Source organism: Pseudomonas indica NBRC 103045 (assembly GCF_002091635.1).
GTDB classification, from domain to species: domain Bacteria; phylum Pseudomonadota; class Gammaproteobacteria; order Pseudomonadales; family Pseudomonadaceae; genus Pseudomonas_M; species Pseudomonas_M indica.
Genome location: NZ_BDAC01000022.1, coordinates 1 through 55214, shown reverse-complemented (window position 1 = coordinate 55214; position 55214 = coordinate 1). Strand labels below are relative to the sequence as shown.

Annotated in this window: 57 protein-coding genes (1 of these 57 running past the window's edge); 45 read left to right on the top strand and 12 right to left on the bottom strand. The window is 65.4% G+C overall.

The genetic code is table 11. The features are described 5' to 3' along the window. The 23 genes from accC to PIN01S_RS21385 all read left to right on the top strand — a co-directional run. A protein-coding gene (gene accC, locus PIN01S_RS21500; RefSeq protein ID WP_084338822.1) for an acetyl-CoA carboxylase biotin carboxylase subunit crosses the window boundary here: on the top strand, positions 1-58 show its final stretch. 1292 nt of this gene lie to the left of the window's left edge; 58 of the gene's 1350 nt are visible here — the last part of the coding sequence; its start codon lies off the left edge, out of view; it ends in the stop codon at positions 56-58. Between the two features lie 146 nt (positions 59-204). Then, on the top strand, positions 205-1083 hold the full coding sequence (prmA, locus tag PIN01S_RS21495; protein WP_084338820.1) for a 50S ribosomal protein L11 methyltransferase: 879 nt from the start codon (positions 205-207) through the stop codon (positions 1081-1083). Between the two features lie 122 nt (positions 1084-1205). Next, complete coding sequence (locus PIN01S_RS21490) at positions 1206-2597, top strand: DUF3426 domain-containing protein (RefSeq protein ID WP_084338818.1); 1392 nt, start codon at positions 1206-1208, stop codon at positions 2595-2597. Between the two features lie 229 nt (positions 2598-2826). Next, a complete protein-coding gene (dusB, locus tag PIN01S_RS21485) occupies positions 2827-3819 on the top strand; it encodes a tRNA dihydrouridine synthase DusB (RefSeq protein WP_084338816.1) in 993 nt (330 codons plus the stop codon). After that, positions 3816-4136 (top strand): DNA-binding transcriptional regulator Fis, encoded by a 321-nt coding sequence (gene fis / locus PIN01S_RS21480; protein ID WP_084338814.1) that lies wholly within the window; start codon positions 3816-3818, stop codon positions 4134-4136. Before dusB ends, fis begins: the two co-directional genes overlap by 4 nt. 93 nt (positions 4137-4229) lie before the next feature. Further along, positions 4230-5837 (top strand): bifunctional phosphoribosylaminoimidazolecarboxamide formyltransferase/IMP cyclohydrolase, encoded by a 1608-nt coding sequence (gene purH, locus PIN01S_RS21475; RefSeq protein ID WP_084338812.1) that lies wholly within the window; start codon positions 4230-4232, stop codon positions 5835-5837. Between the two features lie 214 nt (positions 5838-6051). Further along, positions 6052-7341 carry a phosphoribosylamine--glycine ligase gene (gene purD, locus PIN01S_RS21470; protein ID WP_084338810.1) on the top strand — a complete coding sequence of 430 codons (1290 nt, stop codon included), beginning with the start codon at positions 6052-6054 and terminating at the stop codon, positions 7339-7341. Positions 7342-7458: 117 nt separating this feature from the next. Beyond that, positions 7459-10230 (top strand): hybrid sensor histidine kinase/response regulator, encoded by a 2772-nt coding sequence (locus PIN01S_RS21465; protein WP_084338808.1) that lies wholly within the window; start codon positions 7459-7461, stop codon positions 10228-10230. A 23-nt stretch (positions 10231-10253) separates the two neighbouring features. After that, the gene (gene tspR, locus PIN01S_RS21460) at positions 10254-10853 is read left to right on the top strand and encodes a MarC family protein (protein WP_084338806.1); all 600 of its coding nucleotides are present in this window, start codon (positions 10254-10256) and stop codon (positions 10851-10853) included. A 254-nt stretch (positions 10854-11107) separates the two neighbouring features. Then, the gene (gene urtA / locus PIN01S_RS21455) at positions 11108-12376 is read left to right on the top strand and encodes an urea ABC transporter substrate-binding protein (protein WP_084338804.1); all 1269 of its coding nucleotides are present in this window, start codon (positions 11108-11110) and stop codon (positions 12374-12376) included. 143 nt (positions 12377-12519) lie between these two features. Beyond that, complete coding sequence (urtB, locus tag PIN01S_RS21450) at positions 12520-14091, top strand: urea ABC transporter permease subunit UrtB (RefSeq protein WP_084338802.1); 1572 nt, start codon at positions 12520-12522, stop codon at positions 14089-14091. 91 nt (positions 14092-14182) lie between these two features. Continuing rightward, complete coding sequence (urtC, locus tag PIN01S_RS21445; RefSeq protein WP_084338800.1) at positions 14183-15259, top strand: urea ABC transporter permease subunit UrtC; 1077 nt, start codon at positions 14183-14185, stop codon at positions 15257-15259. Further along, a complete protein-coding gene (gene urtD / locus PIN01S_RS21440; protein ID WP_090257308.1) occupies positions 15256-16104 on the top strand; it encodes an urea ABC transporter ATP-binding protein UrtD in 849 nt (282 codons plus the stop codon). Before urtC ends, urtD begins: the two co-directional genes overlap by 4 nt. A gap of 169 nt (positions 16105-16273) precedes the next feature. Continuing rightward, positions 16274-16972: an urea ABC transporter ATP-binding subunit UrtE gene (gene urtE, locus PIN01S_RS21435; RefSeq protein ID WP_084338798.1), complete on the top strand. Its 699-nt coding sequence runs from the start codon at positions 16274-16276 to the stop codon at positions 16970-16972. After that, positions 16969-17820: an urease accessory protein UreD gene (locus PIN01S_RS21430; RefSeq protein ID WP_084338796.1), complete on the top strand. Its 852-nt coding sequence runs from the start codon at positions 16969-16971 to the stop codon at positions 17818-17820. Before urtE ends, PIN01S_RS21430 begins: the two co-directional genes overlap by 4 nt. A 104-nt stretch (positions 17821-17924) precedes the next feature. Then, entirely contained in the window at positions 17925-18227 is a 303-nt protein-coding gene (ureA, locus tag PIN01S_RS21425) for an urease subunit gamma (protein ID WP_084338795.1), read from the top strand. A 15-nt stretch (positions 18228-18242) separates the two neighbouring features. Next, positions 18243-18755, top strand: a complete 513-nt coding sequence (locus PIN01S_RS21420) for a GNAT family N-acetyltransferase (protein WP_084338794.1) — start codon at positions 18243-18245, stop codon at positions 18753-18755. Further along, positions 18755-19291: a GNAT family N-acetyltransferase gene (locus PIN01S_RS21415; RefSeq protein ID WP_084338793.1), complete on the top strand. Its 537-nt coding sequence runs from the start codon at positions 18755-18757 to the stop codon at positions 19289-19291. Before PIN01S_RS21420 ends, PIN01S_RS21415 begins: the two co-directional genes overlap by 1 nt. Next, positions 19288-19593: an urease subunit beta gene (locus PIN01S_RS21410; RefSeq protein ID WP_084338792.1), complete on the top strand. Its 306-nt coding sequence runs from the start codon at positions 19288-19290 to the stop codon at positions 19591-19593. Before PIN01S_RS21415 ends, PIN01S_RS21410 begins: the two co-directional genes overlap by 4 nt. A gap of 184 nt (positions 19594-19777) precedes the next feature. Next, positions 19778-21478 (top strand): urease subunit alpha, encoded by a 1701-nt coding sequence (gene ureC, locus PIN01S_RS21405; RefSeq protein ID WP_084338791.1) that lies wholly within the window; start codon positions 19778-19780, stop codon positions 21476-21478. A 378-nt stretch (positions 21479-21856) separates the two neighbouring features. Further along, complete coding sequence (locus PIN01S_RS21395) at positions 21857-24100, top strand: LamG-like jellyroll fold domain-containing protein (RefSeq protein ID WP_212633100.1); 2244 nt, start codon at positions 21857-21859, stop codon at positions 24098-24100. 150 nt (positions 24101-24250) lie between these two features. Then, positions 24251-24727 carry an REP-associated tyrosine transposase gene (locus tag PIN01S_RS21390; protein WP_084338787.1) on the top strand — a complete coding sequence of 159 codons (477 nt, stop codon included), beginning with the start codon at positions 24251-24253 and terminating at the stop codon, positions 24725-24727. 56 nt (positions 24728-24783) lie between these two features. Continuing rightward, positions 24784-25353, top strand: a complete 570-nt coding sequence (locus PIN01S_RS21385; protein ID WP_084338785.1) for a 2OG-Fe(II) oxygenase — start codon at positions 24784-24786, stop codon at positions 25351-25353. Here PIN01S_RS21385 and PIN01S_RS21380 read toward each other — a convergent pair. Together PIN01S_RS21380 and PIN01S_RS21375 are read right to left on the bottom strand one after the other, a co-directional pair. Then, positions 25341-25607: a DksA/TraR family C4-type zinc finger protein gene (locus tag PIN01S_RS21380; protein ID WP_084338783.1), complete on the bottom strand. Its 267-nt coding sequence runs from the start codon at positions 25605-25607 to the stop codon at positions 25341-25343. The genes PIN01S_RS21385 and PIN01S_RS21380 overlap by 13 nt on opposite strands. Before the next feature lie 102 nt (positions 25608-25709). After that, complete coding sequence (locus tag PIN01S_RS21375; RefSeq protein WP_084338781.1) at positions 25710-26573, bottom strand: isocitrate lyase/PEP mutase family protein; 864 nt, start codon at positions 26571-26573, stop codon at positions 25710-25712. Positions 26574-26861: 288 nt separating this feature from the next. On the opposite strand from PIN01S_RS21375, the gene PIN01S_RS21370 reads away from it, so the two are divergent. From PIN01S_RS21370 to PIN01S_RS21350, 5 genes are all read left to right on the top strand, one after another. Then, positions 26862-28127: an Hsp70 family protein gene (locus PIN01S_RS21370; protein ID WP_084338779.1), complete on the top strand. Its 1266-nt coding sequence runs from the start codon at positions 26862-26864 to the stop codon at positions 28125-28127. 74 nt (positions 28128-28201) lie between these two features. Then, a complete protein-coding gene (locus PIN01S_RS21365) occupies positions 28202-28657 on the top strand; it encodes a GyrI-like domain-containing protein (protein WP_084338777.1) in 456 nt (151 codons plus the stop codon). A gap of 89 nt (positions 28658-28746) precedes the next feature. Further along, positions 28747-28953 carry a hypothetical protein gene (locus tag PIN01S_RS21360; RefSeq protein ID WP_084338775.1) on the top strand — a complete coding sequence of 69 codons (207 nt, stop codon included), beginning with the start codon at positions 28747-28749 and terminating at the stop codon, positions 28951-28953. A gap of 119 nt (positions 28954-29072) precedes the next feature. Next, positions 29073-30491, top strand: coding sequence for a homospermidine synthase (locus tag PIN01S_RS21355; protein ID WP_084338773.1), 1419 nt, complete (start codon positions 29073-29075; stop codon positions 30489-30491). Between the two features lie 9 nt (positions 30492-30500). Next, entirely contained in the window at positions 30501-31247 is a 747-nt protein-coding gene (locus PIN01S_RS21350) for a Mut7-C RNAse domain-containing protein (protein ID WP_084338771.1), read from the top strand. Positions 31248-31251: 4 nt separating this feature from the next. On the opposite strand, the gene PIN01S_RS21345 is transcribed toward PIN01S_RS21350, so the two are convergent. Then, positions 31252-32139 (bottom strand): esterase/lipase family protein, encoded by an 888-nt coding sequence (locus PIN01S_RS21345; RefSeq protein WP_084338769.1) that lies wholly within the window; start codon positions 32137-32139, stop codon positions 31252-31254. A gap of 311 nt (positions 32140-32450) precedes the next feature. Continuing rightward, positions 32451-33350, bottom strand: a complete 900-nt coding sequence (locus PIN01S_RS21340) for an AEC family transporter (protein ID WP_084338767.1) — start codon at positions 33348-33350, stop codon at positions 32451-32453. Between the two features lie 176 nt (positions 33351-33526). On the opposite strand from PIN01S_RS21340, the gene osmE reads away from it, so the two are divergent. The 13 genes from osmE (at position 33527) to PIN01S_RS21280 (ending at position 42424) form a co-directional block, all read left to right on the top strand. Continuing rightward, complete coding sequence (gene osmE, locus PIN01S_RS21335) at positions 33527-33868, top strand: osmotically-inducible lipoprotein OsmE (RefSeq protein WP_084338765.1); 342 nt, start codon at positions 33527-33529, stop codon at positions 33866-33868. A 96-nt stretch (positions 33869-33964) separates the two neighbouring features. After that, positions 33965-34369, top strand: a complete 405-nt coding sequence (locus PIN01S_RS21330) for a Rho termination factor N-terminal domain-containing protein (protein WP_084338763.1) — start codon at positions 33965-33967, stop codon at positions 34367-34369. A gap of 53 nt (positions 34370-34422) precedes the next feature. After that, the gene (locus PIN01S_RS26810) at positions 34423-34575 is read left to right on the top strand and encodes a hypothetical protein (RefSeq protein WP_169715862.1); all 153 of its coding nucleotides are present in this window, start codon (positions 34423-34425) and stop codon (positions 34573-34575) included. A gap of 55 nt (positions 34576-34630) precedes the next feature. Beyond that, the gene (locus PIN01S_RS21325) at positions 34631-35164 is read left to right on the top strand and encodes a ferritin-like domain-containing protein (RefSeq protein ID WP_084338761.1); all 534 of its coding nucleotides are present in this window, start codon (positions 34631-34633) and stop codon (positions 35162-35164) included. A gap of 131 nt (positions 35165-35295) precedes the next feature. Next, entirely contained in the window at positions 35296-35607 is a 312-nt protein-coding gene (locus PIN01S_RS21320) for a DUF485 domain-containing protein (protein ID WP_084338759.1), read from the top strand. After that, on the top strand, positions 35604-37262 hold the full coding sequence (locus tag PIN01S_RS21315) for a cation acetate symporter (protein WP_084338757.1): 1659 nt from the start codon (positions 35604-35606) through the stop codon (positions 37260-37262). Before PIN01S_RS21320 ends, PIN01S_RS21315 begins: the two co-directional genes overlap by 4 nt. Before the next feature lie 260 nt (positions 37263-37522). Then, positions 37523-37969 carry a hypothetical protein gene (locus tag PIN01S_RS21310; RefSeq protein WP_084338755.1) on the top strand — a complete coding sequence of 149 codons (447 nt, stop codon included), beginning with the start codon at positions 37523-37525 and terminating at the stop codon, positions 37967-37969. 172 nt (positions 37970-38141) lie between these two features. Further along, complete coding sequence (locus tag PIN01S_RS21305; protein WP_084338753.1) at positions 38142-38771, top strand: TetR family transcriptional regulator; 630 nt, start codon at positions 38142-38144, stop codon at positions 38769-38771. A gap of 160 nt (positions 38772-38931) precedes the next feature. After that, the gene (ureE, locus tag PIN01S_RS21300; protein WP_084338751.1) at positions 38932-39432 is read left to right on the top strand and encodes an urease accessory protein UreE; all 501 of its coding nucleotides are present in this window, start codon (positions 38932-38934) and stop codon (positions 39430-39432) included. Then, the gene (locus PIN01S_RS21295; protein ID WP_084338749.1) at positions 39429-40103 is read left to right on the top strand and encodes an urease accessory protein UreF; all 675 of its coding nucleotides are present in this window, start codon (positions 39429-39431) and stop codon (positions 40101-40103) included. The genes ureE and PIN01S_RS21295 overlap by 4 nt, the downstream gene beginning before the upstream one ends. A 62-nt stretch (positions 40104-40165) precedes the next feature. Then, the gene (ureG, locus tag PIN01S_RS21290; RefSeq protein WP_084338747.1) at positions 40166-40780 is read left to right on the top strand and encodes an urease accessory protein UreG; all 615 of its coding nucleotides are present in this window, start codon (positions 40166-40168) and stop codon (positions 40778-40780) included. Between the two features lie 19 nt (positions 40781-40799). Next, positions 40800-41372, top strand: a complete 573-nt coding sequence (locus PIN01S_RS21285) for a HupE/UreJ family protein (RefSeq protein WP_084338745.1) — start codon at positions 40800-40802, stop codon at positions 41370-41372. Positions 41373-41509: 137 nt separating this feature from the next. Beyond that, the gene (locus tag PIN01S_RS21280; protein WP_084338743.1) at positions 41510-42424 is read left to right on the top strand and encodes a glycerophosphodiester phosphodiesterase family protein; all 915 of its coding nucleotides are present in this window, start codon (positions 41510-41512) and stop codon (positions 42422-42424) included. A gap of 636 nt (positions 42425-43060) precedes the next feature. On the opposite strand, the gene lhpI is transcribed toward PIN01S_RS21280, so the two are convergent. From lhpI to PIN01S_RS21240, 8 genes are all read right to left on the bottom strand, one after another. After that, complete coding sequence (lhpI, locus tag PIN01S_RS21275; protein ID WP_084338741.1) at positions 43061-43990, bottom strand: bifunctional Delta(1)-pyrroline-2-carboxylate/Delta(1)-piperideine-2-carboxylate reductase; 930 nt, start codon at positions 43988-43990, stop codon at positions 43061-43063. Positions 43991-44105: 115 nt separating this feature from the next. Beyond that, positions 44106-44819, bottom strand: a complete 714-nt coding sequence (locus PIN01S_RS21270; RefSeq protein ID WP_084338739.1) for an ABC transporter ATP-binding protein — start codon at positions 44817-44819, stop codon at positions 44106-44108. Then, on the bottom strand, positions 44816-45691 hold the full coding sequence (locus tag PIN01S_RS21265) for an ATP-binding cassette domain-containing protein (protein ID WP_084338738.1): 876 nt from the start codon (positions 45689-45691) through the stop codon (positions 44816-44818). Before PIN01S_RS21265 ends, PIN01S_RS21270 begins: the two co-directional genes overlap by 4 nt. Beyond that, a complete protein-coding gene (gene livM, locus PIN01S_RS21260; protein WP_084338736.1) occupies positions 45688-46962 on the bottom strand; it encodes a high-affinity branched-chain amino acid ABC transporter permease LivM in 1275 nt (424 codons plus the stop codon). Before livM ends, PIN01S_RS21265 begins: the two co-directional genes overlap by 4 nt. A gap of 3 nt (positions 46963-46965) precedes the next feature. Then, positions 46966-47880, bottom strand: a complete 915-nt coding sequence (locus tag PIN01S_RS21255) for an ABC transporter permease subunit (protein ID WP_084338734.1) — start codon at positions 47878-47880, stop codon at positions 46966-46968. Positions 47881-48110: 230 nt separating this feature from the next. Beyond that, entirely contained in the window at positions 48111-49232 is a 1122-nt protein-coding gene (locus PIN01S_RS21250; protein ID WP_084338732.1) for a branched-chain amino acid ABC transporter substrate-binding protein, read from the bottom strand. Positions 49233-49568: 336 nt separating this feature from the next. Further along, on the bottom strand, positions 49569-50855 hold the full coding sequence (amaA, locus tag PIN01S_RS21245) for an L-pipecolate oxidase (protein WP_084338730.1): 1287 nt from the start codon (positions 50853-50855) through the stop codon (positions 49569-49571). A 168-nt stretch (positions 50856-51023) separates the two neighbouring features. Further along, positions 51024-51716: an NUDIX domain-containing protein gene (locus PIN01S_RS21240; protein ID WP_084338728.1), complete on the bottom strand. Its 693-nt coding sequence runs from the start codon at positions 51714-51716 to the stop codon at positions 51024-51026. Between the two features lie 195 nt (positions 51717-51911). Between PIN01S_RS21240 and PIN01S_RS21235 the strand changes: the two genes are divergently transcribed. The 4 genes from PIN01S_RS21235 to tssD all read left to right on the top strand — a co-directional run. Continuing rightward, complete coding sequence (locus tag PIN01S_RS21235) at positions 51912-52568, top strand: nicotinamidase (protein ID WP_084338726.1); 657 nt, start codon at positions 51912-51914, stop codon at positions 52566-52568. Continuing rightward, positions 52568-53767, top strand: coding sequence for a nicotinate phosphoribosyltransferase (gene pncB / locus PIN01S_RS21230; RefSeq protein ID WP_084338724.1), 1200 nt, complete (start codon positions 52568-52570; stop codon positions 53765-53767). Before PIN01S_RS21235 ends, pncB begins: the two co-directional genes overlap by 1 nt. Before the next feature lie 22 nt (positions 53768-53789). Continuing rightward, positions 53790-54617: an NAD(+) synthase gene (gene nadE / locus PIN01S_RS21225; protein WP_084338722.1), complete on the top strand. Its 828-nt coding sequence runs from the start codon at positions 53790-53792 to the stop codon at positions 54615-54617. Between the two features lie 303 nt (positions 54618-54920). After that, positions 54921-55214: type VI secretion system tube protein TssD (gene tssD / locus PIN01S_RS21220; RefSeq protein WP_139809707.1), on the top strand; the 294-nt coding region annotated here is incomplete at its 3' end.

The window sequence follows — 55214 nt, the reverse complement described above, 5'->3', positions numbered from 1 at the left end:
CAAAGGCGGCATCAACATCCACTACCTGGAAAAGAAACTGGGTATGGATAAGCACTAACTGCAAGCTGCAAGCTGCAAGCTGCAAGCTGCAAGCTGCAAGCTATATGATGTGCAACCAACGAGGGAGCGGCCAGTCCGCTCCCTCGCTTTTTTCTTGCAGCTTGAAGCTTGTGGCTTGAAGCTGCTCCCAAAGGGAGCTCCCCCATGCCGTGGCTACAAGTCCGCCTCGCCATCACCCCGGAACAGGCTGAAACCTACGAAGACGCCCTGCTCGGCGTCGGGGCCGTGTCGGTGACGTTCATGGATGCCGAGGACCAACCGATCTTCGAACCGGACCTGGGCACCACGCCGCTCTGGTCCCACACTCATCTTCTCGCCCTGTTCGAGGCCGATGTGGACCCGGCCAATCTGGTCGCCCATCTCGAGCTGCTCACCGGCGGCCCGCTGCCGGAGCACCAGATCGAACGCATCGAAGACCAGGACTGGGAGCGCAGTTGGATGGACAACTTCCAGCCGATGCGCTTCGGTCGCCGCCTGTGGATCGTCCCGAGCTGGCACGCCGCACCGAAGCCCGACGCGGTCAACCTGCTGCTCGATCCGGGCTTGGCCTTCGGCACCGGCACTCACCCGACCACCGCGCTCTGCCTGGAGTGGCTGGATGGCCAGGACCTCACGGGTCGCCAGTTGCTGGACTTCGGCTGCGGCTCGGGCATCCTCGCCATCGCCGCCCTGCTTCTCGGCGCCGAACGCGCCGTGGGCACCGATATCGATCCCCAGGCCCTGGAGGCCTCGCGGGACAATGCCGAGCGCAATGGCATCGCCCCCGCACGCTTCCCGCTTTACCTGCCGGAAGCGCTGCCGGCCGAACAGGCCGACGTGGTGGTTGCCAATATCCTCGCCGCCCCGCTGGTTTCGTTGGCACCGCAGATTACCCGACTGGTTAGGCCCGGCGGCCTCCTGGTGCTGTCCGGCGTGCTCGCCGAACAGGCGGACGAGGTCCGCGCCGCCTACCAGGACGCCTTCGAACTCGATCCGACCGCGGAAAAGGACGGCTGGGTTCGCATCAGCGGCCGCCGCCGCTGATTTCTGCCCGGCGTTTCGGTGACGCCGGGCAAGTTCCGCCGCAGCCCCTCTGCCGCAGCCGCGAGCGCTTGCGTTAGACTAGCCGCTTGTTTTCGCCGGACCGCCGGCCGCCGGACCCTTGCATGACCGAAACCTTCGTCACCCAATGCCCCCATTGCCAGACCAGCTTCCGCGTCAACCGCGCGCAGCTCGGCGCAGCCCATGGCGCAGTACGGTGCGGTGCCTGTCTGCATGTCTTCAATGCCGCCCGGCATCTGCTCGGCGCGCAACCGGCTGCCACACAACCGGCGCAGCCTCCCATGCCGCCCGCCAAGCCTGCTGCGCCGCCGGTCACGGCATCGCCCCCCCCGGCGCAACCGGCCCAGGCAGCGCCGGCCGTTGTACCGCCTCGGCCGCTACCGACGCCTCCGGCCGGAAAGCCGGCCAGCGATACGCTGTGGATTCACGACGACCTCGACCTGGACAGCCTCGACTTGGATGAAGAGCTGGCGAAGCTGGAACGGGAAGAGCAGGCGCTGCTGTCGAAGGAATTCCTCGCCCTGGAGAAAGCGCCGAAACCCGGGGAAAGCCTGCTGAAACCCCAGGAAGAAGCGCCGAACCGACACGACGAATCCTGGGCCGAGGCCCTGCTCAACGAGGAGCCTCCAAGCCGCCCGGCCAGCCTGACACCGCCGCCGGCTTCGTTGCCGCCGAAGTTCTCCGCTCCGGCTGTCGCCCCGGCACCCGAGGAGATCCCCGAGGTTCCGGCGAGCGCCAAACCACGCAGTGAACCTTTGATTTCCAGGTTGTCCGCCGATGAGGGCGACGAGGAACGGGGCGACCTGCAACTGCAGGCCGAACGCGACGACGATCCGTTGGGCGATTTCTACGGTTTCGACGACGTGACCGCCGAAGCGCCCACTACGGATGATGACGAGCCCGAGTCCGAAGCGCCTCGGCAGTCCTCCCGCCAGGAACCGGCACTGCGCGACGACAGCCTCTACGACCTGGCAGACGAACCGCTGCAACTGGACTGGCAACGACCGAAGAAACCCTGGGGTCGCTGGATCGGCTGGGGCCTGCTGAACCTGCTGGCCCTGCTCGCGCTCGGCGGGCAGTACGTCTGGTATCACTTCGACGAACTGGCGCGCCAGGACCGCTATCGCCCCTGGTTCGAGCAGCTTTGCCCGGAACTCAGCTGCACGCTGCCGTCCAAGGTGGATATCGCCCAGATCAAGAGCAGCAACCTGGTGGTCCGCAGCCACCCGCAATTCGCCGGCGCGCTGGTGGTGGATGCCATCCTCTACAACCGGGCGCCTTTCGCCCAGCCGTTCCCGCTGCTGGAACTGCGCTTCGCCGACCTCAACGGTCAACTCCTGGCCAGTCGCCGGTTCAAGCCGAGCGAATACCTGGGCGGCGAGCTGGCCGGACAGACGGAAATGCCGCCGCAGACGCCCATTCACATTTCCCTGGATATCCTCGACCCGGGTGCCAAGGCCGTGAACTACAGTCTCAGCTTCCACTCGCCCGAGTAGGCCATTCGCCCGGCCTTTCGGGCCCCATCATTTCCGCCATTTATTAAGCACCAGCGAACCGTTGGCGATAAGCCGGCGGCTGTTCAGAATATATACAAAAACAGCGCAAAGACTGTTCAGAATATATACAAAACAGCCTTTATCCGGTCATCGAGAGCGGGTATCATGCCCACCCTTTTTCATAGTCCCCCGATCGAACCTGAGCGCAGTCTCCAAGCAGGGAAGACACATGGCGGTACGCATCGGCCCTTACACGTTGCCCAACCGGTTGATCCTCGCCCCCATGGCAGGCGTCACCGACAGACCGTTTCGTCTGCTGTGCCGTCGCCTCGGCGCCGGCCTGGTCGTGTCCGAGATGGTCACCAGCGACGTGCGCCTGTGGAACAGCCGCAAGTCGCGACTGCGCCTGCTGCACGAAGGGGACCCGGAGCCACGCTCGGTGCAGATCGCCGGGGGTGACCCGCAGATGCTCGCGGAAGCGGCCCGGCGTAACGTCGAGTTGGGCGCCCAGATCATCGACATCAACATGGGCTGTCCGGCCAAGAAGGTCTGCAACAAGGCCGCCGGCTCCGCTCTGATGAAGGACGAAAGCCTGGTCGAAGCGATTCTTCAGGCAGTGGTCGCCGCGGTGGACGTGCCGGTGACCCTGAAGATCCGCACCGGCTGGGACCGTCAGAACAAGAACGGCTTGCGCGTGGCGAAGATCGCCGAGCAGGCCGGGATCGCCGCGCTGGCCGTGCATGGCCGTACCCGCGCCGATCTGTACACCGGCGAAGCCGAGTACGACACCATTGCCGCGATCAAGCAGGCGGTATCGATGCCGGTGTTCGCCAATGGCGACATCGACTCGCCGCGCAAGGCCCGCACGGTGCTCGAACGCACCGGCGCCGATGCGCTGTTGATCGGCCGGGCTGCCCAGGGGCGGCCGTGGATCTTCCGTGAGATCGAACATTACCTGGCGACCGGCAACGAACTGCCGCCGCCGTCGTTGACCGAGGTGGAACGCATTCTGCTTGAGCACCTGGCCGCGCTTCACGCCTTCTATGGCGAGGAAATGGGCGTACGCATCGCCCGCAAGCATGTCGGCTGGTATCTCGCAACTCTGCCGGGCGCCAGGGAGTTTCGCGCCCATTTCAATCGTTTGGACAATACGGACGCGCAATGCGCCAACGTTCGGCAGTACTTCGCCGAACGTCAGAACGGAGAAGAGGTGGCCGCATGACGACGATGACCGAGACTTTAGTGAGTGGAACCGCACCCGTGAGCGACAACGTCAACCTGAAACAGCACCTGACCACGCCGAGTGAAGAGGGCCAGACCCTGCGCGGCAGCGTGGAAAAAGCGCTGCGCAACTATTTCGCCCACCTCGAAGGGGCCTCCGTCACCGACGTCTACAATCTGGTGCTTTCCGAAGTGGAAGCCCCCTTGCTGGAAACCGTCATGAATTACGTGAAAGGTAACCAGACCAAGGCCTCCGAACTGCTCGGCCTCAACCGCGGCACGCTACGCAAGAAGCTCAAGCAGTACGACCTTCTCTAAGCCTCAAGCGGCAAGCCACAAGCCTCAAGTCGAGGCGTTTCTTCTTGTAGCTTGCCGCTTGTAGCTTGCAGCTAAAACCCTGATGGAATCGTTATGACCGACCAGACCACCCGCATTCCCGTCCGCCGCGCACTGATCAGCGTTTCCGACAAGACCGGTATCCTTGACTTCGCCCGCGAACTCGTCGCGCTCGGGGTGGAGATCCTGTCCACCGGCGGGACCTACAAGCTGCTCAAGGACAACGGCATCGCCGCGGTGGAAGTCGCCGATTACACCGGCTTCCCGGAAATGATGGACGGCCGGGTCAAGACCCTGCATCCGAAGATCCATGGCGGCATCCTTGGCCGTCGCGACCTCGACGGCGCGGTGATGGAGCAGCACGGCATCAAGCCGATCGATCTGGTGGCGGTCAATCTCTACCCCTTCGAAGCCACCGTGGCCAAGCCCGATTGCGACCTGCCCACCGCCATCGAGAACATCGATATCGGCGGACCGACCATGGTCCGTTCCGCGGCGAAGAACCATAAGGACGTTGCCATCGTGGTCAACGCCGGCGACTACGCCGGTATCGTCGAAAATCTCAAGGCCGGCGGCTTGACCTACGCCCAGCGCTTCGACCTGGCGCTGAAGGCCTTCGAGCACACCGCCGCCTACGACGGCATGATCGCCAACTACCTGGGCACCATCGACCAGAGCCGCGATACCCTCTCCACAGAGAGCCGCGGCGCCTTCCCGCGCACCTTCAACAGCCAGTTCATCAAGGCCCAGGAAATGCGCTACGGCGAGAACCCGCACCAGAGCGCGGCCTTCTACGTCGAGAGCAAGCCGGCCGAGGCCAGCGTCGCCACCGCGCGCCAACTGCAGGGCAAGGAACTCTCCTTCAACAACGTCGCCGATACCGACGCAGCCCTGGAGTGCGTGAAGAGCTTCGTCAAGCCGGCCTGTGTCATCGTCAAGCACGCCAACCCCTGCGGCGTCGCCGTGGTGCCGGAAGACGAAGGCGGCATCCGCAAGGCCTATGACCTGGCCTACGCCACCGACACCGAATCCGCGTTCGGCGGCATCATCGCCTTCAACCGCGAACTGGACGGCGAAACTGCCAAGGCCATCGTCGAGCGCCAGTTCGTCGAAGTGATCATCGCGCCCAAGGTCACCCAGGCCGCTCGCGACGTGGTCGCCGCCAAGGCCAACGTACGCCTGCTCGAGTGTGGCGAGTGGCCGGCCGAGCGTGCACCGGGCTGGGACTTCAAGCGCGTCAACGGCGGCCTGCTGGTGCAGAGCCGCGACATCGGCATGATCCAGGCGTCCGACCTCAAGGTGGTGACCAAGCGCGCCCCCACCGAGCAGGAAATCCATGACCTGGTGTTCGCCTGGAAGGTGGCCAAGTTCGTCAAATCCAACGCCATCGTCTACGCCAAGAACCGCCAGACCGTCGGTGTCGGCGCCGGCCAGATGAGCCGCGTGAACTCCGCCCGCATCGCCGCCATCAAGGCCGAGCACGCCGGACTGGAAGTGAAAGGCGCGGTGATGGCCAGCGACGCCTTCTTCCCGTTCCGCGACGGCATCGACAACGCCGCGGCGGCCGGTATCACCGCGGTGATCCAGCCGGGTGGCTCGATGCGCGACAATGAAGTCATCGCCGCCGCCGACGAAGCCGGCATCGCCATGGTATTTACTGGCATGCGCCATTTCAGGCATTGATCCGGCCGCACTGAAACCGGCATCTGCTGTGTTGCCCTGGGTTCCTCCAATGCTCATTGCCAGTCGGCAACTCCGCTTGTCGAAACCCAGGGCGCCTTGCATCTACCGGCTTCATTGCGACCTCACTTCTGAATTGCCAAGTTTTTCGTAGGATGGATAACACTCTGTTTATCCGCCGAACGGGCCGCAGGCTCGGCTCCATAGGGAGAAATTCATGAACGTATTGATCATCGGCAGCGGTGGCCGTGAACACGCCCTGGCGTGGAAAGTCGCCCAGGACCCGCGTGTGGAGAAGGTCTTCGTCGCGCCGGGCAACGCCGGTACCGCCACCGAGGCGAAGTGCGAGAACGTCGCCCTCGACGTATTGGCGCTGGACAAGCTGGCCGATTTCGCCGAGCAGAACGTGCAACTGACCATCGTCGGCCCCGAGGCTCCGCTGGTCGCCGGTGTGGTGGACCTGTTCCGCCGCCGCGGCCTGGCGATCTTCGGCCCCACCGCCGCTGCCGCCCAATTGGAAGGCTCCAAGGCCTTCACCAAGGACTTCCTCGCCCGCCACAAGATTCCCACCGCCGCCTACCGGAACTTCACCGACGTCGAACCGGCACTGGCCTATCTGCGCGAACAGGGCGCACCGATCGTGATCAAGGCCGACGGCCTGGCCGCCGGCAAGGGCGTGATCGTCGCCATGACCCTCGAGGAAGCCGAAGCCGCCGTGCGCGACATGCTCTCCGGCAATGCCTTCGGTGACGCCGGGGCGCGGGTGGTGATCGAAGAGTTCCTCGAAGGCGAGGAAGCCAGCTTCATCGTCATGGTCGATGGCCAGAACGTCCTGCCGATGGCCACCAGCCAGGATCACAAGCGCGTCGGCGACGGCGACAGCGGTCCCAACACCGGCGGCATGGGCGCCTACTCCCCGGCACCGGTGGTCACCCCGGACGTGCACCAGCGCGTGATGGACGAAGTGATCTGGCCGACCGTGCGCGGCATGGCCGAGGAAGGCAACGTCTACACCGGCTTCCTCTATGCCGGCCTGATGATCGACAAGACCGGCGCGCCCAAGGTGATCGAGTTCAACTGCCGCTTCGGCGACCCGGAAACCCAGCCGGTCATGCTGCGCCTGGAATCCTCCCTGGTGCTGCTGATCGAGGCCGCCCTGGCCAAGGCCCTGGACAAGGTCGAGGCGACCTGGGACCCGCGCCCGACAGTGGGCGTGGTGATCGCCGCCGGCGGCTACCCGGGCGACTACGCCAAGGGTGACGTGATCGAGGGACTGGACGCCGCCGCCAGGATCGACGGCAAGGTATTCCACGCCGGTACCGCGCTGAAGGACGGCCAGGTCGTCACCGCCGGCGGCCGCGTGCTGTGCGCCACCGCCATCGGCCCGAGCGTGTCGTCCGCCCAGCAACAGGCCTACCGCCTGGCCGAGCAGATCCGCTGGAACGGCAGTTTCTACCGCAAGGACATCGGCTACCGCGCCATCGCCCGGGAACGTGGCGAGAAATAAAACGCAGAAAAAGCGAAAAAAGCGTGTCGAAGTCGGACTTATGTCTGACTTCGGTGCGTTACTCGGGGGCGGGCGCTTGTCTATAATCGGGCCACTTACTCACGAAGGGACTTCGCCGTGCGTCGGCTCAGGAATGCCATAGCCCTCTTCGTCAGCCTCCTGCTGACCCTGCTCTGTCAGTTACCTGCCCAGGCGCAGGAGGGACAGTGGTTCGCGCTGATCGACCACGACGCCACACTGCAGCTCGGCGACATCCGCTCCCCCCGCTACCATTCGCAATTCACCCCGGTCGAACTCGACCAGCTCTACACCCCGGGCGGTCCCAACGCCCTCTGGCTGCGCTACCGCCTGCAGCCCGAAGACCGCGAACAACTGATACGGGTCTTCGCGCCCTACCTCGCCTATCTCGACCTGTACGTGATGCGCGGCGACGAACTGGTCGCCCATACCCGCACCGGCGCGCGCCTGCCCTTCGCCGACCGCCCCCTGCCCAGCCGCGACTTCCTGTTGCCGCTCCCCATTGCCCGCGAGCCGCTGGATATCTATCTGCGTCTGGCTTCGGAACATGCCCTGCGCCCCACCGTCAGCCTGCAATCCGCCGCGATGATGGCCGCCGACGATAACCGTCCGCTGCTCATCGGCCTGCTGGTCGGCGGCCTGGTCATGCTGGTCCTGTATAACCTGCTGCGCTTCGTCTACACCCACGCCCTGAGCAGCCTGTGGCTGGCCGGCACCCAGCTCGCTATCCTCAGTACCGCGCTCAGCCTGCTGGGCATCAGCACCCCCTGGCTCGGCGAATGGCAGACCGCCCAGCCGCAGATCGCCAACCTCTCCATGCTGCTGGCGATGCTCGGCGCGCTGGCCTTCACCGCCAGCTTCTTCCGCCGGGTCTGCTCCAATACGCCGCTCACCGGCCTGCTTATCGGCGAAATCGTGGCGATCGGCCTGATCTGCCTGGTACTGCTGATCGCCACGGACCTGCAATTCAACCAACTGGTCTACCTGCTCTCCGCCCTGGCCGGGCTCACCATCCTGCTGGTGTCCGCCTACCACTGGGCCCATGGCTACCGGCCGGCCCGGCTGTTCACCCTGGCTGTACTGATCTTCTGCTTCGCCTTCATCGGCACCCTGCCGGTGCTGTTCGGCTACTGGCAGGTGAAATCGGACTGGCTGGTCTACGGCCTGCTGGCCGTTTCCACGGTCAGCGGCATGATGCTCAGCCTGGCCCTGGCGGAACGCCAGCGGCGCATCGTCCAGGACAAGTTCACCGCCAGCCGCGCCCTGGCAGCCAGCTCGGCCGAACTGAAGGCCAAGGCCGAATTCCTCGCCAAGATCAGTCATGAAATCCGCACCCCGATGAACGGCGTGCTGGGCATGACCGAGCTGTTGTTGGGCACGCCGCTGTCGGCCAAGCAGCGCGACTACGTACAGACCATCCACAGCGCCGGCAACGAACTGCTTACGCTGATCAACGAGATTCTCGACATATCCAAGCTGGAATCCGGGCAGATCGAGCTGGACGACGTCCAGTTCGACCTCAACGCGCTGGTCGAGGACTGCCTCGACATCTTCCGCGCCAAGGCCGAGCAGCAGAAGGTGGAGCTGATCAGCTTCATGCAGCCGCAAGTACCGCGGGTGATCAGCGGCGACCCGACGCGCCTGCGCCAGACCCTGCTGAGCCTGCTGGATAATGCCTTCAAGCAGACCGACGAAGGCGAAATCCTGTTGGTGGTCGCCTTGGACAGCAGCGGCGACAGCCCGCGCCTGCGCATCGCCGTGCAGGACAGCGGCCGACCGCTGGAAGCCAGCGAACGCGAGGCGCTGCTCAACGCCGAGCTGCACAGCAAGGATTTCCTCTCCGCCACCAAGCTCGGCGGCCGCCTCGGCCTGATCATCGCCCGCCAACTGGTAGGCCTGATGGACGGGCAGTTCGGCATCCAGAGCGGCGGCAGCCAGGGCAACACGCTCTGGCTGACCCTGCCGCTGGACGCCGAGCGCCTGGAACAGCCGGTCACCGACCTGGACAGCACCCTGCAAGGCGCCCGCCTGCTGGTGGTGGACGACAACGACACCTGCCGCAAGGTGCTGGTGCAGCAGTGCAGCGCCTGGGGCCTGGCGGTCAGCGCCGTGCCGTCCGGCAAGGAAGCGCTGGCCCTGCTGCGGACCAAGGCGCACCTGCGCGAATACTTCGACGTGGTTCTGCTCGACCAGGAAATGCCAGGCATGTCCGGCATGCAGCTGGCGGCGAAGATCAAGGAAGACCCCAACCTCAGCCACGACATCCTGGTGATCATGCTCACCGGCATCAGTAACGCGCCGAGCAAGATCATCGCCCGCAACGCCGGCATCAAGCGCATCCTGGCCAAGCCGGTGGCCGGCTACACGCTCAAGACCACCCTCGCCGACGAACTGGCCCAGCGCAAGAAAGGCGCCGGCACGCGCCTGCCGCCGACACCGGTCAGCGAGCCGCTCGCCGTGCCCAGCGACTTCCGCATCCTGGTCGCCGAAGACAACACCATTTCCACCAAGGTCATCCGCGGCATGCTGAGCAAGCTCAACCTGCAGCCGGATACCGCCAGCAACGGCGAAGAAGCCCTCAGTGCGATGAAAACCAAGCAGTACGACCTGGTGCTGATGGACTGCGAAATGCCCGTGCTCGACGGCTTCTCCGCCACCGAGCAACTGCGGGAATGGGAAATCCGCGAGCAGCGCCCGCGCACGCCGGTGGTGGCGCTCACCGCGCACATCCTCGCCGAGCACAAGGAGCGCGCCCGCCAGGTCGGCATGGATGGTCACATGGCCAAGCCGGTGGAACTGTCGCAATTGCGCGAGCTCATCGAGCATTGGGTGACGGAAAAGGAATTGCGCCGCCAGCACGTGCTGCCCTGACGCCCCCCTGACAAGAGCCCTTTATGCTTTCCGAGTTGTTCAGCCTTTACCTGAGACTACTGGTGCTCTACAGCCCGTTCTTCGTGCTGTCCTGCTTTATCGGCCTCAGCCGCGGCTACACGGTGAAGGAGCGCAAGCGGCTGGCCTGGAAGGTCGCCCTCGGTGTGCTGGTCGCCAGCGTGCTGCTCTACCTGTTCGGCCGGCACATCTTCGTGCTGTTCGGCATCACCATCGATGCCTTCCGCATCGGCGCCGGCAGCGTGCTGTTCATTTCCGCGCTGGGCATGGCCCAGGGCAAGTCCGCCGTGCAGAGCGACAACGTCCAGCAGGACGTGACCATCGTGCCGCTGACCATCCCCCTCACCGTCGGTCCCGGCACCATCGGTGCGCTGCTGGTGATGGGCGCCACCCAGCCGCACTGGGACGACAAGCTGCTCGCCGTGCTGGCGATCCTCCTGGCCAGCCTCACCGTCGGCCTGGTGCTGTACCTGTCGAACCGCTTCGAACGCCTGCTCGGCGACCAGGGCCTGCAGATCGTCAGCCGCCTGATGGGGCTGTTCGTCTGCGCCCTCGCCGCACAGATCATCTTCACCGGGGTGAAGAACTACCTCGCCACGCCCTGATCGTCCCATCTCCGGCGATCGCCATCCGCCAGCACGGCTACGCCCCAAACGGGGGCAAACCGCTGGCGGCAACCGGACAACCCGCCCCTGCCTCGCACCAAACGAGTGCGATGCATTTCGCAGACGATCCCTGCATTTCTCCGCAAAACCCTTGAACTCGGGCGTTTGCAGCGCTTGGCACGGATGCTGCCATTGGCTCTGTGACCCGCTGGGTCTCACCCCTAAAAAGATGCGCATGGATTGGAGCCCGCCACATGAAACGCCGTCCTCTTCTGAAATCCACCCTGGCCGTCAGCGCTCTGCTGCTCAGCGGCCTGTTCCCGTACAGCACCCAGGCCGCCGAGACCATCAAGGTCGGCATCCTCCACTCGCTGTCGGGCACCATGGCCATCTCCGAGACCTCACTCAAGGACATGGCGTTGATGACTATCGACGAGATCAACGCGAAGGGCGGCGTGCTCGGCAAGCAACTCGAACCCGTAGTGGTCGACCCGGCCTCCAACTGGCCGCTGTTCGCCGAAAAGGCGCGCCAGTTGCTGACCCAGGATAAGGTGGCGGTGACCTTCGGCTGCTGGACCTCGGTATCGCGCAAATCCGTGCTGCCGGTCTACGAAGAACTCAACGGCCTGCTGTTCTACCCGGTGCAGTACGAAGGCGAAGAGCTGTCGCCGAACGTCTTCTACACCGGCGCGGCGCCGAACCAGCAGGCCATCCCGGCCGTCGAGTACCTGATGAGCGAAGACGGCGGCGGCGCCAAGCGTTTCTTCCTGCTCGGCACCGACTACGTCTACCCGCGCACCACCAACAAGATCCTGCGCGCCTTCCTGATTTCCAAGGGCGTGGCGGAGAAGGACATCGAAGAGGTCTACACCCCCTTCGGCCACAGCGACTACCAGACCATCGTCGCCAACATCAAGAAATTCTCCGCCGGCGGCAAGACCGCGGTGATCTCCACCGTCAACGGCGACTCCAACGTGCCCTTCTACAAGGAACTGGCCAACCAGGGCCTGGAAGCCACCGACGTGCCGGTGGTGGCCTTCTCCGTGGGCGAAGAGGAATTGCGCGGCATCGATACCAAGCCGCTGGTCGGCCACCTGGCCGCCTGGAACTACTTCCAGTCGGTGGAAAACCCGGTCAACACCGCATTCGTCGACAAGTGGAAAGCCTACGCCAAGGCCAAGGGCCTGCCGGGCGCCGACAAGGCGGTGACCAACGACCCGATGGAAGCCACCTACGTCGGCATCCACATGTGGGCCCAGGCCGTCGAGAAAGCCGGCAGCACGGATGTCGACAAGGTTCGCGAAGCCCTCGCCGGCCAGACCTTCGCCGCACCATCCGGCTACACCCTGACCATGGACAAGACCAACCACCACCTGCACAAGCCGGTAATGATCGGCGAGATCCAGGAAGACGGGCAGTTCTCCGTGGTCTGGGAAACCTCCAGCCCGATCCGGGCCCAGCCGTGGAGCCCGTTCATCCCGGGCAACGACAAGAAGCCGGACTACGCGGTGAAGTCGAACTGAGCAGGAAAGCCCTTTTCCCGTCCCTCTCTCCAGCGATGAGAGAGGGCTTGCTCCCCTCTCCCGCTTGCGGGAGAGGGGCCGGGGGAGAGGGTGTCCCTAGCCCGGACGCATCCAGGCTACGGCTCCATTCGAAGGACCTTGCAATGCCCACTGCCGTCATACGAATCCTGCTGTCACTGACCTTGTTGCTGCCGCTGACCAGCCATGCCGACGACGCCGCCGATTTCGCCCGGGCCAACCCGGCCAAGCAGGCCAAGCTGCTGGAAAGCTGGGGAGCCGAGCCCGATCCCGCCCGCCTGCCGCTGCTCGAGGCCTTGCAACAAGGGCGCATCGCCCTGGATGGCGAGAAACATCCCTTCGTCGACGAGTCCGGCACGCTGAAACCGCTCGAAGGCAGCGCCGAACCCGTGGGGACAACGCGCAAACTGCGCCTGAACAACCGCTTGCGCGGCCTGCTCAACGGCGCCCTGGCCAGCCACGCGCTGCTGGCCGACGATGCCGCCGCCCGCCTGGCCGCCGCCCAGCAACTGCAAAAGAGCGCCCGCCCCGCGCAATTGCCCTTGCTCAACCGGCGCATGGTCGCCGAGCAGGACGAAGCCGTGAAGAACGCTCTCGCCCTGGCCCTGGCCAACCTGCAACTGACCGATCCGGACCCGGCGATCCGCCTCGCCGCCGTGCGCCTGCTCGGCGAAACCGGCGACCCGCTGGCACGCACCCGCCTGGAGGGCCTGCTCGAACCCGGCGCCGAACAGGACGCCGCGGTGCGCACCGCCGCCGAGACCAGCCTGGCGCAGATCAAGCGCCGCCTGCTGGTGGGCGAACTGCTCGGCCAAGCCTTCAGCGGCCTGTCCCTGGGCAGCATCCTGCTGCTCGCCGCCCTCGGCCTGGCCATCACCTTCGGCCTGCTCGGGGTGATCAACATGGCCCACGGCGAAATGCTCATGCTCGGCGCCTACACCACCTACATGGTGCAGTTGCTGTTCCAGCGTGCTGCGCCGGAATACCTGGCGATCTACCCGCTGGCCGCGCTGCCGGTGGCCTTCTTCGTCACCGCCGCCATCGGCATGGCGCTGGAACGCACCGTGATCCGCTTTCTCTACGGCCGCCCGCTGGAAACCCTGCTGGCGACCTGGGGCATCAGCCTGATCCTCATCCAACTGGTGCGCGTGGCGTTCGGCGCGCAGAACGTCGAGGTCGCCAACCCGGCCTGGCTGTCCGGCGGCATCCAGGTGCTGCCCAACCTGGTGCTGCCCTACAACCGCCTGATCATCATCGGCTTCGCCCTGTTCGTGGTGGCGCTGACCTGGCTGCTGCTGAACAAGACCCGCCTCGGCCTCAACGTCCGTGCCGTCACCCAGAACCGCAACATGGCCGCCTGCTGCGGCGTGCCCACCGGCCGGGTGGACATGCTCGCCTTCGGCCTCGGCTCCGGCATCGCCGGCCTCGGTGGCGTCGCCCTGAGCCAGATCGGCAACGTCGGCCCCGACCTCGGCCAGAGCTACATCATCGACTCCTTCCTGGTGGTGGTACTCGGCGGCGTCGGCCAGCTCGCCGGCAGCGTGCTAGCGGCCTTCGGCCTGGGCATCGCCAACAAGATCCTCGAACCGCAGATCGGCGCCGTGCTGGGCAAGATTCTGATCCTGGCGCTGATCATCCTGTTCATCCAGAAGCGCCCGCAGGGGCTGTTCGCACTGAAAGGGAGGGTGATCGATTGAGCCGAGTCCCACTGACGCGTGGGCGAATGAATTCGTCCCTACAGATGTGCAACATCGCGGTATTCGCGCACCCCGCCCGAGGTGACCGCCGATGAACCAGCCCCTTGCCCTCACGGCCGCGCAGAAAGCCGGCCCGGCCGTCACCACGCTGGTGCTCGGCGCGTTGCTGGCGCTGCTCGTCGCCCTGCCCCTGCTGCACCTGTTACCGCCGGACAGCGCCCTGCACGTCTCCGCCTACACCCTGACGCTGGTGGGCAAGATTCTCTGCTACGCCATCGTCGCCCTGGCGCTGGACCTGGTCTGGGGCTACGCCGGCCTGCTGTCCCTCGGCCACGGGCTGTTCTTCGCCCTCGGCGGCTACGCCATGGGTATGTACCTGATGCGCCAGAGCGCTGGGGACGGCCTGCCGGCCTTCATGAGCTTCCTCGCCTGGACCGAACTGCCCTGGTACTGGTACGGCACCAGCAGCTTCCTCTGGTGCCTGGCCCTGGTGGTGCTGGTGCCCGGCCTGCTGGCGCTGGTGTTCGGTTTCTTCGCCTTCCGTTCGCGGATCAAGGGCGTGTACTTCTCGATCATGACCCAGGCGCTGACCTTCGCCGGCATGCTGCTGTTCTTCCGCAATGAAACCGGCTTCGGCGGCAACAACGGCTTCACCGGGTTCAGCCGCATCCTCGGTTTTTCGATCACCGCGCCAGGCACCCGCGCCGTGCTCTTCCTCGCCACCGTGGCGCTGCTCGCTGGCAGCCTCTACCTCGGCTGGCGGCTGGCACAGAGCAAGTTCGGCCGGGTACTCACCGCCGTGCGCGACGCCGAGAACCGCCTGATGTTCTGCGGCTATGACCCACGCGGCTACAAGCTGTTCGTCTGGACCCTGAGCGCCGTGCTCTGCGGCCTCGCCGGCGCGCTCTATGTGCCGCAGGTGGGCATCATCAACCCCAGCGAAATGGCGCCGACGCAATCCATCGAAGCCGCCGTCTGGGTCGCGCTCGGCGGACGCGGCACCCTGGTCGGCCCGCTGCTCGGCGCCGGAATCGTCAACGGCATGAAGAGCTGGTTCACCGTGGCCTTCCCGGAATACTGGCTGTTCTTCCTCGGCGCGCTGTTCATCGTCGTCACCCTGTTCCTGCCCAAAGGCGTATTCGGCCTGTTGAAGAAGGGGCAACCATGAAAGCCAGCGCCATCCCCGAACTCATGCTCGAACCCATTCTCGATGCCGGCAGCGGACGCGACGCCGTCGGCCTCGGCTCGCGCGCCGGGAAGCAGCTTGACGTCCGCCACGGCACCCTCCTCACGTTGGAAGACATCAACGTCAGCTTCGACGGCTTCAAGGCCCTGCGCGAGTTGACGCTGTACATCGGCGTCGGCGAGCTGCGCTGCGTGATCGGCCCCAACGGCGCCGGCAAGACCACGCTGATGGACGTGATCACCGGCAAGACCCGCCCGGACAGTGGCACCGCCTGGTTCGGCGAAACCTTCGACCTCACCCACATGAGCGAAGTCGAGATCGCCCAGGCCGGCATCGGTCGCAAGTTCCAGAAGCCCACGGTATTCGAGGCGCTGTCGGTGTTCGAGAACCTCGAACTGGCGCTGAAAACCGACAAGTCGGTCTGGGCCAGCCTGCGCGCCCGCCTCTCCGGCGAACAGCGCGACCGCATCGACGAGGTACTCGCCACCATCCGCCTGGACGGCTCGCGGCAACGCCCGGCCGGCTTGCTGTCCCACGGCCAGAAGCAATTCCTCGAGATCGGCATGCTGTTAGTCCAGGACCCGCAACTGCTGCTGCTCGACGAACCCGTCGCCGGGATGACCGACGCCGAGACCGAATTCACCGCCGAGCTGTTCAAGTCCCTGGCCGGCAAGCACTCGCTGATGGTGGTGGAACACGACATGGGCTTCGTTGGCAGCATCGCCGACCACGTCACCGTACTGCACCAGGGTCACGTTCTGGCCGAGGGCTCGCTGGAGCAGGTGCAGGCGGACGAGCGGGTGATCGAGGTGTATCTGGGACGATAAAGGCAGCGGCAAGTTTTAAGCTGCAAGTAAAAGCGGTGTTTTTTGATGGCTGGTGATCGTTCCCACGCTCCGCGTGGGAATGCAGTTCGCGACGCTCTGCGTCGCTGGGGACGCAGAGCGTCCCGGTATGGGCTCCCACGCAGAGCGTGGGAACGATCGGGAGAACCACATGCTGCACGTTGATCAACTTCACCAGTACTACGGCGGCAGCCATATCCTCCGGGGGCTGTCGTTCGAGGCGAGGGTCGGCGAGGTCACTTGTCTGCTCGGCCGCAACGGCGTGGGCAAAACCACCCTGCTGCGCTGCCTGATGGGCCTGGTTCCGGCGAAGGAAGGTCAGGTGAACTGGGAAGGCCGGGCGATCACTGCGCTCAAGCCGCACCAGCGCGTGCAGGCCGGGATCGCCTATGTGCCGCAAGGGCGCGAAATCTTTCCCCGGCTGACGGTGGAAGAAAACCTGTTGATGGGCCTGTCGCGTTTCAGCGCCAGGGACGCCAAGGCGGTGCCCGACTTCATCTACGAGCTGTTCCCCGTCCTGCGGGAAATGAAACAGCGCCGTGGCGGCGACCTTTCCGGCGGCCAGCAGCAGCAACTGGCCATCGGCCGTGCCCTGGCCAGCCGACCGCGGCTGCTGATCCTCGACGAACCCACCGAAGGCATCCAGCCATCGGTGATCAAGGAGATCGGCGCGGTGATCAAGAAGCTCGCCGCGCGGGGTGACATGGCCATCCTGCTGGTCGAACAGTTCTACGACTTCGCCGCCGAACTGGCCGACCAGTATCTGGTCATGTCCCGTGGCGAGATCGTCCAGCAGGGCCGGGGAGACAGCATGGAAGCCGACGGCGTACGCGGGTTGGTTGCCATATGACAGCAGCGGCAAGAGAAGAGCGGGAGGCGCCGGCGTTCACCCCGTCCTGGCATGCCGAGTTGGAGCTGGCCTATGCCCGTATCGGCGAGTGCACCCGGCCGGTATTGCGTCGTCATCAAGGCCCCTTGCGCGTGCAGAAGCACCTGTATGCGGAAGGCCCTGAAGTCTGCCAGCACATCGTCGTGCACCCGCCCGGTGGCATCGCCGGTGGCGATCGACTGGCCATTTCCGCCCATGTCGGCGAGGGCGCCTGGGCCCAACTCACCAGCCCCGGCGCGGCCAAGTGGTACCGCGCCACCGGTCCGGCCCGGCAGACCCTCGACCTGCGGGTCGCGGCCGGCGCCACCCTCGAATGGCTGCCGCAGGAAACCATCGTCTACTCCGGTGCCCAAGCCGAACTGGAGTCCCGCATCGAACTGACCGGCGATGCCCGTCTGTTCTATTGGGATATCGTCGCCCTGGGCCGTCCGGCCAGCGGCGAACGCTTCGACGCCGGGCATTTCCAGGCACGCCTGGACATCCGCCGCGACGGCCAGTCGCTCTGGCACGAGCGCCAGCGCGTGGTGGGCAGCGACGGGCTGCTCGACTCCCCCATCGGCCTGGCGGGCCAGCCGGTCTTCGCTACGCTGATCGCCAGCGGCGAAATCGACGCCGCGCGGCTGGACGCCTGCCGCGCGCTACCCAGCGCAGTACGCGGCGACCTGACCCAACTGCCCGGCCTGCTGGTCGCCCGCTGTCTGGCCGCCGAGGCATTGCACGCCCGCGCCTGGCTGATCGTCCTCTGGCGCCTGCTGCGCCCCGCGCTGCTGGGCCGCGAGGCCTTGGCGCCACGCATCTGGAATACATGAACGAACCGACATTCGCCGGCGGGAAAACCGCGTAGCGTTTTCCGCCGATGCAACCGACAGCGGGACAAGGCCGAGCCCTTGCCCTTCACGATTGGAGTGACGAGATGGATCTGAGCCCTCGCGAAAAAGACAAGCTGCTGATCTTCACCGCCGGCCTGGTGGCCGAGCGCCGTCTCGCCCGTGGTCTCAAGCTCAACTACCCGGAGGCCATGGCCTATATTTCCGCCGCCCTGCTGGAGGGCGCCCGCGACGGCCAGACCGTCGCCGAGCTGATGCATTACGGCACCACCCTGCTCAGCCGCGAGCAGGTGATGGAAGGCGTGCCGGAAATGATTCCGGAAATCCAGGTGGAAGCCACCTTCCCCGACGGAACCAAGCTGGTCACCGTGCATCAACCGATTCCCTGATTCAGAGGAACCGCCATGCACATCCGTGACGCCACCGATGCCGACCTCGCCGGCATCCTGGAGATCTACAACGACGCCGTGCTCAACACCACGGCGATCTGGAACGAGAAGACCGTCGACCTGGCCAACCGCCGCGCCTGGCTGGCCGAGCGCAACGCCCAGGGCTACCCGGTGCTGGTCGCCGTCGACGAGCAGGACCAGGTGCTCGGCTATGCCTCCTTCGGCGACTGGCGCACCTGGGACGGCTACCGGCACACCGTCGAGCACTCGGTCTACGTGAAGAACGACCACATCGGCGCCGGGATCGGCAAGGCGCTGATGCGTGCCCTGATCGACCGCGCCCGTGCCCTCGGCAAACACGTCATGGTGGCCGGCATCGAGAGCGAGAACCGCGCCTCGATCCACATGCACCAGCAGCTCGGCTTCGTCCACGTCGGCCAACTGCGCGAAGTCGGCACCAAGTTCGGCCGCTGGCTCGACCTGACCTTCATGCAACTGATCATCAACCCGCAACGGAGTGCGACCTGATGTCCAACCTGACCATTACCCGCGTCGCCGCGGACGACTTCGAGCGCTATCGGCCGGGACTCGCCGAGCTGCTGATGGATGCCGTGCGGCACGGCGCCTCGGTGGGTTTCCTCGCCGATATGCACGTCTCCGAAGCGAACGCCCTGTTCGACCGTTACCTGCCGGGCCTGCATGACGGCTCACGGTTGCTCTGGGTGGCCGAGGCGGGCGGCCGGGTGCTCGGCAGCGTGCAGCTCGCCCTGTGCCAGGATCGCAACGGCCTGAACCGCGCCGAAGTGCAGAAGCTGCTGGTGCTGTCCAGCGCGCGCCGGCGTGGCATTGCCCGGCAACTGATGCAGCGCATGGAGGGCGAAGCGCAGGAGCTGCAACGCGGCCTCCTCTATCTGGACACCGAGGCCGGTTGTCCGGCGGAGAAGTTCTACCAGGCGATGGGCTACACCTGCATCGGCGGAATGCCCGACTACGCCTGCGGTCCGGACGGCGTGTACCGGGCCAATGCCATCTACTACAAGACCCTGTCGAGGAGAGTGTCATGATTCCCGGCGAATACCGGATCCAGGACGGCGAGATCGAACTCAACGCCGGCCGCCGCACCGTCACCCTGAACGTCGCCAACAGTGGCGACCGGCCGATCCAGGTCGGCTCGCACTACCACTTCTTCGAAACCAACGACGCCCTCGCCTTCGACCGCGCCGCCGCCCGCGGCATGCGCCTGAACATCCCGGCCGGCACCGCCGTGCGCTTCGAACCGGGCCAGACCCGCGAGGTGGAACTGGTGGAACTGGCCGGCGACCGCCGGGTGTTCGGCTTTGCCGGGCGCATCATGGGCGATCTTTAACACCTGGGTAGGATGGGTTGAGCGAAGCGATACCCATCATTTCTCGATGGTTCCCACGCTCTGCGTGGGCACCCATACCGGGACGCTCCGCGTCCCAGCGACGCAGAGCGTCGCGAGCTGCATTCCCACGCAGAGCGTGGGAACGATCATCGCCCCTATGAAAAGGCACCAAGGAAACACCGTCATGAAAATTTCCCGCCAAGCCTACGCCGACATGTTCGGTCCTACCGTCGGCGACAAGGTGCGCCTGGCCGATACCGAGCTGTGGATCGAAGTGGAACAGGACTTCACCGTCTACGGCGAAGAAGTGAAATTCGGTGGCGGCAAGGTGATCCGCGACGGCATGGGCCAGGGCCAACTCTGCGCCGCCGACGTGGTCGACACGCTGATCACCAATGCGCTGATCCTCGACCACTGGGGCGTGGTCAAGGCCGACGTCGGCCTCAAGAACGGCCGCATCGCCGCCATCGGCAAGGCCGGCAACCCGGACATCCAGCCGGGCGTCACCATCGCCATCGGCGCCGGCACCGAGGTGATCGCCGGGGAAGGCATGATCCTCACCGCCGGCGGCATCGACACGCACATCCACTTCATCTGCCCCCAGCAGATCGAAGAAGCCCTCATGAGCGGCGTCACCACCATGATCGGCGGCGGCACCGGACCGGCCACCGGCACCAATGCCACCACCTGCACTCCCGGCCCGTGGCACATGATGCGCATGCTCCAGGCCGCCGACGCCTTCCCGATGAACCTCGGCTTCACCGGCAAGGGCAATGCCTCGCTGCCCGAACCGCTGATCGAACAGGTCGAGGCCGGCGCCATTGGCCTCAAGCTGCATGAAGACTGGGGCACCACCCCGGCGGCCATCGACAACTGCCTGGGCGTGGCCGACCGGTATGACGTGCAGGTTGCCATCCACACCGATACCCTCAACGAATCCGGCTTCGTCGAAACCACCCTGGCCGCTTTCAAGGGCCGCACCATCCACACCTACCACACCGAAGGCGCCGGCGGCGGCCACGCGCCGGACATCATCAAAGCGTGTGGATTCCCGAATGTGCTGCCCAGTTCGACCAATCCGACCCGGCCGTTCACCCGCAACACCATCGACGAACACCTCGACATGCTGATGGTCTGCCACCACCTCGACCCGAGCATCGCCGAGGACGTGGCCTTCGCCGAGAGCCGCATCCGCCGCGAAACCATCGCCGCCGAAGACATCCTCCACGACCTCGGCGCCTTCTCCATGATCAGCTCCGACAGCCAGGCCATGGGCCGCGTCGGCGAAGTGATCACCCGCACCTGGCAGACCGCCGACAAGATGAAAAAGCAGCGCGGTGCTCTGGCCGAGGACGTCCCTGGCAACGACAACTTCCGCGCCAAGCGCTACATCGCCAAGTACACCATCAACCCGGCGATCACCCACGGCATCAGCCATGAAGTGGGCTCCATCGAAGAGGGCAAGTGGGCCGACCTGGTGCTCTGGCGCCCGGCCTTCTTCGGCGTCAAACCCTCGCTGATCCTCAAGGGCGGGGTGATCGCCGCCAGCCTGATGGGCGACGCCAACGCCTCCATCCCCACCCCGCAACCGGTGCACTACCGGCCGATGTTCGGCAGCTTCGGCGGCAGCCTGCATGCCAGCAGCCTGACCTTCATCAGCCAGGCCGCCTTCGACGGGGGCGTCCCCGAACGGTTGGGCCTGAAGAAAACCATTGGCGTGGTAAAAGGCTGCCGCAACGTGCAGAAGAGCGACCTGATCCACAACGGCTACACCCCGGCCATCGACGTCGACCCACAGACTTACCAGGTCAAGGCCGACGGCCAGTTGCTCTGGTGCGAGCCGGCGGAGGTGCTACCGATGGCGCAGCGGTATTTCCTGTTCTGACGATTGCAAAGTGGCGCGGTACGGACGAATGAATTCGCCTCCACGGCGGACCCGCTTTTCGTAGGAGCCAGCTCTGCTGGCGATGCGGTGGCGAGGCCCGATTCGCGAGCAGAGCTCGCTCCTACAAAAGCGCAACACCGAGCCCCCGTAGGGGCGAATTCATTCGCCCAGATTCCAGGCGACACGTCGCCCGAGCGCTCATCGCGCGACGCCAAACCCGGATCGCGAGTTCCCGGCCTCCTTTCTTATTTTTCCGCTTCTTGCCGCAGGTTCGACAGTCCTTGTGTGACTGAGCTGGCAGTCCTGTGTACCAAGAAAGCAATCCACCGGCATCAGTGATATCAGGGGAGGCTGAATTACAGGTGGAGTCATTGCACCATGAACATCCTGCCGGGTTTTCCGTCCTTCCTGCTGGCGCTGACCGTTAGCACCAGTCTGTCGCTGGGACTCTCCGGCTGCCTGTTCAAGTCGTCGTCCGGCTCGTCGCGCTCGTCGACCACAACCGAGGTCTCGACAGCGGCCAACGAACCAACCCCCAGCACGCCCACGCCTTCCGTCACCACGCCAACGGTACCGACCACGTCCGTCACGGAACCCAGCGCCCCGGTCACCGAAGAATCCAGCACGCCCGTCACGACGTCGCCCAGCCAGGCCTCCGGCTTCCTCCATCCCGGCCTGCTGCACACCGAGGCGGACTTCGAGCGCATGCGCAGCAAGATCCAGGCGGGCGAGGAGCCCTGGGCCAGTGCCTGGCAGGGCCTGATTACCGATGGTTCCTCCAGCCTGGGAGCGAAGCCCGCACCGCTGTCGGTGATCATCCGCGGCGGTGACGGACAGAACTTCGGCCGCGTCATCAGCCAACTGCGTTTCGCCTACGGCCTGGCACTGCGCTGGAAAATCTCCGGCGACGAGGCCTACGCCAAACGGGCGGTGGAATTCCTCAATGCCTGGTCCTCGACCCTCACCGCCATCACCGGCAACGCCGACCGCTTCCTGGCGGCGGGCCTCTACGGCTACCAGTTCGCCAATGTCGGCGAGATCATGCGCACCTACGACGGCTGGGCGGCCGAGGACCGTGCCCGCTTCAAGAGCATGCTGCTGGATATCTTCTACCCCCTCAGCCACGACTTCCTGGTCAACCACAACGGTGCCTGTATTTCCAACTACTGGGCCAACTGGGACCTGGCGAACATCGCCAACGTGCTGGCCATCGGTGTGTACGCCGACCGCGAGGACCTCTACCAGGAAGCGCTGGATTACCTCTACTACGGCAAGGGCAACGGCGCGCTGGACAACCTGGTGTACTACCTCCACGCCGGCAACCTCGGACAGTTCCAGGAAAGCGGCCGCGACCAGGGGCATACCACCCTCGGCGTCGCCCTGTTCGGTGCCATCGCCCGGATGGCCTGGAGCCAGAACGAGGATTTGTTCGCCTACGACAACTACCGGCTGCTCGCCGCCTCGGAATACATCGCCCGCTACAACCTGATGGAAGAGGTACCCTTCGTTCCCTACGGCCCGAACTGCCGGAGCGCCGGCCTGCAAACGGTGATCTCCGACGCCGCGCGCGGCCACCGGCGGCCCGCCTGGGAACTGATCTACAACCAGTACCAGAACCGCATCGGCATCGCCGCGCCCTGGTCGGAGAAAATGGCCCAGGCGACACGCCCGGAAATATACGGCAACGGTGATCAAGTGGGCTGGGGCACGCTGACCGAAAGCCGTGACCCGCTCCCCTCCGGTGGCGCGCCACGCGGCCTGACCAGCGAACTGCATGCCGGCTCGGTGATCCTCTCCTGGTGGGGAGCGACCGGTGCGGAAAGCTACTACCTCAAGCGCGCCACCTCGGCATCCGGCCCGTTCACGCGGATCGCCATCCGTACCGCCAGCCAGGACCAGACCTTCACCGACACCGCCGTCGTGCCGGGGCGGGACTACTACTACCAGGTGACGGCGATTTCGAGCCAGGGCGAGAGCCCCCCGTCCAACACCGCGAAGGCCGAGATCGGCCCCCGTCTCAAGGTGCACCTGACCTTCGACGAAGCCAGCAACGACACCCTGCGCAACGCGGTGGACGGTAGCCAGATCGGCCAATTGCACAATGGCGCCCAGCTTGGCATCGGCCTCCTGGGACAGGCCCTGCAACTGGACGGCACGGACGACTATGCAAGCCTGTCAACAGGCATCGCCGCGAACCTGGCCGACTACACCGTGGCCGCCTGGGTGAACCTCGACGAGGCACGCACCTGGGCCCGCCTGTTCGACTTCGGCGACAGCGACCAGCGCTACATGGCCCTCGCCCCCTCCCGCGCCCAATACGCCATCACCCGCATCAGCGGCTACGCGGACCAGACGATAACCAGCAGCGGCATCGCCACCGGCCGCTGGGTGCACCTGGCCGTCACCCAGGAAGGCAACGTCGGCACGCTCTACGTCGATGGCGCCAAGGTCGGCAGCGGCGACTTCACCCTCGCCCCCTTCCGCCTCGGCAAGACCCGGCAGAACTGGCTGGGCCGCTCCCAGTACAGCGCCGATCCCTTCCTGAAAGGCCGGATCGACGACTTCCGCCTCTACAGCGGCCCGCTGTCGGCTGAGGAGATTGCCGAGTTGGCCAAGCAGTGAGGATGCTCCACCGGCCCGACACGCCGGTGGATGCGGAGAACGGCATTTTCGTCGATCACACCACACTCATGACGTGACCCACCCCGACGAACCGCACGACGATACCTTCCTAGAATCACCAGGCATTTTCCAACGCCAGGGATGGCAGCCATGCGTGAGCGACGCACTTCCGTGCCGGACGGCACGTTCTTCTTCACGGTCCATCTGGCCGATCCTTCGCTCTCCCTGCTGACCGACCACATCGACATCCTGCGCGACGCAGTGCGTCGGGTCAGAACAGCGCATCCTTTCGAAATCCTGGCCATGGTGGTGTTGCCGGACCATCTGCATGCGTTATGGCAGCTGCCGGAAGATGACAACGAGCATGCCCTGCGTTGGAAATTGATCCAGAGCGAGTTTTGCCGACGAACACCCCATCTGGAACCGATTCGCCTGTCCCGACGGCTGCAACGCGAGCGTAGTGTCTGGAGAAGTAGCTACCGACTCCGCCCGATTCGAAACGATGAAGAACTGCGGCAACACACCGCACTCATTCACGCCAACCCGGTGAGGCACGGTCATGTGCAGCGACCGGAAGAATGGCCGTATTCGACGGTTCATCGCACACGCACCGTATCGAAGCCGTGACGCGCCCCAACCCGTCCTGCCCCACGTACACTTGCGCTTTCGAAAAGGACTCATCCATGAAACGGATCGACTACGGCGCAGATATTTTTACGCTGGCGGATTTTCTCTCGCCAAGCGAATGTGGGCAGTACATCGCCCTGAGCCAACGCATGGGTTACGAGGAGGCGGCTATCCAGACACGGAGCGGCGCTGAACTCATCAAGGACGTGAGGAACAATGATCGGGTGATCTTCGACGACCCAGCCCTGGCGCAGCATCTGTTCGAACGTGCCCGCCCCCTGTTGCCGGATGACTCACCCGATTGGCGTCTGTCGGGCTTCAATGAGCGGTTCCGTTTCTACCGCTATGTGCCCGGCCAATTCTTCACTTGGCATAAGGACGGTTTCTACCGCCGTAACGACGACGAAATCAGCCAGTACACGTTTCTGATCTATCTGAACGATGGCTATCAAGGCGGCGAGACCGAGTTCAAGTGGGATATCGTCAAGCCGGAAGCCGGCATGGCGCTGGTGTTTCCGCACTTGATGATGCACCAGGGAAGAACGCTGGATGTCGGGGTGAAGTACGTGCTGCGAACCGATGTCATGTACGAGCGGCACCGACCGACCCGCCACTATCTGAGCTGACTATCCTTACTCCCACGCCGGTTGTAGCCGGCATAGCTCGCCTGTTGCTTGTCCTGCTCGCTCTGGCAGGCGATGCACAAGCGCACGCCGGGAACGGCCGCGCGGCGGGCTTCGGGGATTTTCGCGCCGCATTCCTCGCAGTGGCTCAGGCTCTCACCCTTCGGGAGCTGGCTGCGGGCACGCTGCACGGCATCGTCGATGGTGCTGTCGATCTGTTCCTGGACGGCGCCGTCATGCGCCCAACCGGTAGCCATGGCTTTCTCCCGACGGTCTGACAAGAGCAGATATGGCCGGCGACGCCGCGGTTTTCAAGGGGGCGCGGCGTTGCCGGACAACCGTGCGTCGCCTTCGCGCCGTTACTCCTTCACGTCCATGTATTCCCGCGCCCAGACGATGTAATCCTCGGGCTGGGTGTACTTGTGCGTCAGCTCGGTGGCATTGAGGTCTGAGGCGGCGACCTGGCGCTGCTCGCGCAGGCAGTCGTAGGTAGCCTTGATCGCGGCGAAGTAGGCGGCGTGGCCGTTGACCACGATACGCACGCCGAGGCTCGCCAGACGGGCGTCGTCGCGCAGCGCCGGGTTGCCGTAGGTCACCAGCATCAGCGGGATGCGCAGGTGCGCGGCAATGGCCTCGAGGTGCTCGAAGTCGTTGACGCCCACCAGGCAGATGCCGTCCGCCCCGGCGCCCTGGTAGGCGACGCAGCGCTCGATCACTTCGTCCGTGCCGATCACGCCGGCATGGGTCCGGGCAATGATGCTCAGGGCCGAATCGTCGCGCGCCTCCAGGGCCGCGCGAATCTTGCCGACGCCTTCGTCCACCGGGATCAGGTCAGTGGATTTGCGTCCGAACTGCGCCGGCAGCAGGGTGTCTTCCAGGGTCAGCGCGGCGACGCCGGCACGCTCCAGCTCGACCACGGTGCGCATGGCGTTGAGGGCATTGCCGTAGCCGTGGTCGGCGTCGGCGATCACCGGCAGGCGGGCGACCCGGCCGATGCGGGTGGCCTGTTCGGCGAACTCGCTGAGGGTGATCAAGGCGAAGTCCGGTGCGGCCAGCACCTGCAACGAGGCGACCGAGCCGCCGAGGATGCCGACCTCGAAGCCGAGGTCGGCAGCGATACGCGCGGACATGGGGTCGAACACCGAAGCGGTGTGGTAACAAGCGCTCGATTCGAGCAGGGAACGGAACGATTGGCGCAAGGCGTGGTGCGAAGTTTTCTGCATGACAGCTTTTCCAAGTGCAGTGAGGTGGGCCCGGTCGGGCCGCGATCTTTCTATCCGGGTCCCGGCAGTAGATACGAAATACCCGGCCATAGGCCAGCCCCCGATACCGATCGCGCCGAAAAGGCATGGCCGCTCCCTGCTTTCGACTGCCTGCGGACGCGGCGGTTTGACCGGGCCCGACGACAGAAGCCGTTCGAATGCCGAAGCCCCGATGCGACAGCAGGACCGTGCACCCGGCCCGCTCCTCGCATACACTGCGCGGCCGTTTTTTTGCCGGACCCGCGAACGATGAACACAGCCCTTCCCGCCCGTGCCTGCGGCATCGACTTCGGTACCTCCAACTCCACCGTCGGCTGGCTGCGCCCCGACGCCGAATCGTTGATCGCACTGGAAGACGACAAGATCACCCTGCCCTCGGTGGTGTTCTTCAACTTCGAGGAGCGCCGTCCGGTCTATGGCCGCCTCGCCCTGCACGAGTACCTGGAGGGCTATGAAGGCCGGCTGATGCGCTCGCTGAAGAGCCTGCTCGGCTCCAAGCTGCTGAAGAGCGAGACCACCCTGCTCGGCAGTGCGCTGCCGTTCACCGAGATCCTCGGGCTGTTCCTCGGCGAGTTGAAGAAGCGCGCCGAAGCGGTGGCGGGCCGGCCGTTCGAGGAAGCGGTGCTGGGTCGCCCGGTGTTCTTCGTCGACGACGATCCAGTGGCCGACCGCGAGGCCGAGGACACCCTGGTGGGCGTGGCCCGCAAGCTCGGCTTCAAGGAGGTGTCGTTCCAGTACGAACCGATCGCCGCGGCGTTCGACTACGAATCCATCATCCAGCGGGAAGAGCGGGTGCTAATCGTCGACATCGGCGGCGGCACCTCGGACTTCTCCCTGGTGCGCCTGTCGCCGGAGCGCCGCCAGGTGGCGGACCGGCAAAGCGATATCCTCGCCACCGGCGGCGTGCACATCGGCGGTACCGACTTCGACAAGCAGCTCAGCCTGCAGGGCGTGATGCCGCTGTTCGGCTATGGCAGCCGGATGAAGAGCGAGGCGCTGATGCCGACCAGCTTCCACCTCAACCTCGCCACCTGGCACATGATCAACGCGGTGTATGCGCAGAAGTCGCAACTGGCGCTGAAAAGCATGCGCTACGACATCGTCGATCCCACCGGCATCGACCGTCTGTTCAAGCTGATCGAGCAGCGCGCCGGGCACTGGCTGGCGATGCAGGTGGAAGACGCCAAGATCGCCCTGACCGACAGCGACCGGCAGCGCATCGACCTCACCCGCATCGAGGACGGCCTCGCCGCCGAGCTGAGCCGCGATCTGTTCGAAGCCTCCATCGAACCGTTGCTGGAGCGCGTGCGCGCCAGCGTCAGCCAGTTGTTGGCCAACGCCAGCGTCACGGCGGAGCAGGTCGATACGCTGTTCTTCACCGGCGGCTCCAGCGGCATCCCGGCGCTGCGCCAGGGCATTGCGGCGATGCTGCCCAACGCCCGCCCGGTGGAAGGCGACACCTTCGGCAGTATCGGCAGCGGCCTGGCCATCGAGGCGAAGAAGCGCTACGGCTGATTGCCAGCAGCGCGCCCCCTCCGCCGATGCGCTACGCTTGCCGCCTCACCGACTGATCCAGGGAGGATCGCAGCATGGCTTCACGCATCGTCGAATTGCCCGCCTTCAGCGTCGTGGGCATGGAGTACCAGGGAGACCCGATGAACGGCGACATCGGCCGTCTCTGGCAACGCTTCGTCGCCCGCGAGCACGAGATCGCCGGTGTCTCCGAACCACGGATCGCCTATGGCCTGTGCCGGCTCACCGCACCCGGCGAAATGCACTATGTCGCCGGCTTCGGCGTCGAGGCGGAACACTCGGTGCCGGAAGGCATGCAGCGCTTCGAGGTGCCGGCACAGAAGTACGCCGTGTTCACCCACAAGGGCACGGTGGAGGGGATCGGCGAGAGCTTCCAGGCGATCTACGCCAGCCGCCTCGCCGAACTGGGCCTGGAGCCCCGCCAAGGGGTGAGCTTCGAGCGCTACGACGAGCGCTTCATCGCCGCCGACGACCCGGCCTCGGAAGTGGACCTGTACATCCCGATCTACTGATCCGCGCCAGGATGCGTGACCGTTCATGGTTTGCGGCGACGGACAGCGTTAGCGTTCCGACCTGTCCCGTCGCCCCTCGAGATCCTGCCATGCCATACCTTCATCGCCTCATTCCCTTGACCGTCGTGCTGTCGCTGGCCGGCTGTGGTGCCAGCGAAACCGCGACCACCGCCGCCCTGCAGGCGGAACAAGCCAAGCAGGCGCAACAGCAGATGGACCAGCTCAAGCAGCAGGTGGAACACGTCAACGCGCAGAGTATGCAACGCCTGCAACAGGCGGCCGAAGAGTCGGACTGAGCCCTCCCCTCGTTCAGCCAGACCGGCGGCCAGGACGCAGCCCCCGGACGAATGGTCTAAGGTGAAAACCACACCCCGGCATTCATGACGGGCGGCCCTCCGTCCGCCCTGGGAGCGCCATGAACGAGACCGGCAAGACCCAGCGGTTCCATGGCCGCCTGCTGATGGTCGGCCTGGGCAGCATCGGCCAGGGCGTGCTGCCGTTGCTGCTGCGCCATATCGACCTGCATCCCGAGCAGATACTGATCGTCAGCGCCGACGACGATGGCGAACAGGTCGCCCGGGAATACCAAGTGGAACACCTCACGCTCGGCCTCACCCGGGACAACTACGCCGAGGTGCTGAAACCCCGTCTGCGAGCCGGCGATTTCCTGCTCAACCTCTCGGTGGATGTCTCCAGCGTCGCGCTGATCGAGCTCTGCCGCGCGTGTGGCGCGCTTTACCTGGATACCTGCATCGAGCCCTGGGCCGGCGGCTACACGGACAGCCGCCTGCCGCTTGCCGCACGCTCCAACTACGCCCTGCGCGAGGCCGTGCTGGACCTGCGCCGCCAGTCGTCCGGCGGACCGACCGCGATCATCACCCACGGCGCCAACCCCGGCCTGGTCTCGCATCTGGTCAAGCAAGCGCTGCTGAACATCGCCGACGACCTCGGTCAACCCCAGGCCGCCCCGACCCGACGCGAAGACTGGGCGCGGCTGGCTCAACGCCTGGGCATCCGCACCATCCACATCGCCGAGCGCGACACCCAGTGCGCCCGGCAGCCCAAGGCCATGGGCGAGTTCGTCAACACCTGGTCGGTAGCCGGCTTCGTCGGCGAGGCCTGCCAGCCGGCCGAGCTGAGCTGGGGCAGCCACGAGCGGCATTTCCCGACGGATGCTCACCGCCACGACAGCGGCAGCCAGGCGGCGATCTATCTCGAACGCCCCGGCGCCGACACGCGGGTCAGGAGCTGGACGCCCCTGGCCGGGCCGCAACTGGGCTTCCTGGTGACCCACAGCGAATCCATCTCCATCGCCGATTACTTCACCCTGGGCGAAGGTGCCCAGCCGGAGTACCGACCCACCGTGCACTACGCCTACCACCCGTGCGACGACGCGGTGCTCTCCCTCCACGAACTGGCGGGCCGCAACTGGCACCTGCAGGAGCGCCAGCGCATCCTCGAAGAGGACATCGCCGATGGCCGCGACGAACTGGGCGTGCTGCTGATGGGCCACGGACGCCGGAGCTACTGGTACGGCTCGCGCCTGTCGATCGCCGAAGCCCGCGCGCTCTGCCCGCATAACAGCGCCACCAGCCTGCAGGTGACCGCCGCGGTGATGGCCGGGGTGATCTGGGCGATGCGCCACCCCGACCGGGGCATCCTCGAGCCGGACGAACTGCCCTACGCCACCCTGCTCGATCTGTGCCGGCCATACCTCGGCGAAGTGGTGGGCGTGTATAGCGACTGGACGCCCTTGCAGAACCGCGATCACCTGTTCGAGGAGGACCTGGATCGCACGGACCCGTGGCAGTTCAAGAACTTCCGCGTCGTCTGATCGCCGGTCATGATCCACGCCACCTTCCGCTTCTACGAGGAACTCAACGACTTCCTCCCCGCCGCGCGGCGGCGGCGCGACTTCGGCGTCGTCTGCGCGCCGACGGCCACGGTCAAGCACCTGATCGAAGCGCTCGGCGTGCCACACACCGAAGTCGAGCTGATCCTGGTCAACGGCGAGTCGGTGGGCTTCGAGCGGCGTTTGGCGGACGGCGACCGGGTGGCCGTCTACCCCACCTTCGAGTCGCTGGACATCAGCCCGCTGCTGCGCGTGCGCGAACGGCCACTACGGGCGCTGCGCTTCATCGCCGACGCCCACCTCGGCGGGTTGGCGCAATTGCTGCGCATGGCCGGCTTCGATACCCGCTACGAGAACCCTTTCGATGACGACCGCATCGTCGAACTGGCCCTCGCCGAACAGCGCATCGTGCTCAGCCGCGACCGTGAACTACTGAAACGGCGCAGCCTCGACCACGCCTGCTACATCCATGCGCTGCAACCGGACCGGCAACTGGCCGAGCTGTTCCAGCGCCTCGACCTGGCGCGCAGCGCGCGGCCGTTCAGCCGTTGCCTGCGCTGCAACCTGCCGTTGCGGGACATAGACAAGGCCTTGGTGGCCGAGCGCCTGCCGCCCGCCGTGTGCGAACGGCAGCGGCGCTTCTTCGTCTGCGACGGCTGCGGCCGGCTGTACTGGGAAGGCTCGCATTGGCGCGACATGCGCGCACGTCTCCAACCGCTACTGGACGGTGCCTACTGATCCGCTAAAGCCCCGCCTCGCGCAGGCGCGCCGCATGCTCGACGAACAACGCCACCGGATCGATGCCCTGGCCGACGGCGCCGGCGGTCTGGTTGATGATGTCCAGATGATCCAGCGGATAGTCCGAGCGGATCACCTTGCCCAGGTGAGAACTGAAGCGCCCGACCATGCCATCGTTCTGCCCCTTCTCGATCTGGAAGCAGCGCGACAAACGCCGGCACAGTGCATGGGAGGCATCGAAGCGGTTGCGTCCGCGGTCGGTCGCCGGCTGCAAGGTGCCGGACCAGGAGTAATAACGCACGCCGTTCACCTCCTCGGGACCCTCGCCGCCCCACACCTCCGGCAGGCCCTGGGGATACTTGGCGTTGAAGGCCGCCACGCCTTGCTGGGTCAGCGCCTGGCGCGAGGCAAGCACGTCCTGGGGCAGACGGATGCGCTCATCGCGGCGGTCCAGGCGATCCATCAGCTTCGCCACACCTTCGATAGCACCTCGGAACAAGCGTTCGCGCGGGGTATCCAGGCCCAGCTTCAACTGCAGGTAATCGGCCAGTTCGGAGCCCTGGTTGGGCCCGGCCACCGAGGTGACCGACGCGACCCACTCCGGACGGCGGGCCGCCACGTAGCGGGCGGTCAGGGCGCCCTGGCTGTGGCCGATCAGGTGCACCCGTTCGGCGCCGCTGCTGGCGAGGATCGCAGGTATCTGCTCGAGCAATTGCTCCCCACGCAGCTCGTTGCAGTGCACCGCCGACACCCGTGGCAGGAACACCTGTACGCCGTGCCGCCGCAGCGCACTGTCGATGCCGAACCAGTAGGGATAGCCGGCCACCCGGACGAAGCCGAGCAGGCCGTGGACCAAGACCAGGGGAAAGCGGGTTCTCGCGTTCAGCGCCATCTCGTCGCTCCGAAAAGACCGGTTACCGTCATCGGACCGCGTTACGCCCGCATCGTTGGCCACAGTCGCCAACGCCGCCGAGCGGCGGCGTCGGAAGCTCGTGGATGGTTGCCGCCTGGGACGGCTGGATCAGAACAGCAGCTTGAACAGGGCAATCACCACGATCAGACCGATGATGAAAATGACGCCTGCGGTGCCACCGATGAATTTCAGCATGAGCGTTCTCCTCGATTGGCGCTGTCTCTGTTCTGACCCGCCCGCTCCTGCCGGGGTTCGCCGCCATCGATCCACGAAGGCGGCAAGACAACGGATCAGGACCCTATCGCGTGCATCCACAGCGGCAGGGTGACGGCCGCCAGCACCGTGGAGAGGAACACCGCCGAGCTGACCGTGCGGCTGTCTTCCGGCGTCTTGACGAAGGCCAGCACGTTGACCCCGGTGGGGCAGGCAGCCATCAACACCAGCACCGTCCGTGCCGCCTGGTTGAGGCCCGGCAGCAGGCCGCTCAGCCACCACACCATGAGTGGGAAGAGCAGCAGCTTGGCGGTGGTCAGCGCCAGCACCGCCGCACTCGGGCGCAGGCGATAGCGCGACAGGCTGATGCCCAGCACGATGAGCGCACAGGGCAAGGCGGCCTGGGACAACCAGGTGAACATCCGCCATAGCGAATCCGGCAGCGCCACGCCGGACAGATTGAGCAAGGCGCCCAGCAACAGGCCGATGATCAGCGGGTTGGCCAGGTTCTTCAGCAAGGCACGCCCATCCACCCGCTCGCTGCCGCCGAACGCGGCATAGAAGCTGTGCAGGGAAAACAGCACCAGGCTGTGGAACACCAGGATGGCGAAGACGTAGACGAGATTTTCTACGCCGAGCAGCGTGGTCACCAGGGGAATGCCCACCAGCACGTTATTCGAATAGGCGGCGGTCAGGCCCAGCGGCGTGGCGCCGCCGCGCCGGCGGTGGGCAACCAGATTGACCAGACCGAACACCACCAGCACCGGAGCGAAATAGGCCAGCAGGAGGAACGGCGACAAGCCATCGCCCAACGAGGCCTTGGCGATGCCGACGAACAGCACGGCCGGCATGAACAGCTTGAAGGTGATGCTGGCCAGGCCGGTGGCCGCCTCCGTGCTCAACCACTGCCGCCAGCCGAGCAGATAGCCCAGCACAATCAGGCCAAAGATCGGCAGAATCGCCTGTACCGCCACCATGGAAACACGCTCCCCGGACTACTGGACATGAGGCCCCGCCCGCGTGCAAGGCGCGAAACAGAGGGCCGCACAGCATACGCGCGGCCTCCGATCCTGGCGACTACGACGAACTTCCCATTGCCGTCCCGGCTCCAAAAGAGTGTCAACCCAACGATGCTCACGAGAGGAGCCACGACATGTTCAAGCCACTTCTTCTGGCGGCAGGGGTGCTGGCTTCGGTGGCGGGTTGCGCCACCAAGGTCGAGAATCCGGTCGATTACGTCACCTTCCGCAACGAGCCCCTGGTCAAGCAGGTGGACAAGGGCATGAGCAAGCAACAAGTCCGAGAGATCGGCGGTCCGCCCTCGACGGAGATGCAGCGCACGAACGTAGAAGGGACCTGTAACAACTACGTCCTCAACCGCGACGGCCACCAGCAGCCCTACCACGTCAGCTTTAACGCCGCCGGCGTGGTCGATGGCAAGGGCTTCATGACCTGCGAAGAAATGGAACGCCACGAACGCGCCGCCCGCACCTGACGGCCCGCGCCGGCCGCACCACCGGGCGGCCGGCGCGAAACTTTACGGCAGTGGGCAGTCGAACCCTATGTACTCCCTTTGCAGAGGAGACTTCCCATGCCACGGGGTGAGAAATCCAAGTACACCGACAAACAGAAGCGCAAGGCCGAACACATCGAGGAGAGCTACGAAAAGCGTGGCGTTTCCGAAGGCGAGGCCGAGGCGCGTGCCTGGGCGACGGTGAACAAGCAATCCGGCGGCGGCGAGAAGGGCGGCTCCGGGCGGAAGAAAAGCGAGACGGCCAAGCGCGCCGACCGCAAGGACTCGGCCCGCCGCGCGGTGGCCACCAAGCACGGCCATTCGCCGAACCGCGGCTCGGCATCGGCCCGCTCGCGCTCCACGTCGCGCAGCACCTCGCTCACCGACATGACCCGCGACGAACTGATGCAGCGCGCCCGCGAACGCGACGTGCGCGGCCGCTCCAAGATGCGCAAGGACGAACTGATCCGCGCGCTGAGCTGATCGGACATCGCCACCCGTAACGGGCTCGGCCAGGCCGCGCCCGAGGAGGGATCATGTCACCTGATGCACCGGCCTCACGCCCCGACCCGAACCAGCCGGACCTGTTGCCGGGCGATGCCCATGCGCCCTTGCCGCCCGACCGGCAGACCATTCCGCATCCCGCCGGACAACCCCGCGACAAGAGCGGCCCACGAAGCGAATCCTGACCGTACCGACCGCAAGAGCCGGACTCGAACCCTGATTTAGTCGAGGAGAAAAACCATGAGCCATGTGCAGTTGACCGACGTCCAGACGCTGCGCGAACGCGCCCGCCAGCACGTGGAGAACGGTGCGGTGACCGAAGGCTACACCGCCGACCGGGAGACCGTGCTGCGGCTGCTCAACGAAGCGCTGGCCACCGAACTGGTCTGCAACCTGCGCTACCGCCGCCACTACCACATGGCCAGCGGCCTGAAGGCCAGCGTCGCCGCCGACGAGTTTCTCGAACATGCCGAACAGGAACTGGAGCATGCCGACCGTCTGGCCGAGCGCATCGTGCAGCTCGGCGGAGCGCCGGACTTCAACCCCGAAGGACTGACCCGACGCTCCCACGCGCAGTACGTCGAAGGCGCCAACCTGCGCGAGATGATCGTCGAGAACCTGGTGGCCGAGCGCATCGCCATCGACAGCTACCGCGAGATCATCCAGTACCTCGGCGAGCACGACCCCACCACCCGGCGCATTTTCGAAGACATCCTGGCCCAGGAGGAAGAACACGCCGACGACATGGCCAGCCTGCTGGACGGCCTCGGCTGAGTCGTCGAAAGCCCGCAAAGGCCTTTTGCAGAGCGGCTACGACTAACGTCTGGTCCCGACTAAAGTCGCCTGGAAGCCGGAGCGGGACCCTATAGAGTGGCCTCCACAAGTACAAGTGGAGGTCCACCCCCATGCAAGATCCCATCTACGCGCGCATTCAAAGCAATCCGCGCTTCCAGGAGCTGGTCGGCAAGCGCGAGCGTTTCGCCTGGCTGCTGTCCGCCGTGATGCTCGGCCTGTATCTCGCCTTCATCCTGCTGATCGCCTTCGAGCCCCAGGTACTCGGCACGCGCATCAGTCCCGATTCCACCACCACCTGGGGCATCCCCATCGGCGTCGGCCTGATCCTCGCCGCCTTCGTGCTCACCGGCATCTACGTCTACCGTGCCAACGGCGAGTTCGACGAACTCAACGCCGCCATCCTCGACGAGGTGAAGAAATGATCGCCCGCCTGCTCTCCGGCCTTGCCCTGCTCGTGCTGGCTCCGTCCCTCTGGGCCGCCGGCGCCCTCGAAGGCGAGGTGCAGCGCCAGCCGCTGAATGTTTCCGCCATCGTGATGTTCATCGCCTTCGTCGGCGCCACCCTGTGCATCACCTACTGGGCGTCCAAGCGCAACACCTCGGCCGCCGACTTCTACACCGCCGGCGGAGGTATCACCGGCTTCCAGAACGGCCTGGCGATCGCCGGCGACTACATGTCGGCGGCATCCTTCCTGGGCATTTCCGCGCTGGTGTTCACCTCCGGCTACGACGGCCTGATCTACTCGATCGGCTTCCTGGTCGGCTGGCCGGTGATCCTCTTCCTGATCGCCGAACGCCTGCGCAACCTGGGCAAGTACACCTTCGCCGACGTGGCCTCCTATCGCCTCAAGCAGAAGGAAATCCGCACCCTGTCGGCCAGCGGCTCGCTGGTGGTGGTGGCCTTCTACCTGATTGCGCAGATGGTCGGCGCCGGCAAGCTGATCGAACTGCTGTTCGGCCTCAACTACCACGTCGCCGTGGTGCTGGTGGGCATCCTGATGGTGCTCTACGTGCTGTTCGGCGGCATGCTGGCGACCACCTGGGTACAGATCATCAAGGCCGTCCTGCTGCTCTCCGGCGCGACCTTCATGGCCGTGATGGTGATGAAGCACGTCGGCTTCGACTTCGGCACCCTGTTCGCCGAAGCGGTCAAGGTGCACGCCAAGGGCGAGGCGATCATGAGCCCCGGCACCCTGGTGAAAGACCCGCTGTCGGCCATCTCCCTGGGCCTTGCGCTGATGTTCGGTACCGCCGGCCTGCCGCACATCCTGATGCGCTTCTTCACCGTCGCCGACGCCAAGGAAGCACGCAAGAGCGTGTTCTACGCCACCGGCTTCATCGGCTACTTCTACATCCTGACCTTCATCATCGGCTTCGGCGCGATCCTGCTGGTCAGCACCAACCCCGCCTTCAAGGACGCCACCGGCGCCCTGCTCGGCGGCAACAACATGGCCGCGGTGCACCTGGCCAACGCGGTGGGCGGCAGCCTGTTCCTCGGCTTCATCTCGGCCGTGGCCTTCGCCACCATCCTCGCGGTGGTCTCCGGGTTGACCCTGGCCGGCGCCTCGGCGGTCTCCCACGACCTCTACGCCAGCGTGCTGAAGAAGGGCAAGGCCAACGAGAAGGATGAACTGCGTGTGTCGAAGATCACCACCGTCGCCCTCGGCGTGCTGGCGATCGTCCTCGGCATCCTGTTCGAGAAGCAGAACATCGCCTTCATGGTCGGCCTGGCGTTCTCCATCGCCGCCAGCTGCAACTTCCCGGTGCTGATCCTCTCCATGTACTGGAAGAACCTGACCACCCGCGGCGCGATGATCGGCGGCTGGATGGGCCTGATCACCGCGGTGACCCTGATGATCCTCGGCCCGACCGTCTGGGTGCAGGTGCTGGGCAACGCCCAGGCGATCTTCCCCTACGAATATCCGGCCTTGTTCTCGATGATCGTTGCCTTCGCCGGGGTCTGGTTCTTCTCCGTCACCGACAAGTCGAATGCCGCCGAAGAAGAACGTGCACGCTTCCTGCCGCAGTTCATCCGCTCGCAGACCGGCTACGGCGCTTCCGGCGCAGTCGCTCACTGATCGCGCCCCCTCGCGACACCCCAGGCAGCCTTCGGGCTGCCTTTTTCATATCCGCCCGCTGGCCCCCAGCCATCAAAACCTGTCCAACCGGACAGCCCCACCAAATACCGCTCGATTTCGCCGAAAGCCGCGCCGCACAAGGGCTTCACCTTCAATCACTCGCGTCGATTTCCACTATCAGCCCGTTCTTCTTCTCCAATTTCCCCGCGCGAGTAGCCTATGCAGCGTACTCACTCGATTCCCTCCATGGAGGCCCCAACATGAACAGCAAATTGATCCTCGGCCTTGCCTTCAGTCTCGTCACGGCACACGCCTTCGCTCTGCCGGAAACCCAACCGCAACCCCTGCTGGGTGAAGCCAAGGGTGGCAGCGAAGTCCTCAAGGAAAACGGTTTCGACCGCACTCCCCTGGGCGGCGGGCTCGCCGAAGGCGGTTCCGACCGCGTGCTGGAACGTAACCGCATCGCGGAAGACGGTTTCGACCGCACCCGGACCAACCAGGTAGCCGAAGACGGCTATGACCGTACCTTGGAAAACCGCGTTGCCGAAGATGGCTCTGATCGCACCGGCGTCAACCGCGTCGCCGAAGACGGCTACGACCGCACCCTGGAAAACCGCGTTGCCGAAGATGGCTTCGACCGCACCGGCGCCAACCGCGTCGCCGAGGGTGGTGCCGACCGTCTGCTGGAACGCCATCGTGTGGTGTAAGCCGCGGCGACCGCCGCAGTAGAAAAGCCCGGGGCCGTTGGACCGGGCTTTTTTCTTTCCCCTCATCCCTCCCGCTTCACAGCACCGCAGCCAAACCAAAGCCAGTTCGACGCCTGAAACACCCCTTTGCTAAAGTGCGGCGCCAATTCCGTTCGCCTCGGCAGTCATCGCCATGTCGCCCCGCAGTGCCCAGAAACAGCAGACCCGCAAGGCCCTGATGGATGCCGCCCGCACCTTGATGGACAGTGGGCGAGGCTTCGGCAGCCTGAGCCTGCGCGAAGTGGCGCGCAGCGCCGGGATCGTCCCGACCGGTTTCTACCGGCACTTTCCGGACATGGATGCGCTCGGGCTGGCGTTGGTCGCCGAAGTGGGCGAGACCTTCCGCGAAACCATTCGCGCGGTCCGCCAGAACGAGTTCGAGCGCGGCGGGTTGATCGACGCTTCGGTGCGCATCTTCCTCGACGCGGTGGCCGCCAACCGTGGCCAGTTTCTCTTCCTCGCCCGCGAGCAATACGGCGGCTCGCAGCCGGTGCGCCAGGCCATCGCTGAGCTGCGCCAGCGCATCACCGGCGACCTTGCCGCCGACCTGCGCCTGATGGCCCGCCTTCCGCACCTGGACGACCCGGCCCTGGAGGTCTTCGCCGACCTGGTGGTGAAAACGGTCTTCGCCACCCTGCCGGAGCTGATCGACCCTCCCGCCGCCGACCTGCCCCCGCACCTGCGCCCGGAAGAGAAGATCACCCAGCAACTGCGCTTCATCATGGTGGTCGGCAAGCATTGGCAGGGGCTCGGCGGCAGATAGCACCGCAATGGTGCAAATGCTCACCTGACGCACCATTACAAACCTGACCCGTGCACCAGCTTTAACCCAGGCTCCCGCAAAGGCCGCTCCAGCACTGCGCCGCCCGGCTTGGCAAGCCCCTTGCTCTGTTTCCGGCACTGCCCATTTGCCGGATTCATCCATGCTGGTCATCCACACACGCATCGGCGCACAGGACCACCACGATGCCGAACTGCTGCTGACCTACGAAGCCCGCAGCAAGAGCCGGCTGCGCTGCTTCACCACCGACGGCGAGGACGTTGGCCTGTTTCTCGAACGCGGCCAGCCGGCGCTGCACGACGGCGAGTGCCTGCGGGCCGAGGACGGCCGCATCGTACGCGTCCGCGCCAAGTCGGAGCCGCTGCTTCACGTCACCTGCGCCAACGCCTTCGAGCTGACCCGAGCGGCCTATCACCTGGGCAACCGCCACGTCGCCCTGCAACTCGGCGACGGCTGGCTGCGCCTGCCCGACGACTATGTGCTCAAGGCCATGCTGGAACAGCTCGGCGCCAGCGTGGAGGCCGTCGAAGCACCCTACCAACCGGAACAGGGGGCCTACGGCGGCGGCCATCATCATTCCCATGCCGGCGAGGCCGAATTCAATTACGCGCCGCGCCTGCACCAGTTCGGAGTGGGCCGGTGAATCCGGCCTGGGCCCTGCTACGCCTGGCCAGTCCGCAGTTGCCCATCGGCGGCTACAGCTACTCGCAAGGGCTGGAGATGGCGGTCGAGCAGGGTTTGGTCAAGGACCCGGACAGCGCCCGCCACTGGATCGGCGACCAATTGCTGCTCAACCTCGCGCGCTTCGAGGCGCCGTTGTTGCTGGCCCACTGCGAGGCTGCCGCTGCGGGCGATTGGCCCAAGCTGGCACATCTCGCCGGGCTGCACCGCGCCAGCCGGGAAACCCGCGAGTTGCGCCTGGAAAGCCGGCAGATGGGCTACTCGCTGAAGCAGTTGCTCGACGGCCTGCCGGAGCTCGATGCCCCCTCCCGCCACCTTTTCGAACAGATCGAGGAACCCGGCCTGGCCCTCGGCTGGGCCCTGGCCGCCCGAGCCTGGCGGATCGCCCCGCAAGATGCCCTCGCCGCCTGGCTCTGGGGCTGGCTGGAAAACCAGTTGGCGGTGCTGATGAAAACCCTTCCGCTCGGCCAGCAGGCGGCCCAGCGGCTGACCTCCGAGCTGTTGCCGGTGCTCGAACAGGCCCAGCGGGGCGCCACCGGGATCGCCCCGGAGCATTGGGGTAGCGCCGCCTTCGGCCTGGCGCTCACCAGCATGGCGCACGAACGACAGTATTCGCGGCTGTTCCGTTCCTGACGGACGGCCGAAGCCCACGACAGCCCTCGGGCGGGCAGACACGATGAAAAGGAGCGATACCCATGAACAGCCAACCCCTGCGCGTCGGCATCGGCGGCCCGGTCGGTTCCGGCAAGACGGCCCTGACCCTGGCGCTGTGCCGTGCCCTGCGCGACCGCTACAACCTCGCCGTGGTCACTAACGATATCTACACTCAGGAAGACGCCCAGTTCCTGGTGCGCAACGAAGCCCTGGAGCCGGAGCGCATCATCGGCGTGGAAACCGGCGGCTGCCCGCACACGGCGATCCGCGAGGACGCCTCGATCAACTTGGAAGCGGTCGAGCAGCTCAACCGCCGCTTCCCCGGACTCGACCTGATCATCGTCGAATCCGGTGGCGACAACCTTTCCGCCACCTTCAGCCCGGAGCTGTCCGACCTGACCCTCTACGTGATCGACGTGGCCGCTGGCGACAAGCTGCCGCGCAAGGGTGGGCCCGGCATCTGCAAGTCCGACCTGCTGGTGATCAACAAGATCGACCTGGCGCCCCTGGTCGGCGCGTCGCTGGAAGTCATGGAGCGCGATACGAAGACGATGCGCGGCGACAAGCCGTTCGTCTTCAGCAACCAGAAGATCGGCCAGGGTCTCGACGAGATCATCGCCTTCATCGAGCGCCAAGGCATGCTCACCGCGGCCTGAGCCCTGTCAGGAGAAAACCATGAAACTACGCAAAAGCCTCTACGCCCTCGCCCTGTTCCTCACGCCGGCCGTAGCCTTCGCCCATCCCGGACACGATCACGCAGGGTTGCTCGCCGGCCTCGCTCACCCCGTGTTCGGCCTCGATCATCTGCTGGCGATGCTCGCCGTCGGCCTCTGGGCCGCGCAACAGCAGGGCGCAGCTCGCTGGGCACTGCCGTTGACCTTCGTCGCCACCCTGCTGGTGGGCGGGTTGTTCGGTTTCGCCGGCGTCGAAATGCCATTGATGGAAACCGGCATCGCCGGCTCGGTGCTGGCCATCGGGCTGCTGGTGGCGCTGGCCGTACGCCCGCCGCTGGCCATCGCCGTCGGCCTCACCGCGCTCTTCGCACTGGCCCATGGTGTCGCCCACGGCCTGGAACTGCCAGCCCTGGCCAGCCCCTGGGGCTATGCCGCCGGTTTCGTCGTGACCACCGCCGCGCTGCACGCCGCTGGCTATGCTCTGGTCCGCCTCCTTCCGCAGGCGGCTGCGCCCCTGGTGCGCCTGGCCGGCATCGGCTCGGCCGGCGTCGGCGCCTGGCTGCTGGCCGGCTGAAGCGTCCCGATGTCGCCGTTGCGCCGGCTCCGGCGCAACGGCTCCCACTGGAAAACGCCCCTCGCGCGTTCTTCACACCTTTGTCATAGTCCAGGCGTTCGATTCGTTCGTCGTATATGACCGATGGAAGTCCACGCATGCTGCGCTTCGCCCGTTTCGTCGTCGCACCCCTGTTGCTGATCGCCATTGCCCTCGGCCTGCTCGGGCTCACCAGCCGCCCGGCGAGCCCGCCTCCCGTGCTGACGGCTCTCGGCGACCAGCCGCTGGTCATCGCCCATCGGGGCGGCAAGGGACTCTGGCCGGAGAACACGCTGTTCGCTTTCGAGCGCGCCTTGGAACTGGGTGTGGACATGCTGGAAATGGATCTGCACCTGTCCGCCGACGGCGAGCCGGTGGTCATCCATGACACGACGCTGGAGCGCACCACCAACGGCGAGGGCCCGGTTGCCGCGCACAACCTGGCCGAACTGCAGGCCCTCGACGCCGGCTACCGCTGGAGCGCCGACGGAGGGCAGAGCTATCCCTATCGCAACCAGGGCACCCGCATCCCCAGCTTCACCGAAGTGCTGCAGCGTTTTCCGCGGGCGCCCAAGCTGGTGGAACTCAAGGTCGCCGATGACGCCTTGGCGGAACGCGTCTGCGAACAGTTGAAGCGCAGCGGGCAGACCGACCGGGTCGTCGTCGGCAGCTTCCACGAGAGCGCCTTGCGGCGTTTCCGCGAACAGTGCCCGGACGTCGCCACCTCCGCCGGCGCCAGCTCGGTGCGGCTGTTGGTGGCCCTGAACTGGATCGGCCTCGGCAAGCTGCTGTCGCCGACCTACCAGGCGCTGCAGATTCCCGAGCAGCACGGCGACCTGCGCATCGCCACGCCCGGGCTGATCGCTACCGCACGCGAACGCGGCCTGCACGTGCAGTTGTGGACGATCAACGAACAGCCGGCCATGCACCGTCTGCTGGACATGGGCGCCCAGGCCCTGATCACCGACTATCCCGACCGCGCCTTGCAACTGCTCGGACGCTCGACCCGCATCAGCGCCCTGAGCGACGAGTGAGCGAACAAAAACCGATCAATGCTGTCCAGCCCCCGCCGCACCGGCCTCCGGAGCGGCTTTACCCAAATTGATCACAGCGTTATCCACAGGCTGTGGGGAAAACTCTTTGGCCGGCTTCACTGCCATTTTTTCGCCGCCGCGACACCCGCCGAAAAAATCTTGACGCCAGGCGCCATGCCGTGCCGCGGCAGATTGCCACAGCCGCTGCACAAAACCTGAGCAGTTGCTCCCAGCCCAACGGAAACCGGGCCCAAGACGGCTTTTCCCACGCTTACCCACAGAGTTTTCCACAGTTACCGTGGAGAACTTTCCGCTGGACTTTCCAACCGGTGGATGGTTGCGCTGGACGGCCACGCCGTACAAAAGCCGAACAACCCACGGCAAGCCAGGAACGGCGCCGGCCCGGTCATTTCTTCCATAGGTTATCCACAGGATTTACCACAGCAAGCGGGGATAACGCAGGCAAGCCTATGGCGGTCAACTCATTGAAATCGGAAGAAAAACAACCTGCGGAACAAAAAACGAGCAGCCCGCCGCAAGTGGCGGGCAACAGGGCCTCGCGCCCCTTACCCGCAGTTTGTCCACAAGCTGCTCCACAGATTCTGTGGGCAATGCTGCGAAGAGGTGATTTCGAGGTCAGCTCAAGGCCAGCAGGCGACGAGCGGCAACCAGGTCTTCGAGGGCATAGCCGACCGACTTGAACAGGGTGATTTCGGCTTCGTTCCGCCGTACGCCGCGCCCTTGCAGCAAATCCCGCAGCTCGGTATCGAGGCTGGCGGCGTCGAGCCTGCCGTCGGCCATCGCGAACAGCAGGTCGCCCGCTTCGTCCAGCGCGCCGGAACGGGTGTCGACTACCACCCGCGCCCGTGCAACCGCTGCCGAATCGGTCTCGCGCATGCTCGGCAGGAAGGCGCCGACCAGATCCAGGTGGCAGCCCGGCTGCAGCCACTCACCTAGCACCAGCGGCTCCCGCGAGGTGGTGACGCAACTGATGCAGTCGGCCTGCCCGACGCTGGTGCGCAAGTCGTCGCAGGCCTCGGCCGGATATCCCTCGGCGCGCAGGCTGTCCACCAGCGCATTCACCTTCGCCGGCTGGCGTCCCCAGATTTCGACCTTCTCGTACTGCCGGACCACCGAGTGGGCACGCACCATGTGCGCGGCGAGGGTGCCGCTACCCACTACCAACAGGCGCTTCGCATCGCGCCGCGCCAGATGTTCGGCCGCCAGCGCGGAGGTGCAGGCGGTACGCCGGGCGGTCATCTCCGAGGCTTCGAGCATGGCCAGGGGCTGCCCGGTGGCATCGTCGAACAAGGCGAACAGCGCAGCCACCGAGGGCAGGCCCTTGGCGCCGTTGCCGGGATAGACGGTGACCAGCTTGACGCCGATGCCCTGCCCGCTCTGCCAGACCGGCATGCACAGCAGCGAAGCCGCCTCCGGCAAGGCGTGACTGGCGCGCAACGGCGCCTCGCAGGGGGCGGCCAGGCCGATCCGCAGTGCCTCGATCAGCTCGGCGTAATCCAGGCGCGCGGCGACATCGGCATTGCTGAAGAAACGAACGGAGTGCATGAGAACCTCATGGCGCGAATCGATGAAGGAACGAGGCCGGCGAAGATAGCCGGCCCCGGTCGAGCGGAGCCGCCTTGCGCAGCTCCTTCGTCAGCGGGCTCGAAGCCCGCCCTGGTCAGTGGCCGCCGAGATAGGCGTTGCGCACGTCCGGGTTGGCCAGCAGCTCCTGGCCCGTGCCGGTCATGCGGATTTCGCCGGTGACCATCACATAGGCGCGGTCGCTGAGCCGCAGCGCGTGGTTGGCGTTCTGCTCGACGAGGAAGATGGTCATCCCCGACTGCGCCAGCTCGCGCAGGGTCTGGAAGATCTGCTTGACCACGATGGGCGCCAGCCCGAGGGAAGGCTCGTCGAGCAGCAGCAGCTTCGGCCGGCTCATCAGCGCACGGGCGATGGCGAGCATCTGCTGCTCGCCGCCGGACATGGTCATGGCCCGCTGGTTGCGCCGCTCCTTCAGACGCGGGAACAGGTCGAACATGCGCTGCATGTCTTCGTCCGCATGGGCCATGCCGACGGGAATGGTGCCCATCAGCAGGTTCTCTTCCACGCTCATGTCGGGGAACACCCGGCGGCCTTCCGGCGACTGGGCCACGCCGTTGGAGGCGACGTAGTGGGCCGACTTCTGCGTGATATCGGTCCCGCGGTAGACGATCTGCCCGCCGCTCGCCCGCGGCTGGCCGAAGATCGACATCAGGAGGGTCGACTTGCCGGCACCGTTGGCGCCGATCAGGCTGACCGTCTCGCCTTCGTCGATGTGCAGGCTGACCTTCCGCAGCGCCTGGATCGGACCGTAGTGGACGTCGACATCCTTGAATTCGAGGAGGGTGCTCATGCCACTTCCTCCTCTTCCGCGCCCAGGTAGGCGGCGATCACCTTGGGATCGTTGCGGATCGCTTCCGGCGCCCCCGCGGCGATCACCACGCCGTGGTCGAGCACGACGATGTGCTCGGAAATGCTCATGACCATGCCCATGTCGTGTTCGATCAGTAATACGGTGAGGTCGTGTTCGTCGCGCAGGCGGCGGATGATCGCGCTGAGCGCCTCGGTTTCCGCCGGGTTGAGGCCGGCGGCGGGTTCGTCGAGGCAGATCAGCTGCGGCCGGGTGCACATGGCGCGGGCAATTTCCAGGCGGCGCTGCTGGCCGTAGGACAGTTCGCCCGCCAGACGGTTGGCGCAATCGACCAGGTCGACCACTTCCAGCCAGTAGAACGCATGGTCCAGGGCCTGGCTTTCCGCACGGCGGAAGCCGGGGGTGTTGAGCACGCCGGCGAGCAGGTTGCGGTTGACCCACATGTGCTGCGCCACCAGCAGGTTTTCCACCACCGACATTTCCTTGAACAGGCGGATGTTCTGGAAGGTGCGCGCGAGGCCCGCGCGGTTCACCAGATGGGTGCCGCCGAACATCTTGTACCAGAGGCGGCTGCCCAGTTGCCGCGGCTTGACGAAGTCGTCCGGACGGAAGGGCTCGCCGAGCACCTTGATCACGTCGGTGGTCGTGCCCCGGGCATGCAGTTGGATGCTGCCGCCGGTGGCCTTGTAGAAGCCGGTCAGGCAGTTGAACACGGTGGTCTTGCCGGCGCCATTGGGGCCAATCAAGGCCGAGATGGAGTTGCGCTTGATGTTCAGGCTGACATCGTTGAGCGCCTTGATACCGCCGAAATGCATCATCAGGCTGTCGACGGTGAGGATGTTTTCCTGGCTCATGGGGCCACTCCTTTACGCGGGGTGAAGCCACTGCGACTGATCCGGATCAGGCCACGCGGCCGCCAGATCATCATCAGCACCATCAGCACACCGAACAGCAGCACACGGTAGTCGGCGAAGCTGCGCAACAGCTCCGGCGCCACGGTCAGGACGAAGGCCGCGATCACCACTCCGACCGTCGAGCCCATGCCGCCGAGCACGACGATGGCGAGGATCAGCGCCGATTCGAAGAAGGTGAACGAGGACGGGTTGACGAAGCCCTGGTAGCTGGCGAAGAACACGCCGGCGAGGCCCGCCGTGGAAGCGCCGATCATGAACGCCGAAAGCTTCACCAGCACATGGTTGAGGCCCATGGAACGGCAGGCGATCTCATCCTCGCGCAGCGCTTCCCAGGCGCGACCGACCGGCATGCGGGTCAGGCGGTGCTTGATGTAGAGCACCAGCATCACCACCAGGAACAGCACCACGTAGATGAACAGGAACTTGATGTTGGGGTTGTAGGCGATGCCGAAGAACTCATGGAAGGGCACGCCCCCGTCCTTCGCCCGCCGGCCGAACTCCAGGCCGAGGAAGGTCGGCGACGGCACCGACATGCCGTTCGGGCCGCCGGTGAAGCTGAGCCAGTTGTTCAGCACCAGGCGGATGATCTCGCCGAACCCCAGGGTGACGATGGCGAGGTAGTCGCCGTGCATGCGCAACACCGGGAAGCCGAGGAGCATCCCGGCGCATGCCGCCATCAGCGCCGCCAGCGGCAGCACGCTCCAGAAGCCCAGGCCGAGGTGCTGGTAACCCAGCGCCAGGCCATAGGCACCGATGGCGTAGAAGGCGACGAAGCCGAGGTCGAGCAGGCCGGCGAGACCGACCACGATATTCAGCCCCAGGCCCAGCAGCACGTAGATCAGGCCGAGGATGACCACGGTCAGCAGGTACTTGCTGGCAAAGAACGGGAAGATCACGGCCAGGACGATCAGGATCGGAACGATCCACAGCAGCCGGGACTTGTGATCCGGCGGCAGCACATGAACGCCGGAGCCCGCCGTTTCGAAGCGATACAGCATGCGCTCGCCACGCGGCGATTGCAGGAACAGGCTGAGGCAGAAGCGCCCGATCACCACCGCGCCGACGAGCCAGCCGACCCGGTCGAACTGCAGATTGAAGTTGTAGCCGCTGAGCACCACACCGACGATGGGGCCGAACACGATCAGCGCCAGCAGGCCGGCGAGTACCGCGTCCAGCAGGGATTTCTTGATATCGATGGCAGAAGAAGACATGACTTACACCTTCGCCACCTGGGGACGTCCCAGGAGCCCTTGCGGTCGGAAGATCAGGATCAGGACCAGCAGCGAGAAGCTGAACACGTCCTTGTAGTCGGTGTTGACCATGCCGGAGAACTGCGCCTCGGCCACACCGAGGATGATGCCGCCGAGCATGGCGCCGGGCAGCGAGCCGATGCCGCCGAGCACTGCGGCGGTGAACGCCTTGATGCCGATGATGAAGCCGGCGTAGAAGTCGAAGGTGCCGTAGTTCATGGTGATCAGCACGCCGGCCAGCGCGGCCATGGCGGCACCGATGACGAACACGTAGGAGATCACCCGGTCGGTGTTGATGCCGAGGATCGACGCCATCTTGCGGTCCTGCTGGGTGGCGCGACACATGCGGCCCAGCCGGGTGCGCTGGATGATATAGGTCAGCGCCGCCATGCCGGCGAACGCCGCGACGAGGATGAAGACCTTGGTGTAGGTGAGCTGGACGAAACCGTCACCGATGGCGAAACGGAACGAGCCGTCGAGCAGTGTCGGAATACCCTGCTGCCGGGCGCCCTGGCTGATCTGCACGTAGTTCTGCAGGATCAGCGACATGCCGATGGCGCTGATCAGGGGGGCCAGACGGGTGGAGTTGCGCAGGGGCTTGTAGGCGATGCGCTCGATCACCCAGCCATACACACCGGTCACGCAGACGGTGAAGAGCAAGGTGCCGAGGATCAGCAGCGGGAAGGACTCCAGGCCGAAGAAGGCCAGCAGAGCCAGGGCGATCGCCGACAGGTAGGCGGAGATCATGTACACCTCGCCGTGGGCGAAGTTGATCATGCCGATGATGCCGTAGACCATGGTGTAGCCGATGGCGATCAGACCGTAGACCGACCCGAGGGTCAGCCCGTTGATCAGCTGTTGCAGGAAAATACCGTCCATGCCTCAGTCTCGTCTTTTGGAATAACCGGTCTCGAACAAAGCCGGCTTTCGCGAGTGATATCGGACGGGTACCACTGAAAACTTCGCTGCTTGAACCCGACCGCTCCGGCTGACCAGGCGGCTACCGGGCGACTTCGCAGCGATGCAGGCGGATGAAGGCTTCAGCGGTTCCCGGAATGCACCGGTGCACCGGACGATTGCCGTCCGATGCACCGGCCGAGCGCTAGCGCTTACTTCTGGTGGTATTTGCCTTGCTCATCCCACTCGTACATGACGTAGTCGGAAACTTTCAGGTCGCCCTTCGAGTCCCACTCCTTCTTGCCCATGACGGTGGCGACCGGGTTGGCCTTCAGCCACTCGGCGGCCTTGGCCGGGTCATTCTCGCCGGCGCCGTTGAAGCCGGCGGCGAGCGCCTGCAGCGAGGCATAGGCGTAGAGGGTGTAGCCTTCCGGCTCGAAGCCGTTGGCGCGGAACTTCTCGATCACCGCCTGGCCGTCCGGAATCTTGCGCGGGTCGGCGCCGAAGGTCATCAGGGTGCCCTTGACGTACTGCGGGCCGCCGGCGGTGGTGACCATCTCGTCGGTCACGATGCCGTCGCCGGAGATGAAGGTGGCGGTCAGGCCCTGCTCGCGCATCTGGCGTACCAGCGGACCGGCTTCCGGATGCAGGCCGCCGAAGTAGACGACATCGGCACCGGCGCCGCGGATCTTGGTGACCAGGGCGTTGAAGTCCTTCTCGCCACGGGTCAGACCTTCATACAGGACTTCCTTCACACCGCGCTTGTTGAGCTGCGCCTTGGTCGCGTCCGCCAGGCCCTGGCCATAGGTGTCCTTGTCGTGAAGGATCACCACTTTCTGCGCCTTCAGCACGTCGATGATGTAATCGCCGGCCACGATGCCCTGCTGGTCGTCACGGCCGCACATGCGGAACATGCCGGACAGCCCGCGCTCGGTGACCTGCGGGTTGGTCGAGCCGGGAGTCATGGCGATGATGCCGGCCTCGTCATAGACCTCCGAAGCCGGGATGGTGGAGGAAGAGCAGAAGTGGCCGACCACGCCGATGGCCTTGTCCTGGTCCACCAGGCGGTTGGCGACGGCCACAGCCTGCTTGGGTTCGCAAGCGTCGTCCGCCTTCACCAGTTTGATTTTTTCCCCATTCAAGCCACCTGCAGCGTTGATGTCCTCCGCCGCCTGGGAAGCGCCTCGCCAGTATTGCTCGCCGAACGACGCGTTGGCGCCGGTATGCGGACCGGCAACACCGATCACCACGTCAGCATGCGCCAGCGGTGCAAGACCGAGTGCGCTGGTTACCGCGAGAGCCAGAAAACCTTTCTTGTAAATCTTCTGCAACATGGAGTTTTGCTCCTGATGGGTTATGTGATGGCTTGGGGTGTTCAGCAAGTGGCGTGCCACTGTTCCAAACGAAACGAAAAATCTCGGATCGGTTTCCTCGTCATGATGAAAAGGCTTGAGATACGGGCACGTGCAACCCAGCCAACAGAAAGGTGCAACCATCGCGAACGCAAAGCGCAACCAAATGGAAAAGACAGCGCAACCCTCTCCCCGAGGAAGTGCAACCTGCCGTAACCACCACTGTCACTGAACTGCACACACCTGGTGCACCCGCACCACGGCACGCACCGTAACAGGCTAGCCCAGAGCCGGCCGCTTGCAGCGAAACGGCCCCATTCAAATCACCACGCGCAAGCACTGCCCGGCGTGATAAAGCGAGAACCCTGCTTCATACAAGCCGCTGCGCACCCCCACCGCGGACACCGCCCGCATGGGCTGGAACGGCATGGGCAGGACTTCGGCATCGCCAGTGCACAGGTAATCGGCGAACGCCTTGCCGACCACGCTGCCAGTGGTCACGCCGCGCCCGTTGTAGCCGGTCACCGCGACCAATCCGGGCGCCGGCTCGAACAGGCGCATCAAATGCTCCGGCGTAAAGGCGATGCAGCCGGTCCAGGTGCACTCCCACTCCACCTTGCCCAGGCGAGGGAAGTAATGGGACTGGATGCGGTCGGCCCAGGCACGTATGAACCACTCGGGCTTGCGCGCGCCGTTACCCAGGCTGCCGAGCAACAGGCGCCCGTCGGCATCGCGGCGGATGCTGCTGAGGACTTGGCGGGTATCCCAGGAGCCCTGCCCGCCCGGCAGGATGCTCGCCGCCTCGGGCCCTTCGAGCGGCACCGACGCGACCTGATAGTAGTAGCCGGGGAAGAAACTGCGGCGCAGCTCGGTCCACTCGCCCTCGGTATACGCGTTCGAAGCGATCACCACCTGGGCCGCCCTGACCGCTCCCTGGGCGGTGACCACCAACCAGTCGCCGTCGCCCTGGCGCTCCAGGCGCAGCACCGGGGAGCGCTCGTACAACTCGCCACCGAGGCTGCGCACCGCCCTGGCCAGGCCCTGGGTGTAGCCCATGGGATTGAGCGTACCGGCCCGGCGGTCGAGCAGTGCCGCGGCGATCCGGGTGGTACCGGTGGCTTCGCGACAGGCCGCACCGGTAAGCAGCTCGACCGGCGCGCCGCGGCGGCGCCATTGTTCGCAGCGGCTTTCCAGATCGGCCTGGCCGCGGCTGTTGTGAGCCATGTGCAGGGTGCCTTCGCGGCGCAACTGGCAATCGATGCCATAGCGGTCGACCAGCGAGAACACCAGCGAAGGCGCAGCACCCAGGGTTCGATTGAGCTTCTCGCCCACCGCCTGTCCCAGGCGCGCTTCGATTTCGTCCGGAGGAATCCACAGCCCGGCATTCACCAGCCCGACGTTACGGCCGGAGCCCCCAGTGCCCGCCTGCTGGGCCTCGAGCACGCACACCCGCCGCCCCTGCTCGAGCAGGTGCACAGCCGCGCTCAGACCGGTGAAGCCCGCACCGATCACACAGACATCGGCCTTGCGCTCGCCATTCAGGACCGGCGCGTTCTGCCGCTCGGGCGTCAAGCGCTCCCACAGACATTCCTGACGCAAGCTCATGTTCGGACTCCTCGCTCGATTGGCTCATCTATTCCGTCGCACCCGGGCGGAACGCCCTGGAAGCGAAACGTGACAGTAGTAGCCGGCTTCGAAATTGCCAACAAACGACATTTCCTCCGAACATCATTCCGTTTGGTCATGCGACCGGAATACCGAAATAGAGCCCCTTCAGAGCAACAGACTGCGGTCGAAGACGAACACCTGCCGCGCCCTCGGCGTAAAGCGCAGAACATGCTGGGGCCGCCCCATGGGCGGCCTGTTGAGGGTGCCGGTGTCCTCGATCCAGCCGGCCTTCTTCATCCGCTCCAGACGCCCACGCAAACTCGAATGCTGGACCTCCTGGCCGATCGCCACCTGGAACGCGACCAGCGCATCCGCCACGGTGAAGCGCTCCGCCAGCAGATACAGCGGCAGCGCGCTATAGGCCGACTTGCCGGCCAGCCGCTCGCAGGCCTGTTCGACCAGATGCCGGTGATCGAAAGGCAGCGGGAAGCGCTCCTGACGAACTTCGTCCAAGGGCACGAAACGCAGGTCCTCGTCGCCAGCCTCGACACCCGACCCGACCAGCGCCAGGTAGCACACGCTCAGCGACCAGCCGCGCGGATCGCGCACGGCATTACCCACAGTGGCCACCTGCTCCAGGTAGGCGGGCTCGATCCGCGCTTTGTCGCGCAAAGCACGGCAGGCGGCATCTTCGAGACTGCGGTCAGCACACAGGCCGTTGATCAATACGCCCGGCAACGCCCAATGCCCTTCGTAGGGCGCCTGGGCACGGCGGATCAACAGCAACTCCAGCCCCTGCCGGGGATCGAGGCGCAGCGCAACGATATCGACGCTGGCCAGTATTTCGGCGGAACTCATCGAACCTCCCGATCCAGAAATCGTCATCCGCTTTACCGACATCCCGCCGGCAAAAATTCCAAAGCCATCCTAAGCCGAGCCCGGCGACTTATTCCACCATGTATAGAAACTTTGACTCAGCTCAAATTTTACGGTTGACGACTTTTTACACGTCATGAATTATATAGCCAGACATCAGGACGAACCGGAGCCCCCATGAAAATCGCCAGCTTCGATGTGGACGCCCAGAAAGGCTTCACCCCGCTCTGCCCGGAGGAACTGCCGGTGCCGGGCGGCGACGAAATCGCCGAAGCGCTCAACCACATGGACAGCCGCGCGGACCTGCGCCTGGGCAGCAAGGACGCCCACAGCCCCCGAGCCGCCTGGGTGGTGGCCACGCCGGAAGAAATGCTGCACCCGCTGCCGCTGGCCAACGCCGACCTGACCTGGGTCAGCCACTGCGTTCCCGGTACCCGTGGCTTCGAGCTGCTCGACGGCTTGCCGCAGCCGGCGGACTACGACTACTTCGTCTGGAAGGGCGTCGAACCGGATCTCCACCCCTACGGCGCTTGCTACCACGACCTCGCCGAGCGCCGCAGCACCGGGGCCATCGAATACCTCCGGCAGAACGCGGTCGATCTCGTCCTGGTCGGCGGCCTCGCCCTGGATTACTGCGTCAAGACCACAGCCCTGCAACTGCGGCGCGCCGGCTTTCAGGTAGCCCTCTACCTGCCCGCCTGCCGGGCCCTCGCCGCCAACAGTGGCGAGCAGGCGCTGGAGGAGCTGCGCAACTCCGGTGTTCGCCTATGCGAAGACCCGACCCAACTGGATGCCGCCATCGCCGCAGCAGTCCCGAATCTGGAGAAGAAGTGATGGGCGAGAGCGTATTTGCCGACCGTATCGTGCAGAACCTGCTGGATACCGATTTCTACAAGCTGACGATGATGCAGGCGGTCCTGCACAACTACCCCAACGCCGAGGTGGAGTGGGAATTCCGCTGCCGCAACCGCGAGGACCTGCGCCCTTACCTGGCGGAAATCCGCTACCAGCTCGAACGCCTCGCGGAACTGGAAATCACCGCTGACCAGCTCGCCTTCCTCGAACGCATCCCGTTCATGAAGCCGGATTTCATCCGCTTCCTGCGCCTGTTCCGCTTCGATCTGCGCTACGTCCAGACCGGCATCGAGGACGACCAGTTGTTCATTCGCCTGCGCGGCCCGTGGCTGCACGTCATCCTCTTCGAGGTGCCGGTCCTGGCCATCGTCAGCGAAGTGCGCAACCGCTACCGCTATCGCGACGTGCTCATAGAACAGGTCCGCGAACGACTCTACGAGAAGCTCGACTGGCTGCGCCGCGAGGCCAGCGCCGAGGAACTGGCGGAATTCCAGTTGGCCGACTTCGGCACCCGCCGGCGCTTCTCCTACCGCGTCCAGGAAGAGGTGGTGCACATCCTCAAGCGCGACTTCCCAGGGCGCTTCGTCGGCACCAGCAACGTCCACCTGGCGCGGGAATTCGACCTCAAGCCCATCGGCACCATGGCCCACGAATGGCTGATGGCCCACCAGCAGCTCGGCCCGCGCCTGATCGACAGCCAGAGCGCCGCGCTGGATTGCTGGGTGCGCGAATACCGCGGCCTGCTCGGCATCGCGTTGACCGATTGCATCACCATGGATGCCTTCCTGCGCGACTTCGATCTGTACTTCGCCAAACTGTTCGACGGCCTGCGCCACGACTCCGGCGATCCGCTGGCCTGGGCCGAGAAGGCCATCGCCCACTACCACAAGCTGGGAGTCGATCCGCAGACCAAGACCCTGGTGTTTTCCGACGCCCTCGACCTGCCCAAGGCGCTGGCGATCTTCCGCGCGCTGCGTGGTCGGATACAGGTGAGCTTCGGCATCGGCAGCAACCTGACCTGCGACATCCCCGGTGTCGAGCCGATGAATATCGTGCTGAAGATGACCGCCTGCAACGGCCAGCCGGTCGCGAAGATTTCCGATGCACCGGGCAAGACCCAGTGCCGCGACGAGAATTTCGTCGCCTACCTGCGCCATGTCTTTCAGGTAGGTTCCTGAACCGCCGCCAAGGAGTAACACCATGCAAGAGCTGCAAAGCGCCATCGCCGACGAACTCCAGGTCCGACCGCCCTTCACCGGCCCGTCGGACATCGACGCGGAAGTCCAGCGACGCATCGCCTTCATCCAGCAGTGCCTGCGCGACGCCGGCCTGAAGACGCTGGTCCTCGGCATCAGCGGCGGGGTCGATTCGCTGACCGCCGGCCTGCTGGCCCAGCGCGCCGTCGAGCGCCTGCGGGCCGAGACCGGCGACGACGGCTACCGCTTCATCGCCGTGCGCCTGCCCTATCAGGTCCAGAAGGACGAGGCCCATGCCCAGGAATCGCTGGTCTGCATCGCGCCGGACGAGACCCACACCGTGAACATCGGCCCGGCGGTCCAGGCCCTGGCGGCACAGATCGAAGCCCTGGAAGGGCTGACACCCGGCAGCGCCGACTTCGTGCTCGGCAACGTCAAGGCACGCATGCGCATGGTCGCCCAATATGCTATCGCCAATGCCCGCCAGGGATTGGTGATCGGCACCGACCATGCCGCCGAAGCGGTGATGGGCTTCTTCACCAAGTTCGGCGACGGCGCCTGCGACCTCGCCCCGCTCAGCGGGCTGGTGAAGCACCAGGTCCGCGCCATTGCCCGCGCCCTGGGCGCACCGGAACACCTGGTGGAAAAAATCCCCACCGCCGACCTGGAGGACCTCAGCCCCGGTAAGCCGGACGAGGAAGCCCACGGCGTCAGCTATACCGATATCGACGCCTTCCTCCACGGGCGCACGGTGCGCCCGGAAGCGGCGGAAATCATCTGCCGGACCTTCGAGAAAACCCGCCACAAACGGGAGCAACCGAAGGCACCGTGACTCCGCATCAGGGACATCCGCACTGCGCAACTTTCTGCCAGCATCCTGTGGATAACCTTGTGGATGAACGCTGGTAGCCGTTGCGCTGCCTGACCTTCCGCCCACTGCGCAAAAACTTGCGCAGTGGTGCGCAACTTCTTGCGCACTTTTTTGTGATCGCCTTCGCATCGGGGCTTTTCGGCGCTCTTATCGTTCTGCTATCCCTTTGAATTACTTGGTCTTTTCTCTTCCTGGCACGTCCCTCGCTATGTCCCCGGCTCCCGGACCACTTCCGGTCCATGACCCAAGGCAAGGAGAGCTCTCATGCCAACACCCGCGTACCTGTCCCTCGAAGGCACCAAACAAGGTCTGATCACCGCTGGCACCTTCACCGAGGACTCGGTCGGCAACATCTTCCAGGAAGGTCATGAAGACCAGATCCTGGTCCAGGCTTACAACCACCAGGTCATCATTCCCCGCGACCCGCAGTCCGGCCAGCCCACCGGCCAGCGCGTGCACAAACCGCTGATGATCACCAAGGTCTTCGACAAGTCCTCCCCGCTGATCTTCAACGCCCTGACCTCCGGCGAGCGTCTGAACAAGTGCCGTCTGGAGTGG

What these genes read in the sequence shown, in the direction of transcription:
- prmA (WP_084338820.1), top strand. Translation starts at nt 205, where the DNA reads ATGCCGTGGCTACAAGTCCGCCTCGCCATCACCCCGGAACAGGCTGAA.
- PIN01S_RS21490 (WP_084338818.1), top strand. Translation starts at nt 1,206, where the DNA reads ATGACCGAAACCTTCGTCACCCAATGCCCCCATTGCCAGACCAGCTTC.
- dusB (WP_084338816.1), top strand. Translation starts at nt 2,827, where the DNA reads ATGGCGGTACGCATCGGCCCTTACACGTTGCCCAACCGGTTGATCCTC.
- fis (WP_084338814.1), top strand. Translation starts at nt 3,816, where the DNA reads ATGACGACGATGACCGAGACTTTAGTGAGTGGAACCGCACCCGTGAGC.
- purH (WP_084338812.1), top strand. Translation starts at nt 4,230, where the DNA reads ATGACCGACCAGACCACCCGCATTCCCGTCCGCCGCGCACTGATCAGC.
- purD (WP_084338810.1), top strand. Translation starts at nt 6,052, where the DNA reads ATGAACGTATTGATCATCGGCAGCGGTGGCCGTGAACACGCCCTGGCG.
- tspR (WP_084338806.1), top strand. Translation starts at nt 10,254, where the DNA reads ATGCTTTCCGAGTTGTTCAGCCTTTACCTGAGACTACTGGTGCTCTAC.
- urtA (WP_084338804.1), top strand. Translation starts at nt 11,108, where the DNA reads ATGAAACGCCGTCCTCTTCTGAAATCCACCCTGGCCGTCAGCGCTCTG.
- urtB (WP_084338802.1), top strand. Translation starts at nt 12,520, where the DNA reads ATGCCCACTGCCGTCATACGAATCCTGCTGTCACTGACCTTGTTGCTG.
- urtC (WP_084338800.1), top strand. Translation starts at nt 14,183, where the DNA reads ATGAACCAGCCCCTTGCCCTCACGGCCGCGCAGAAAGCCGGCCCGGCC.
- urtD (WP_090257308.1), top strand. Translation starts at nt 15,256, where the DNA reads ATGAAAGCCAGCGCCATCCCCGAACTCATGCTCGAACCCATTCTCGAT.
- urtE (WP_084338798.1), top strand. Translation starts at nt 16,274, where the DNA reads ATGCTGCACGTTGATCAACTTCACCAGTACTACGGCGGCAGCCATATC.
- PIN01S_RS21430 (WP_084338796.1), top strand. Translation starts at nt 16,969, where the DNA reads ATGACAGCAGCGGCAAGAGAAGAGCGGGAGGCGCCGGCGTTCACCCCG.
- ureA (WP_084338795.1), top strand. Translation starts at nt 17,925, where the DNA reads ATGGATCTGAGCCCTCGCGAAAAAGACAAGCTGCTGATCTTCACCGCC.
- PIN01S_RS21420 (WP_084338794.1), top strand. Translation starts at nt 18,243, where the DNA reads ATGCACATCCGTGACGCCACCGATGCCGACCTCGCCGGCATCCTGGAG.
- PIN01S_RS21415 (WP_084338793.1), top strand. Translation starts at nt 18,755, where the DNA reads ATGTCCAACCTGACCATTACCCGCGTCGCCGCGGACGACTTCGAGCGC.
- PIN01S_RS21410 (WP_084338792.1), top strand. Translation starts at nt 19,288, where the DNA reads ATGATTCCCGGCGAATACCGGATCCAGGACGGCGAGATCGAACTCAAC.
- ureC (WP_084338791.1), top strand. Translation starts at nt 19,778, where the DNA reads ATGAAAATTTCCCGCCAAGCCTACGCCGACATGTTCGGTCCTACCGTC.
- PIN01S_RS21395 (WP_212633100.1), top strand. Translation starts at nt 21,857, where the DNA reads ATGAACATCCTGCCGGGTTTTCCGTCCTTCCTGCTGGCGCTGACCGTT.
- PIN01S_RS21390 (WP_084338787.1), top strand. Translation starts at nt 24,251, where the DNA reads ATGCGTGAGCGACGCACTTCCGTGCCGGACGGCACGTTCTTCTTCACG.
- PIN01S_RS21385 (WP_084338785.1), top strand. Translation starts at nt 24,784, where the DNA reads ATGAAACGGATCGACTACGGCGCAGATATTTTTACGCTGGCGGATTTT.
- PIN01S_RS21380 (WP_084338783.1), bottom strand. Translation starts at nt 25,607, where the DNA reads ATGGCTACCGGTTGGGCGCATGACGGCGCCGTCCAGGAACAGATCGAC.
- PIN01S_RS21375 (WP_084338781.1), bottom strand. Translation starts at nt 26,573, where the DNA reads ATGCAGAAAACTTCGCACCACGCCTTGCGCCAATCGTTCCGTTCCCTG.
- PIN01S_RS21370 (WP_084338779.1), top strand. Translation starts at nt 26,862, where the DNA reads ATGAACACAGCCCTTCCCGCCCGTGCCTGCGGCATCGACTTCGGTACC.
- PIN01S_RS21365 (WP_084338777.1), top strand. Translation starts at nt 28,202, where the DNA reads ATGGCTTCACGCATCGTCGAATTGCCCGCCTTCAGCGTCGTGGGCATG.
- PIN01S_RS21360 (WP_084338775.1), top strand. Translation starts at nt 28,747, where the DNA reads ATGCCATACCTTCATCGCCTCATTCCCTTGACCGTCGTGCTGTCGCTG.
- PIN01S_RS21355 (WP_084338773.1), top strand. Translation starts at nt 29,073, where the DNA reads ATGAACGAGACCGGCAAGACCCAGCGGTTCCATGGCCGCCTGCTGATG.
- PIN01S_RS21350 (WP_084338771.1), top strand. Translation starts at nt 30,501, where the DNA reads ATGATCCACGCCACCTTCCGCTTCTACGAGGAACTCAACGACTTCCTC.
- PIN01S_RS21345 (WP_084338769.1), bottom strand. Translation starts at nt 32,139, where the DNA reads ATGGCGCTGAACGCGAGAACCCGCTTTCCCCTGGTCTTGGTCCACGGC.
- PIN01S_RS21340 (WP_084338767.1), bottom strand. Translation starts at nt 33,350, where the DNA reads ATGGTGGCGGTACAGGCGATTCTGCCGATCTTTGGCCTGATTGTGCTG.
- osmE (WP_084338765.1), top strand. Translation starts at nt 33,527, where the DNA reads ATGTTCAAGCCACTTCTTCTGGCGGCAGGGGTGCTGGCTTCGGTGGCG.
- PIN01S_RS21330 (WP_084338763.1), top strand. Translation starts at nt 33,965, where the DNA reads ATGCCACGGGGTGAGAAATCCAAGTACACCGACAAACAGAAGCGCAAG.
- PIN01S_RS26810 (WP_169715862.1), top strand. Translation starts at nt 34,423, where the DNA reads ATGTCACCTGATGCACCGGCCTCACGCCCCGACCCGAACCAGCCGGAC.
- PIN01S_RS21325 (WP_084338761.1), top strand. Translation starts at nt 34,631, where the DNA reads ATGAGCCATGTGCAGTTGACCGACGTCCAGACGCTGCGCGAACGCGCC.
- PIN01S_RS21320 (WP_084338759.1), top strand. Translation starts at nt 35,296, where the DNA reads ATGCAAGATCCCATCTACGCGCGCATTCAAAGCAATCCGCGCTTCCAG.
- PIN01S_RS21315 (WP_084338757.1), top strand. Translation starts at nt 35,604, where the DNA reads ATGATCGCCCGCCTGCTCTCCGGCCTTGCCCTGCTCGTGCTGGCTCCG.
- PIN01S_RS21310 (WP_084338755.1), top strand. Translation starts at nt 37,523, where the DNA reads ATGAACAGCAAATTGATCCTCGGCCTTGCCTTCAGTCTCGTCACGGCA.
- PIN01S_RS21305 (WP_084338753.1), top strand. Translation starts at nt 38,142, where the DNA reads ATGTCGCCCCGCAGTGCCCAGAAACAGCAGACCCGCAAGGCCCTGATG.
- ureE (WP_084338751.1), top strand. Translation starts at nt 38,932, where the DNA reads ATGCTGGTCATCCACACACGCATCGGCGCACAGGACCACCACGATGCC.
- ureG (WP_084338747.1), top strand. Translation starts at nt 40,166, where the DNA reads ATGAACAGCCAACCCCTGCGCGTCGGCATCGGCGGCCCGGTCGGTTCC.
- PIN01S_RS21285 (WP_084338745.1), top strand. Translation starts at nt 40,800, where the DNA reads ATGAAACTACGCAAAAGCCTCTACGCCCTCGCCCTGTTCCTCACGCCG.
- PIN01S_RS21280 (WP_084338743.1), top strand. Translation starts at nt 41,510, where the DNA reads ATGCTGCGCTTCGCCCGTTTCGTCGTCGCACCCCTGTTGCTGATCGCC.
- lhpI (WP_084338741.1), bottom strand. Translation starts at nt 43,990, where the DNA reads ATGCACTCCGTTCGTTTCTTCAGCAATGCCGATGTCGCCGCGCGCCTG.
- PIN01S_RS21270 (WP_084338739.1), bottom strand. Translation starts at nt 44,819, where the DNA reads ATGAGCACCCTCCTCGAATTCAAGGATGTCGACGTCCACTACGGTCCG.
- PIN01S_RS21265 (WP_084338738.1), bottom strand. Translation starts at nt 45,691, where the DNA reads ATGAGCCAGGAAAACATCCTCACCGTCGACAGCCTGATGATGCATTTC.
- livM (WP_084338736.1), bottom strand. Translation starts at nt 46,962, where the DNA reads ATGTCTTCTTCTGCCATCGATATCAAGAAATCCCTGCTGGACGCGGTA.
- PIN01S_RS21255 (WP_084338734.1), bottom strand. Translation starts at nt 47,880, where the DNA reads ATGGACGGTATTTTCCTGCAACAGCTGATCAACGGGCTGACCCTCGGG.
- PIN01S_RS21250 (WP_084338732.1), bottom strand. Translation starts at nt 49,232, where the DNA reads ATGTTGCAGAAGATTTACAAGAAAGGTTTTCTGGCTCTCGCGGTAACC.
- amaA (WP_084338730.1), bottom strand. Translation starts at nt 50,855, where the DNA reads ATGAGCTTGCGTCAGGAATGTCTGTGGGAGCGCTTGACGCCCGAGCGG.
- PIN01S_RS21240 (WP_084338728.1), bottom strand. Translation starts at nt 51,716, where the DNA reads ATGAGTTCCGCCGAAATACTGGCCAGCGTCGATATCGTTGCGCTGCGC.
- PIN01S_RS21235 (WP_084338726.1), top strand. Translation starts at nt 51,912, where the DNA reads ATGAAAATCGCCAGCTTCGATGTGGACGCCCAGAAAGGCTTCACCCCG.
- pncB (WP_084338724.1), top strand. Translation starts at nt 52,568, where the DNA reads ATGGGCGAGAGCGTATTTGCCGACCGTATCGTGCAGAACCTGCTGGAT.
- nadE (WP_084338722.1), top strand. Translation starts at nt 53,790, where the DNA reads ATGCAAGAGCTGCAAAGCGCCATCGCCGACGAACTCCAGGTCCGACCG.